This is a genomic window from Streptomyces sp. NPDC059957 (assembly GCF_042730015.1).
Lineage (GTDB): Bacteria > Actinomycetota > Actinomycetes > Streptomycetales > Streptomycetaceae > Streptomyces.
In genome coordinates this window covers 129,986-172,467 of sequence record NZ_JBHWMB010000006.1, presented here as the reverse complement: position 1 = coordinate 172,467, position 42,482 = coordinate 129,986, and the positions used below count along the sequence as shown (strand labels likewise).

The window sequence follows — 42,482 nt, the reverse complement described above, 5'->3', positions numbered from 1 at the left end:
CGTCCGGGCCGCACGCGCGCGGCCCGGGCGGCCGGAGGGTCAGACACCGTTGAAAGGCTCCTTGCCCAGCAGATATCCGGCGTGCAGCCGGTTGCGGGCTCCGATGCTCTTCATGATGTTCGCAATGTGGCGTTGGCAATTCCGCAACGATATCCCGACCACATGCGCTATTCGGTTGTCCGATTCACCCTGAATGAGCAGCGAGACGATCGTCTGCTGAATATCCGAGGTAATCGCGGCGCGCGCGGGCCGGTCGTCGTCCGAGGTGAATTTCTCGGCCGCGCTCCAGGCCCGCTCGAAAGCCTCCACAAGAAATGAGACAAGGTGGCTGTTTTTCGATACCGCCGCACCGTGGGAGCCGTCCGAAAGCGGCAAGATCGCCACTTCCTTGTCGAAGATGATGCAGCGCGGAAAACCGTGCGCGAGCGTGCACACCTCCGCGCCGAGCGGTGCGACCCGTGCGACGAAGGACGCGGTGACCGGGCTGAACCGGGCCGTGTGCTGGTACAGGGTGCGCATCCGGACACCGCGTTCCAGCAGTCGTTCGGTGCGGTCCAGGCTCTCCTGGAGCACCTCCGTGTCCCGGGCTCCGCCGGGCTGGGAGGTCATGACCTCCGTACGGCAGCCGACCGCGAGGCCGGCGATGAGTTTGCGGACGTCCTCTACGCCCGGGATCAACTCCAGCGCGGTCTCGTCCTTCAGGTGCGCCGTCGTGAGGGTCAACAGGTCGAGATCGCCGCGTAGTTGATCGAGGAAGGTCTGGGTCTCGTTCAGGCTGTGCTGCGCCGGGTTGAGGACCTTGATGCGTGCGTGGTCCACGGGGTACGGGGTGTAGATGTTGCTCACGGGGCACTTGCTGAGCAGTCCCAAGGTCTCCAGGGACGCCGCGGCCGCCGCTATTTCCTCGGTGGTCATGCCGAGGGCTGTCGCGGCCGTATCGCATGTTGTTCCGGGTGTCTGTGTACAGAACCGGTAGAGACGGTCTCCGGCAGGGGTGAGCCGGGGCACGGGAAAAGGGTGGACTTGTCTGATTGTGTTCAATTCATCCCCCTGTCATGTTTTCGCCAGCGGCAACATGATCCCAGAAAGGGATGGCTCCGGATGTCGAAGAACGGACAGGATGAGGCCGAAGCTGATCCGGACCGCAGGACATCTTGAGGGGCAGGCAAGCATGCCACGTATAGCGAGTTTCCTCATCGCCATTGCGGCAACTTTCGCGGTGACCGTCTTCCTGGCCCCGTCGACTGGTGGTGCGGCGAACATCGCCGGCCCCACTGGTCCGGGTCAGGTAGCCAACGATCTCGGCTGGGGATGAGATGCCTCGTAGTAAGTCGTACAACACGTACTCCAACCTGCAGCGCCCTGAGTTCCGCAAGCGCGTCGACGAGCTCCTGCTGAAGTTCGAGCGGGACTTCTACGAGCGCAGCGCGGGCGCCGACGGGATGCTCGACAAGGAGAAGTTCGACCTCGAGCTGTACAAGCGGCACAACGTCGAGACGATGATCCGGATCGGCCTCAAGCGTGCCGTCGACCCGCTCATCGCCAACTACTGGGCGACCCGCGACCCGCAGCTCTGCAAGGAGTGGGGCATGTACGGAGCGGAGGAGGGCCGCCACGACCGCATGTTCGCCGGCGACCTGCACAAGGTCGGCATGACGGACGAGGAGATCTACGCGATCCGTCCGACCTTCGCCACCGAGCTGCTCAACGGGTACTTCTACTACACGATGGCCACCGAGGGTCCGCTGGCCGCGATGATCAGCGGGTTCTACCTCGAGTACATCGCGGGCAAGACGCAGCCCGACTGGCTGGACATCATGGAGCAGCACGTCGGCGCCGACAAGACCAAGGGCGCCCGCGCCCACCTGGCCCTCGACGACGACGACGACCACGTCGACATGGTCTGGAACCTGATCATGCGCGTGATCAAGGACGAGTCCGACGAGGAGCGCTTCGTCGAGCACCTCATCAAGATCAACTCGCTGTTCGTGTCGTACTTCGTCGAGGTCTACGCGGCCACCGTGCTCGGCGCCGGCGCCGACGCCTCGCTGCTGACCCAGGCCGCACCGGCCGCCGCCGTACAGACCAACCTGCAGACGAAGGCCACCGCTTCGGTCTGACCGACCGGCCCACACCTGCCGACGACGCCCTGAAGGCCGAAGGGTCGAGGGGCCGAAGGGCCGACACTCCCGCAGTCCGGCGATCCCGGGCATTGCGTTCCAGATGTGCCGCACAGCCCCCCGCACGGGGGGCGGTGCCGCGATGTCCGGGGTCCGGCTGCTCCACCCGTCTACTCACCAAGGAAGACGATGCATTATTCATGGCCTCGCGAACTGTCCGAACAGGACATGCGCGAAATGATCGAGCTGATGGACGCCGTCGCGGTCAAGGAGATGACCCTCGGCTTCTACGAACCGGTGGGCCTGGAGAAGGGCCTGCCCCTGATGCGGGCCTTCGAGGCCGACCTGCAGAAGGGCGCCGTCGACCTCCTGCACGTCCGCACCGACGAAGGCCGCATCGTCGGCATGGTGACGCTCGCCCGGGCCCCGCTGCCCGCCCGCCGCCACATCGTCGAAATGCGCCGCTGCGTCGTCGCCCCCGACTACCGCGGGCAGTTCCTGCTCGAAGGCTGGGCCGAGGCCCTGCGCAAGGTCGGCGAGATGGGCTGCGACGTCATCACGCTCGAAGTCCGCGACGACGGCCCCTCCGTGCTCTGGCAGCGACTGGGCTTCCGCGAATACGGGCGGCTGCCCGACTACGCCCGCGCCGACGGCCGTCCCGTCACCGGGTTCTACATGCACGCCCGGCTCGCCGACATCACGGACCACTTCGAGGCCACCGGCACCTGGCTGCACGAGCTCGAATCCGACCGCGTCGCGGTCGCGAGCTGACCTCCCCACCGGCAGGCCGTACGCGCGGCGCCTCGTCCGCGCCCCGTGCCTGAGGTACGTCCCGCGCACCCGCACCCGCACCCGCACCTGCGCCCCTCTTGACCGCCGCGCCGCCCGAACAGGCTGCCGCGCAGGCGCCGTACACCGAGCCCGTGCGCCACGGCCCTTCGCGGCCGACCGTCCGGTGCGCACCCTCGCGCCCCACCCACCGCTCCACCGATCCCACCTCACCCACCGCCCGCCGGGGCGCACGTCGACGTGCGCCGGCCGGGCTCCGGGCCCACACCACTCCACCGAAGGGCACAGCCATGTCCAAGATCGCCGTCCTGACCAACGACCTCCAGTACGAACTGGTCGAGAAGAACCCGGAGCGCATCGCCGCCGTCGAGGCCGCGACCCCCCACTTCACGGGCTTCCTCGACGAGATGCGCAGCCGCGGCCACCACATCTTCCACCTGCAGCTCGTCAACGACCCGGACGACCCGAACGCCGAGCGCTACGACGGCCACCTCCCGGTCCAGCGCGGCACCCACGGCGCCGACATCATCGAGGCCTTCCTGGCCCCCGAGGACGTCGTCATGGAGAAGAGCAAGGACTCGGGCTTCTACGAGACCGACCTGCACGAGCGCCTCCAGGCCCTCGGCGTGGACACCGTGCTGATCACCGGCATGCAGACGCAGATATGCGTCCAGACCACCGCCGCCGACGCGTTCTTCCGCGGCTACAACATCTGGGTCCCGTCCGACTGCGTCGTCTCGGCCCGCCTGGACGACAAGCAGCGCGCCCTGGACTGGCTGGAGGGCTACTGCGCCACCGTGACCGACTCCACCGAGGTCATCAAGGTCCTCGACGCCGAGGGCGGCCTGCCCCGCAAGAACATCAAGACCCCGTGACCACGCCCCTCTCCGCAACTTCCCGTTCCAGAAAGGAACAGGCATGACCACGAGCGTGGATCCCACCGAATTCATCGTCCTCGACCACGGCACCGGCGCGAAGCTCAGCCAGGACCTGCTCCAGGTGATCGCGTCGACCCTCGGCGACGTGTACATCGGCATCATGGAGGACAGTGCGATCCTCAAGATCGAGGGCGACCGCATCGCGATGACCACCGACTCCTTCGTGGTCGACCCGCCGTTCTTCGGCAACGGGGACATCGGGAAGATCGCGGTCTGCGGCACGGTCAACGACCTGGCCGTGGCCGGCGCCCGGCCCAAGTACCTCACCCTCGGGATGATCCTGGAGACCGGGCTCCCGATCCCCAAGCTGGTCCGGGCCCTGGAGTCGATCCGCGACACCGCCCGCGAGGCCGGCGTACAGATCGTCGGCGGGGACACCAAGGTGGTCCGCAAGGGCGAGGCCGACCAGATCTACCTGAACACCGCGGGCGTCGGGGTCTTCGAGCGCGAGCCGCTCACCATGACCGACGTGCGCCCCGGCGACAAGGTGATCCTCAGCGGCCCCATCGGCAACCACACGGTGCACCTGCTCTCCATCCGCGAGGGACTCGGCTTCGAGCAGCGCGTGGACAGCGACTGCGCTCCGCTCAACGGCCTCGTCGACACGGTCCTGTCGAACACGGTGCCCGGTGCCGTCCGCTCGATGCGCGACGTCACCCGTGGTGGTCTGACGGCCGTGCTCCACGAGTACGCGGGCAAGCTCGGCCGCACCATCCGCGTCACCCAGGACGACCTGCCCATCCAGCACGAGACGGCCATGGCCGCCGACATGCTCGGGATCAACCCGCTGCACTGCGCCAACGAGGGCTGCCTGGCGCTCTTCGTGGACCCGGCGGCCGAGGCGGAGGTGCTGGCGGCCCTGCGTTCCCAGCCCTACGGCAAGGACGCGGTGACCATCGGCGAGGTGTCCGAGGACACCGAAGGCCTGGTGCTGCTGCGCGACACGGACGGCCGCGAGACCCAGCTCGAGGAACTCCTCGGCGCCGAACTCCCCCGGCTCTGCTGAGACAAGGGACCGAGGAGACCGCCATGAGCACCGAGCAGACCGTCACGGAGCGGCCCGAAGGGATCACGGGCGCCGACAGCGCCCACAGTGCTGTCGACGAGTGGCGCATCCGCGTCACCGGCGTGGTCCAGGGCGTCGGCTACCGGCCGTTCGTCTACAAGCTGGCCCGTGAACTCGGCCTCTCCGGCTGGGTTCGCAACGACCCCGAGGGCGTGCTGGTGGAGGCGTCCGGACCGGTCGCCGCCCTGGAGGAGTTCGCGGCGGGCCTCAGCGGCCGCGCCCCCGAGCTCGCCCGGGTGGACGAGGTCCGGCCGACCAGGGGACTGGACCGCGGCACCGTGCCCGAGGGCCCGTTCACCATCGTGCACAGCGAGCACACCGGAGCCCGGTCCGCGCTGCTCCCGGCGGACACCCACGTCTGTGGCGACTGCCAGGCGGAACTTCGCGACCCGAAGGACCGCCGGCACCGCTACCCCTTCATCAACTGCACCAACTGCGGGCCCCGGTACTCCATCATCCAGGACCTGCCGTACGACCGTCCGATGACCACCATGGCCACCTTCACCATGTGCGCGGACTGCAAGGCCGAGTACGAGGACCCGATGGACCGGCGCTACCACGCGCAGCCCAACGCCTGCCCGGACTGCGGCCCCCGGCTGCTGCTCCAGGACCGCGAGGGGAACACGGCCGAAGGGGACGAGGCGCTCCTGCGGGCCGCCCGGGTCCTCGCGGACGGCGGGATCGCGGCCATGAAGAGCGTCGGCGGCTTCCACCTCGTGGTGGACGCGACCAACGCCGAGGCCGTGGCGCTGCTGCGCAGCCGCAAGCGCCGCGACTCCAAGCCGTTCGCGGTGATGGTCCGCGACCTCACCACGGCTCAGGGCCTGGTGGAGCTCTCCGAAGCGGAGATCGACGTCCTGCGCTCGCCGGCCCGGCCCATCCTGCTGGCCCGCAAGCGCGCGGGCTCCCTCCCGGAGTCCGTGGCCCCGCGCAACCCCAACCTGGGGATCATGCTGCCCTCGGCACCCCACCACCACCTGCTGCTGGACGAGCCAGGCCTCGAGGCGCTCGTCGCCACCAGCGGCAACATCTCCGGCTACCCCATCGCCTACCGCAACGAAGAGGCCCTGGAGCAGCTCTTCGAGATCGCGGACGTGATCCTCTACCACGACCGCGACATCGAGATCCGCGTCGACGACTCGGTGGTCCGCCTCTCCGACCACCCCGAGCTGGACGCACCGCTCCTCCAGTTCATCCGCCGGGCCCGCGGCTACGCCCCCTACCCGGTGGACGTCGGCCGCGACGTGGCCCCCGTGGTCGCCCTCGGCGCCGAACTGAAGACGACCGTCGCCCTCACCAACGGCTCCCAGGTCTTCCTCAGCCAGCACATCGGCGACCTCAAGAACGACGAGACCTTCGCCGCGCACCACCGCACCGCCCGGCACCTGGCGCAGCTCTACGCGCTCAAGCCCGAGGTCACGGCGCACGACATGCACCCGCAGTTCCGCTCCACCCGGGCCGCCCTGGACGAGGACGGTACGGGCCCGGCGCTCCCCACCGTCGAAGTCCAGCACCACCACGCCCACATGGCCTCCTGCATGGCGGAGAACCACGTGAGCGGCACCACCCTCGGCGTGATCTTCGACGGGTTCGGCTACGGCGAGGACGGCACGGTCTGGGGCGGGGAGTTCCTCCTCGGGGACTTCGCCGCCTACCGCCGGGTCGGCCGGATGCGCGGCCTGCCGCTGATCGGCGGGGACCAGGCCGTACGCGAACCCATCCGCACCGGGTACGCGCTCGCCCTGGACGCCTTCGACGGGGACGGCGACCGGGCCCTCGCGGGCTTCCCCGCCCTCGCCGCGCTCGACGAGCAGCGCCGGCAGGTCTTCGCCACGATGGCCGCCCGCGGGATCAACTCCCCGCCCACCTCCAGCATGGGCCGGCTCTTCGACGGGGCCGCCGCCCTCGCCGGGGTCTGCGCCAAGGCCGAGTACGAGGCCCAGGGCCCGATCGAGCTGGAGGGGCTGCTCGACCGCGACGCCGCCCCGGAGCCGCAGGCCTCGTACCGCTTCGGGGCCTATGAGGCCGACGGACTGACCGAGGTGGACCCGCGGCCCGTGATCCGGGCCATGGCCGCCGACATCGCCGGCGGGCTGCCCGTCGACCGGATCAGCCGCCGCTTCCACACGGCGGTCGTCGAGATGGTGCGCGAGCGCTGCAAGGCCCTGCGGGAGGAGACCGGGGTCAACCAGGTCGCCCTCTCCGGAGGCGTGTTCCTCAACGAGTTCCTGCTGCTCAACTGTCTGACCGGGCTGACCGCCGACGGTTTCGACACCTATGTCCACCGGCTCGTCCCCACCAATGACGGAGGGATCGCCCTCGGCCAGGTCATGGTCGCGGACGCCCGCTCACGCCCGAGGAATTGAAGAGGAGTGACGACGTGACCACCCTCACGCCGGACGAGATGTACACCTTCGTCGAGGCGCGCGAATCGGGCGCCCGGACCTACGCCAACGCCTTCGGCAAGCTGCTCGCCGAAGGCCACGGCGCACGGATCCGCGACGGGCACGGCCGCGAGTACCTGGACTGCCTCGCCGCGGCGGGCACCCTCGCCCTGGGGCACAACCACCCCGGCGTACTGACCGCGGTGGGGGAGTACCTCACCTCCGGTCAGGTCCAGCAGGCACTGGACCTGACCACCCCGGCCAAGTACGAGTACCTCCAGGCGCTCTACGAGCGGCTGCCGGGCACCATGGCGGACACCTTCAAGACGCAGTTCTGCGGACCGGCGGGCACCGACGCCACCGAGGCCGCCATCAAACTGTTCAAGATCGCCACCGGCCGCCGCACGGTGATCTCCTTCCACGGGGCGTACCACGGCATGACGGCGGGCGCCCTCGCCCTCACCGGCAACCTGGGCGCCAAGGAGTCCGTGCCCTCCCTGATGCCGGACGTCCACCACCTGCCCTACCCCTACGACTACCGCTGCCCCTTCGGAATCGGCGGCGAGGCGGGCATCCAGGCCGGCCTGACCTACATCGAGCGTCTGCTCACCGACCCGGAGAGCGGCATCACCACACCGGCCGCGATCTTCGTCGAAGCCGTCCAGGGCGAGGGCGGGGTCATCCCGGCGCCGGCCTCCTGGCTGCGCGGCCTGCGGGAGATCACCACCCGGCTGGACATCCCGCTCGTCCTGGACGAGATCCAGGCCGGCTTCGGACGCACCGGCACCATGTGGGCCTTCGAGGAGTCCGGGATCGAACCGGACGCCGTCCTCGTGTCCAAGGCGGCCGGCGGCGGCTTCCCGCTGTCGCTGCTGCTCTACCACGGCAAGTACGACGCCTGGACGCCCGGAGCCCACGCGGGGACCTTCCGCGGCAACCAGATCGCCCTGGTCGCGGGACTCGCCGCCATGCGGGTCACAGAGGCCGAAGGGCTGATCGAAAAGGCCGCCGCCAAGGGCAGGTTGATCGGCGCCCTCCTCGGCCGACTGGCCGCCGGCCACCCCGAGATCGGGCAGGTCCGCGGCCGGGGCCTGATGTGGGGCCTCGAGATCGTCGACCCCGCGGGCCCGGCCGACCGGCTCGGTTCGCTGCCCGCCGACGGGGCCCGGGCCAAGCGCATCAAGCGCGCCTGCCTGGACCACGGGCTGCTGCTGGAGAGCGGCGGCCGGCACGGCGCCGTGCTCCGGCTGCTTCCGCCACTGGTGATCACCGACGAGGAGATCCACGAGATGGCAGCGGCGCTGGAGAAAGCTCTGATCGACTGCGCCTGAGCCGGAGAAGCCGGCACGGCACGGCAGAGCACGGATCCACGAAGAGTAGGGACAGCGAACATGGCAATGGCCACGGGAACGAACAACGGTCAGCGCGGCGGCGAGTGGCGGGTCGACTTCGACGCGGAGGTCGTCTTCAGCAACGGAGGCGCCCTGCAGATGCAGGGGTTCCGCCTGGACATCCCCGGCGACGACATCGCCGACGGGGAACTGGGCGAACTGATCGTCCGCCACCTCGGACTGCTGATGGTCGGCAGTACGAAGATCACCCGCCGGGAGCTGCTCCAGGAGCCCCACAAGGGTTCCCGGAACACCGGCTCCCACGCCGGTTCGGGCCGCACCACGACGGACCTGACCGGCCCCGCGACCCGGGCCGCCTGGCCGTCGGGCCCGGGCGGCGCCGCACCGGGCCTGGCCGGCCTGGTGGACCTTCCCGTGGTCCTGGTCCGGCTCCTCGGAGCCGGAGCGCCGGTCGCCGACCGGCTCGCGCTGGCGCCCTTCGACCTCGCGGGGCACGCCGTCGTCGTGCAGACCGGCCGCGCGGCCGGCCCGTACCTCACCGAGGACGCCGTGGCCCTGCTCGCCGGGCAGGGCGCCCTGCTCGTGGCCACGGACAGCCGCGAGGGCAACGGCCCGGTGGCGGCGGCGCTCGCCGCCGCCGGCCTGCCCGCCCTCACGGGTCTGACCGGCCTGGAAGCCCTCCCGGCGACCGGGGTCCGGCTGCACGCCGTGCCCTTCCCCGGCCAGGACAACTCACTGATCAGGGTCTACGGAGTGACAGATGACCAGCACCAAGACTGACCGTCAGGCGGCGGGCGGCCTCCCGGCGGACGGCGCGGAGGCGGCCACCACCGCCCCCGCGCCGGCCCGGCGCCCCCGCCGGGAACTGGCCGCCGCCACCGTCGGATCGGTCGTCGAGGCCTACGACTGGACCATCTACGGCATCCTCGCCCCCTACTTCGCCGAGGCGCTGTTCCCCGGCACCTCGCCCACGGCCAAACTCATCGCCGCCTACCTGGGCTTCGCCCTCGGCTTCCTGGTCCGCCCGCTGGGCAGCGTGCTCATCGGCCGGCTCACCGACACCCGCGGCCGGCGCTACGGACTGACCCTCACCGTCGGCCTGATCGCCGCCGGCTCCCTGTTCCTGGCCGTCATACCCGGCTACGCCGCCATCGGTTTGGCGGCTCCGCTCCTGGTGGTCGGGGCCCGGCTGGTGCAAGGCCTGTCGGTCGGGGCGGAGAACCCGAGCGTGGCCGCGTACGTCACCGAGACCGCGCCGGCCGGGCGCCGCTACTTCTACAGCGCCGTCTCCTACGGGGGCGTGGTGCTGGGCAGCGCGCTCTCCTTCATCGTCATGACCGTCCTGCTCGGGGTGTTCGGGGAGAGCGGAGTCGAGGACGGCGCCTGGCGCTACGGCTTCGCCTTCGGCGGGCTGCTCGGGCTGACCGCCCTGTGGATCCGGCGCGGGGCGGCGGAGAGCGGGGTCTTCACGGCCGCGGCGGGCAAGCCGGCGGACCGGGCAACGGGGGAGCCGGCGGGCAAGGCAGCGCGCGAGGCGGCCGCGAAGGCCAAGGCACCGAGCCCCTGGCCGGTGTTGCGGGCCCATCTCGGGCGGCTCGCCGTGGTGTTCGCCATCACCTCCGGGGCCACCACCACCTTCTACTTCGTCACCGTCGACTTCCCCTCGTACGCCGAGAGCGCCGGTGCCGCCACCAAGGAGGAGACCTCCGCCGCCCTGCTCCTCGGCATGGTGGCGCTCCTCGCGGCCATGCTCGGCGGCGGCAAGGCGGCCGACCGGTTCGGCGCCCTGCCCGTGCTGCGCCTCGGCTTCGCCGGGCTCGCCCTGGGCACCGTGCCGCTGCTGCTGGCCATGACCTCCGGACAGGCGCCCGTCCCCGTAGTCACCGTCGTCCTGCTCTTCCTGCTGGGCCTCCCGCTCGCGGTGAGCAACGTCTTCGCGGGGCAGCTGTTCCCGCCGGCGGTGCGCGCCGTCGCCGTCGGCCTGCCCACCGCGGTCGCGATCAGCCTGTTCGGCGGCACGTTCCCGATGCTCGCGGAACTCCTGAGATCGGCCGGCCACAACGCCTGGCTGCCGTGGTGGCCCGCACTGACCGCCGCGGCGGCGCTGGCCGCCTCATGGGCCGTACACGAACATCCCGGTCGCGAACACCCCGTGTCCGTCACCCCTCATGCCTGAGAAGGACGTCATGACTGCACTGCTCGAAGGCCTCGACTCGCTGATGCCGGCCCTGGAGGCCGACTACCGCGAGCTGCACACCCACCCCGAACTCGCCTTCCAGGAGAAGCGGACGGCGGCCCTCGTCGCCGAGCGGCTGGCCGCCCAGGGCGGCTGGGAGATCACCACCGGCGTCGGCCGCACCGGCGTGGTCGCGGTCCTGGTCAACGGCGACGGACCGGTGGTCATGCTGCGCGCCGACATGGACGCGCTGCCCGTCAAGGAGGCCACCGGGCTGCCCTACGCGAGCACCGAGACCGCCACCGACGAAGCGGGCGCCGAGGTCCCGGTGATGCACGCCTGCGGCCACGACCTGCACGTGGCCGCACTGATCGGGTCCTGCGCCCTGTTCGCCCGTAACCGCGGGGCCTGGAGCGGCACCGTCGTCGCCGTCTTCCAGCCGGGGGAGGAGAGCGGCTACGGAGCGCGCGAGATGGTCGAGGACGGCCTCTTCGAGCGCTTCCCGCGCCCCGACGTGATCCTCGGCTCGCACGTGGGACCCGGGCCCGTCGGCCTCATCGCGACCCTGCCGGGCACGGTCATGGGCGCCACCGACTCCCTCACCGTCAAGCTCTTCGGGCGCGGCGGCCACGGCTCCAAGCCCGAGGCGGCCGTGGACCCCGTGGTGATGGCGGCCTCGCTCGTACTGCGGCTCCAGACGATCGTCTCCCGCGAGATATCCGCCCAGGAACCGGTGGTGGTCACCATCGGCAAATTGCACGCCGGCACCACCGCCGCGGTCATACCCGACACGGCCGAGCTCGGCATCAACGTGCGCACCAGCTCCGCGCCGGTCCGCGAGAAGGTCCTCGCGGCCGTCGAGCGCCTCGCGCGCGCCGAGTCGGCCGCCGCGGGCGCGACCGCGGACCCGGAGATCACCTCGGTCTACCACCTGCCCATGACCGTCAACGACACCGCGAGCGCCGAGCGGGTGGCCGAAGCCCACCGGGAGCACTTCGGGGCCGGCGCCGTCATGACGATGGGCCCGACCACCGCCAGCGAGGACTTCGGCCTCCTCGCCACCGCCGCTCAGGTCCCCTCGGTGTACTGGTTCTACGGCGGCCTCGACCCGCAGGCCTTCGGCGAGGCCTTCGCCGCCGGCAAGCTGGACGAGCTCCCGCAGAACCACTCCTCCACCTTCGCGCCCGTGGCGGGACCCGCGCTCTCCGTCGGCGTCCGCACGATGGCTACGGCCGCCCTGCCGTGGCTCGCCGCCGCCGCCTCCGCAGCCGCCGCCGCCTCCGCAACCGACCCCGGTGCCGACGCGGGTGAGGGGGGCGAGACGGCATGAGCGTCGCCGACCGGCCGCACATCATCGTCCTGCACCGCTGGCGGGACACCCACGCGCACTACGCCGACTACCTGGACCACGGCGCCGCCCACGTCACCTACGTGAGCACCGAGCTCGGCCGCGCCTCCCTGCCGCAGAGCGCCGCCGCCGTGACCACCGTCGGGCTGACCGACGACCTGCCCGCCGTCCGCGAGGCCGTCACCGGGCTGGTGGCCCGCTTCGGCGCCCCGGCACGGCTGATCGCCCTCAACGAGGGGGACCTGGACACGGCCGCGCTGATCCGCGAGGAGTTCGCGATCCCCGGCCAGCACACCGCCGAACTGGCCGTGTTCCGCGACAAGCTGACCATGTGCCGCACGGCCGAGGCCGCCGGCCTGCCGGTGCCCGCCTTCGCCCCCGCTCCCGACCCGGCCGCCGTGCTCGCCTTCGGCGAGGCCCACGGCTGGCCGCTGGTCGTCAAACCGCACCGCGGCACCGCCAGCCGCGGCGTGGTCCAGATCGACTCCGCCGCCGAACTGGCGGAGCTCGGCCACCTGGTCGCCGCCCTGGCCGCCGAACCGCACCTCGTCCAGAGCTACGTGGACGGGCCGATCCTGCACATCGACGGCCTGTGGGAAGGCGATTCGCTCGGCAGCTGGACCGTCTCGCGCTACGTGGGCGGCACCTGCGCCGACTTCACCCAGGGCACCTGGCTCGGCTCCGTCGAGGAGGACGACCCCGCGCTGCTCGAGGCGGTCGAGGCCTTCGCCGCCGCGGTCGGCCCCGCCCTCGGCGGCTCCCAGCCCTGGGTCTTCCACCTCGAGGCCTTCGTCACCCCCGCCCCCGGCGGCGGGCCCGCGCTGGTCTTCCTGGAGTGCGGGGCCCGGGTGGGCGGCGGGGAGATCCCCTTCACCTGGCGCGACGTCCACGGCATCGACCTGATGGCCGCCGCCGTGGACATCCAGCTCGGCCTGACCCCCGTCCTGCCGCCGCTCAAGACCGGCGAGGTCGGCGGCTACCTGCTGCTCCCGCTCCCGGTGCCCGCCCCCTGCCGGGTCGAAGCGGCCGGCTGGGTACGGGAACCCGCGCCCGGCCGGCTCCCGTACGCCGTCAAGCACACCCCGGTCGGCTCCACGGCCCCGGCGATCAGCGGCTACGAGCACGTCGGCACCCGCTTCCGCTTCCGCGGCTCCTCCACCCGGGAAGTCGAGGCGGCCATCACGGAGTCCGCCGACTCCTTCCGCCTGACCTGCGTCCCCGTCGGAGCCCCACCGGCCGCCGCCGGCGGCGGCGCCGACCGGACGGACTGACCCCCACCACACCTCGCAAGACCTCTCGCACCCCCTGTTCTCCGGGGCGAACCCGCTCCACGCCCCGAACCGGAAAGGAATCCACCGTGGTCTTCATGACCTCCGAACGCCAGCGCGTCATCCTCGTAGGCAGCCGCATACAGCAGTACCGGGAGTACGCCCTGGCCTCCCTCGCCCAGCACTACGAGGTGACGCTCGTCGCGCCGGAGGCGCCGACCTGGCAGGCCCGCTACGTGGACACCCACCGGATCGCCGACACCACGGACGCCGCCAAGCTGTACGCCCCGGTCGCCGACCTGCGCGGCGAGGTCGCCGACGCGGCGATCGTCACCTGGGACGAGTGGTCACTGGTCGCCGTGTCCTCGGTCGCCAAGAAGCTCGGCATGCGGGCCATGGACCCGGCCGCCGCCAAGATCTGCCGCGACAAGTACGCCACCCGCCAGGCCCTGGAAGCGGCCGGCATGGCCGCCGTCCGCTACATCCCGGCCACCACCGAGGAAGAGGCCGTCGCCGCCGCCGAGTCCATCGGCTTCCCCGTCGTCGTCAAGCCCCGCACCCTCGGCGGCAGCTTCGGCGTGATGATGGCCCGCGACGTCGACGGCCTGCGCCGGGCCTTCCGGCTCGCCTCCACCAGTCGGCTGCGCGGCGCCGGCACCACCGCCTCGGTCCTGATCGAGGAGTTCATCGAAGGCCCCGAACTGAGCGTGGACAGCGTCGTCGTGGACGGCGTGGCCACCCCGGTCTGCGTGGCCCGCAAGCGCCTCGGCGCCCACCCGTACTTCGAAGAGGTCGGCCACCTCGTCACCGACTGGCGCCACGAGCCCTGGGCCGACGCCGTCACCCAGCTGGTCCAGGACTCGCACCGCGCCGCCGGAGTCGACTACGGCGTCACCCACACCGAACTGCGCGTCGCCGCCAACGGCCCCCGCCTGATCGAGCTCAACGGCCGCCTCGGCGGCGACCTCATCCCGCACCTGTACAAGCTCGCCACCGGCGTGGACCTGCCGCTGGCCGCCGCCAGGATCGCCTTCGAACAGACCCCCGACATCACCCCGACCCGCGCCCTCAGCGCCGAGGTCCGCTTCCTCTACCCGGCCTACGACGGAGCCGTCGACCGCGTCGTCCTGCCCAGCCCCGAGGACGTCGAGGACCTCGCCGAGGCCGTCGCCCTGGTCGAGCCCGGCGACGAGCTGCTGCTCCCGCCCCGCGGCCTGACCCCCCGCTCCGCCGCGCTCGTCGCGGTCAGCGAGAACCCGGCCGGCACCCGTCGTGCCCTGGACCGCGCCGAGGCCCTCTCCCGTACGGAGGTCTCCGGAGTCGCGGCGCACCGGCTCGGCGCCCGCGTCGAGAACGCCGTGACCCGCCGCTTCTTCGACCACGAGCGCACCGCGGCCCGCCAGACCGTCTCCGGAGTCCGAGGCGTGGAGTGGTTCCGCTACGGGGCCGGCGGCGGCGAGGGGCTCAACCGCCCCGTCTTCCTCAGCGAGGCCGACGTGACGGGCCTGGAGAGCGACCTGAACGGCCTCTTCGAACTGCTCAAGGCGGTGCCCGCCCGGCTCTTCGGCGGCGACCTGCGCGCCTTCGCCACCGCGGTGGGCATGTCCCCCACCCAGGCCGACCTGGTCCTGCGCGGTTCCGTGGACGAGCTCGCCCCGCTCTCCCGCGCCGACCTGTACCGCGAGACCGGCGGCTTCCGCGTCATGGAGCTCAACACCGGCTCCTCGCTGGGCGGCTGGCAGATGGGCGAGTTCGCCCGCGCCCTGATCCAGGACGAGGAGTTCGCGAAGTTCGCGGCCGCCGAGAGCCTGGTCTACCCCGACCCGCTCGCCCGGATCACCGAGGTGCTGCGCCGCCAGGCGCCCTCCCTCGAAGGCATCGAGCGGCCGCTGCTCGCGATCACCGACTGGCCCGAGGGCTTCGAGAAGTCCAAGTGCTGGATGGAGTTCGTCGTACCGGCCTTCGAGCGGCTCGGCTTCGAGACCGTCGTCTGTCACCTGGGCGACTTCGCTTACGAGAACGGCAACGTCGTCCACGAGGGCCGCAAGGTCGACGTGGTCTACCGGATGTTCCTGCCCGGCGAAATGCCCGACGAGCCCCGCACCTACGACCTCGTCAACCCGCTGCTCGACGCCGTCGAGGCCGGCACGGTCGAACTGTTCGCCCCGCTGGACTGCGAGCTGTACGGCAACAAGGGCAGCCTCGCGATGCTCAGCGACGAGCGCAACCGCGCCGTCTTCACCGAGGCCGAGCGCGAGCTGATCGACCGGATCCTGCCCTGGACCCGCTTCGTGCGCGACGAGAAGGTCACCTTCGGCGGCGAGAAGATCGACCTGCTGCCCTACGCCATCGCCAACAAGGACCACCTGGTCCTCAAGCCCACCCTGCTCTACGGCGGCGTCGGCGTCACCCCCGGCTGGACCACCGACCAGAAGGAATGGGTCGCCAAGCTCCGCCAGGCCGTCGACGGCCCGTACGTCCTCCAGCACCGCCTGCTGCCCACCACCGAGCGGTTCCTCTCCGAGGACGGCGAGACCTGCGAGGACATGGCCGTCGCCTACGGGACGCTGATGGTCGACGGACGCTACGCCGGCACCCTGGCCCGCGGAGTCACCGACCCGGCCGTGGGCATCGTGAGCATGCTGCGCGGCGCCCAGATCGGCTGCGCGTTCCACGTGGACCCGGCGGCACAGGGAGTGGAAGCCAAGTGACCGACATCGGGAACGGGGCCGCCGAGCCGGTGGAGGAGACGGTGGCGCCGCCCGCGGCCACCGCCGCCCCCGCCACGCTCTGGCGGGACCCGGAGTTCCTCAAGTTCTGGTCCGGGGAGGCGATCTCGCAGGTCGGGGCCCAGGTCACGACCCTGGCGCTGCCGCTCACCGCGGTGCTGACGCTCGACGCCAGCTCCTCCCAGGTGGGCTTCGTCAACGCGGCCTCCTACGCCCCGTTCCTGATGGTCACCCTCCTGGTCGGCGTCTGGGTCGACCGGGTGCGGCGCAGGCCCCTGATGATCATGGCCAACGTGGGGCGTGCGCTGCTGGTCAGCGCGGTGCCGCTGCTGGCCGTGCTCGACCTGCTGCGCATCGAGTACGTGTACGTCGCCGCGCTGCTCGTGGGCACCCTCACGGTGGTCTTCGACGTCTCCTACCAGTCGTACCTGCCGACCCTGGTCGGCAAGGAGCACCTGGTGGAGGGCAACAGCAAGCTCCAGGGCACCAGTTCGCTGGCCCAGATCGGCGGGCCGGGCCTCGCCGGTCTGCTCATCGGCTGGGTCACCGCCCCCTACGCGCTGCTGATCAACGGGGCCTCGTACCTCGTCTCCGTGCTGACGCTGCTCGCCGTACGGCGCGTCGAGCCCGAGCCGGTGCCCCAACAGGAGCGCACCGGGATCCGGACCAGCATCGCCGAGGGCATCCGGATCATCTGGGACAGCGCCCACCTGCGGGCCTGCGCCCTGCAGTCCGGGCTGTACAACCTGTGCTGGATGTCCCTCCAGACGGTCTTCGTGCTCTACGCGGCCCGCACGCTCGGCATCTCGCCCGGCGGCATCGGCCTGCTGCTGGGCACGGGTGCGGTGGGCTCCCTGGTCGGCTCGATGCTCGCCCAGTGGCTCAAGCGGAAGACGGGACTCGGACCGGCCATCCTGGCGGCCCTGCTGCTGTGCTGCCTGGCCCCGGTGGCCATCCCGGCCGCTCCGGCGAACGGCGGGGCGCTCTCGCTGGTCCTGTTCGTCGCCGCCTTCGGCCTGATCGGGGCCGGCGGCACCATGGCCAACATCCACATCATCAGCCTGCGCCAGTCCATGACCCCGGACCACCTCCTGGGCCGGATGAACGCCGGGTACCGCTTCGTCTCCTGGGGCACGCTCCCGCTCGGCGCCCTGCTGGGCGGCTGGCTCGGCGACCTCATCGGGCTGCGGGAAACGCTGTTCGTCACGGCCGCGCTCTTCCTGACCGCCGTCCTGGTCGTCCTGAAATCGCCGGTGTGGCGCCTGAAGGACTTCCCGCCCCAGATCGTCGCCGAGCCGCGGAAGGCGGACGCAAGATGAGCGCAGCGCAGCAACCCGCCACTCCCCTCGGCGCCCCCGGCGGCATCGAGGCCCCCCGCGGCATCGAAAACCTGCTGGCCCGCCGGACCGGCTGGGGCCGCTCCGACGCGGTGAGCCGGATCCTGGCGGCCGCCGCCGCCCCCGGGGTGCTCTCGATGGCCGGCGGGATCCCGGCCCCCGACAGCTTCCCCGTGACCCGGCTCGCCGAGGCCACCGACCGGCTGTTCGCCGGGTCGGGCGGGTCGGCCGTACGGGCGCTCCAGTACGCCCCCACGGACGGCATCGCCCCCATGCGCGAGGTGATCGCCGCCCGGGCCAGCGCGACCGGGGCCCCGGTCGGCCCCGACCGGGTGATGGTCACCGCGGGCAGCCAGCAGGGCCTGGACCTCGTCGCCCAGACCCTCGTGGACGAGGGCGACGAGGTGGCCCTGGACGACCCGAGCTACCTGGGCGCCGTACAGGTCTTCCGGCGGGCCGGCGCCCGGCTGCTGCCGGTGCCCGGCGACGCGGAGGGGATGCGCACCGACGTACTGGAGCAGCGCCTCCTCGCCGGGGCCCGCCCCAAACTGGTCTACGTCGTACCGCACTTCCACAACCCCACCGGAGCCGTGCTCTCCGAGGAGCGGCGCCGCCACCTGGCCGCGCTGGCCGAGCGGTTCGGCTTCCTCGTCGTCGAGGACGATCCGTACGGGGACCTGGCCTACGAGGGGAGCCGGCTGCCGTCCACCGACGTCCACAGCGGGCGGGTGGTCCGGCTCATGAGCCTGTCCAAGACGGTCTGCCCGGGACTGCGGGTGGCCGGCCTGGTCGCCCCGGCCGAGCTGATCGGGGAACTGGTCGCCGCCAAGCAGTGCGGGGACCTCCAGACCAACACCTTCGGCCAGTACCTCCTCGCAGATCTGCTGGGGGACCCGGAGTTCCTGCCGGCCCATCTGGCAGGCCTGCGCACGCTGTACGGCGGCCGGGCCCGCGCCATGGAGACGCTGCTGCGCGAGCGGCTGCCCTGGCTGGACTTCGAGCGGCCGCGCGGCGGGCTCTTCTTCTGGTGCCGGCTGACCGACACCCGGGTGGGCTCGGACGCGCTGTACGCGCACGCGCTGGCGCAGGGGGTGGCCATCGTGCCCGGCACGCCGTTCTGCATAGAGGAGGACGGCTCGCGGGTCCTGAGGCTGTCCTTCGCCTCCCTGGACGGCGCGCAGCGCCGGGAAGGGGTTTCGCGGCTGTCCGCGGCCTGGGAGAAGGCCCTCGCCGACGGGCCGTGACCGGAGCTTTCCAGCCTTCCGTTTTTCGTCCACACCCTTAAGGAGCAAGGCCGTGACAACGACGTCGCCCGCACCGGTGACCGCCGAATCCCTGGTGGCCCGACTGTTCCAGGTGATCGACTCCCGCTCGTGGGACCGGCTCGGCGAGGTGTTCGCGCCGGACGCCGTGTACGAACGGCCGGGCTACCCGGCACTGGAGGGTCTCGACCGGATCCGCCGGTTCTACGAGCACGAACGGATCATCACTTCGGGGGCCCACGAGGTGAGCCAGGTGACCGGCGGTCTGGCCGCGGCCGCCTGCTGGGGGCGCTTCCAGGGCGCCGACAAGGACGGCAAGACCCTGGACGAGGCCTTCGCCGACACCTACCTCGTGCGCGACGGCAGGATCGAGCGCCGCAAGACCTTCTTCTACCGCCCGGCGATCTGACCGCGGGCCGGGTCCGGACCGCTGGTGCGGTCCGGACCCGGCCCGGGACCGATTCGTCCGAACGGGTGAGGCGCGCTGCTTCGCGCTCCTTCTCGCTCTCTTTTCTCGCTACTTCTTTCCGCCGCCGAGGATCTGGCCGAGGAGGTCGCCGAGGCTGCCGCCGCCTGCCGGGGCCGCGCCCGCCGGACCCGCGGGAGCGGCGCCCGCCGCTCCCGGTACCGCTCCCGGCGACGGGATCGGGGACTCGCCGCCGGCCGCCGTCGGGGCTCCTGCGCCGCCGCCCTTCCCGGAGGCCGCGCGCTTGGCGAAGACCGCCAGCAGGACCGGGATCAGCAGCTCGATGACCCGGGCGACGGTGGGCGCGGGGATGCCGGTCTTCTTCGAGACGGCATTGGCCACGGGCTTGCTCACCTTGGCGAGCACCCCGGCCATCATTCCGCCGCTGAGCATGCCGCCCAGGCCGCCGCCGAGGGTGGCCACGCCTTCCAGCGGGGCCTGGGTGACCTCGGCGAAGGCCTGGCGGACCTCGTTGCCGTCGTCGTCATCGGCGTCGGCCTTCTGCTGGAGGTCGCCGGTCATCGCCCCGACCGTCGTCGCGACGGTGTCACGGGCGCCGTTCGTGTCGGTGCCGAGGAGGCCGGCGATCTCGGTCAGCCGGTCGTCGCCGAGTTCGGTCAGCACGTCGTCCTGGAAGGAAGGTTCGCTCATGTCTGAAACGCTACTTCTGTGGCGATTGGGCGGCACCTCGGATGGCGCCCGGAACCCCCTTGGGTAATGGAAAGGTAAAGTTCCGGATTCGCGTGCAACCACGGGCGGGGGTCGCGGGTCGTATGTTGCGTCGGGACTTCCGGGGGGGATCCGGGGGGATCGGGAAGTCCGACGAGGGAGGGGTAACCGTGAGGGGGTCCGGCCGAAAGGCCGGACCCCCTTTCGGTTGTCCGCTCGCGGTTTCCGGGTGGCCGGCTTTTTTCCACAGGCCCGGCGGGCCCGTCGTACCCGGGCTGTAGCTTCGGGCCATGACGACGAACGCGGCCGTGGCGCCGGCGGTGGTCGAAGGGGTGCTGGAGCGCATCACCTACGCCAACGAGGAGACCGGATACACGATCGCCCGGGTGGACACGGGCCGTGGCGCAGGTGACCTGCTCACGGTCGTCGGCTCCCTGCTCGGGGCCCAGCCGGGCGAGTCGCTGCGCATGGAGGGCCGTTGGGGCTCGCACCCCCAGTACGGCCGGCAGTTCGCCGTGGAGAACTACACGACGCTGCTGCCCGCGACCATCCAGGGCATCCGGCGCTATCTCGGCTCCGGCCTGATCAAGGGCATCGGCCCGAAGATCGCCGACCGGATCGTGGAGCACTTCGGCCTCGACACCCTCGACGTCATCGAGGGACAGCCGAAGCGGCTGATCGAAGTGCCCGGCCTCGGCCCCAAGCGCACCAGGCTGATCGGCGCGGCCTGGGAGGAGCAGAAGGCCATCAAGGAGGTCATGGTCTTCCTCCAGGGGGTCGGCGTCTCCACCTCCATCGCCGTGCGCATCTACAAGAAGTACGCCGACGCCTCCATCTCGGTGGTCAAGAACCAGCCGTACCGGCTCGCCGCCGACGTCTGGGGCATTGGCTTCCTCACCGCCGACCGCATCGCGCAGGCCGTCGGGATCCCGCACGACAGTCCGGAGCGGGTCAAGGCCGGGCTCCAGTACGCCCTGTCCCAGTCCGCCGACCAGGGGCACTGCTTCCTGCCGGAGGACCGGCTCATCGCCGACGGGGTCAAGCTGCTCCAGGTGGACACCGGGCTGGTCATCGACTGCCTGGCCGAGCTGGCCGCCGATCCGGAAGGGGTCGTACGGGAATCCGTCCCGGACCCGCAGGGCGGCCCGGACCCCCTCACCGCCGTGTACCTGGTGCCGTTCCACCGTGCCGAGCTGTCCCTGGCCGGTCAGGTACGCCGCCTCCTGCACGCGCCGGAGGACCGGATGCCCGCCTTCCAGGACGTGGACTGGGACAAGGCCCTGGGCTGGCTCGCCGGCCGGACCGGAGCCACGCTGGCCCCCGCGCAGCGGGACGCCGTCCGACTCGCCCTCACCCGCCGGGTCGCGGTCCTCACCGGCGGGCCGGGCTGCGGAAAGTCCTTCACCGTCCGCTCGATCGTGGAGCTGGCCCGGGCCAAGAAGGCGAAGGTCGTCCTCGCCGCCCCCACCGGCCGGGCGGCGAAACGGCTTGCCGAGCTCACCGGGGCCGAGGCCTCCACCGTGCACCGGCTCCTGGAGCTCAAACCGGGCGGGGACGCGGCGTACGACCGGGAGCGCCCGCTCGACGCGGACCTGGTCGTCGTGGACGAGGCCTCGATGCTCGACCTGCTGCTGGCGAACAAGCTGGTCAAAGCCGTGGCACCGGGTGCCCACCTGCTGCTGGTCGGGGACGTGGACCAGTTGCCCTCGGTCGGGGCGGGCGAGGTGCTGCGCGATCTGCTCGCCGAGGGCGGGCCGGTCCCGGCCGTCCGGCTGACCACCATCTTCCGGCAGGCCCAGCAGTCCGGGGTGGTCACCAATGCCCACCGGATCAACACCGGCCTGCCGCCGATCACCGACGGGCTGCCCGACTTCTTCCTCTTCCCCGAGGAGGACACCGAGGAGGCCGGAAAGCTCGCCGTCGACGTCGCCGCCCGTCGCATTCCGGCCAGATTCGGTCTCGACCCGAGGCGTGACATTCAAGTGCTCGCCCCCATGCACCGCGGCCCGGCCGGCGCCGGAAACCTCAACGCGCTGCTCCAGCAGGCCATCACCCCGGCCCGGCCGGGCCTGCCCGAGAAGCGGTTCGGCGGCCGGGTCTTCCGGGTCGGCGACAAGGTCACCCAGATCCGCAACAACTACGACAAGGGTGCCAACGGGGTCTTCAACGGCACGGTCGGCGTGGTCATCGGCCTTGACCTGGAGGAACAGCGGCTGACGGTGCGCACGGACGAAGACGAGGAAGTGGCCTACGAGTTCGCGGAGCTAGACGAGCTGGCCCACGCGTACGCCGTCACCATCCACCGCTCCCAGGGGAGCGAGTATCCGGCCGTGGTGATCCCGGTCACGACCGGCGCTTGGATGATGCTCCAGCGGAACCTTCTGTATACGGCCGTCACCCGGGCGAAGAAACTGGTCGTCCTGGTCGGGTCCCGCAAAGCCCTGGGTCAGGCGGTGCGTACCGTTTCCGCAGGCAGGAGGTACACAGCCGTCGCACCCAGACTGTCCGGCCGGATACCGGTGGGAAACATCACCTAGATGATCGATCATTTGGGGTTCCTACAACGGTTCCGGAGGGGGCAGGATGTGCACGCTGGCGGCACTGAGTGCCGTCGAAAACACCAAAGCTCGACCCCGAGTGCACTCACCTGCGCCAAATGGGGGAAGGTAGAGGCAGTCAGGGCACCTCGAAGAAGAGGCACTACGTCGGTGAGGGATGACGTGAGCGACAACTCTGTAGTACTGCGGTACGCGGACGGTGAATACACCTACCCGGTGGTCGAGAGCACCGTCGGTGACCAGGGCTTCGACATCTCGAAGCTCAGGGCTCAGACCGGGCTGGTCACCCTGGACAGCGGCTACGGAAACACCGCCGCCTATAAGTCCGCCATTACTTATCTCGACGGTGAGCAGGGCATCCTGCGCTACCGCGGTTACCCGATCGAGCAGCTGGCGGAGCGCTCGACCTTCATCGAGGTCGCGTACCTGCTGATCAACGGGGAGCTGCCGACCGTCGACCAGCTCGCGTCGTTCCGCAACGACATCACCCAGCACACGCTGCTGCACGAGGACGTCAAGCGCTTCTACGACGGCTTCCCGCGTGACGCGCACCCGATGGCGATGCTGTCCTCCGTGGTCAGTGCGCTGTCGACGTTCTACCAGGACAGCCACAACCCGTTCGACGAGAAGCAGCGCAACCTCTCGACGATCCGGCTGCTGGCCAAGCTCCCGACGATCGCGGCGTACGCGTACAAGAAGTCGGTCGGCCACCCGGTGGTCTACCCGCGCAACGACCTCGGCTACGTCGAGAACTTCCTGCGCATGACCTTCTCCGTGCCGGCCCAGGAGTACGACCTGGACCCGGTCGTGGTCGCGGCGCTCGACAAGCTGCTGATCCTGCACGCGGACCACGAGCAGAACTGCTCGACCTCCACCGTGCGTCTGGTCGGCTCCTCGCAGGCGAACATGTTCGCCTCGATCTCCGCCGGCATCTCGGCCCTGTGGGGTCCGCTGCACGGTGGCGCCAACCAGTCGGTTCTGGAGATGCTCGAGGGCATCAAGAACGACGGCGGCGACGTCGACGCCTTCATCCGCAAGGTGAAGAACAAGGAAGACGGCGTCCGCCTGATGGGCTTCGGGCACCGCGTCTACAAGAGCTTCGACCCCCGGGCGAAGATCATCAAGGCGGCGGCGCACGATGTCCTCTCGGCGCTCGGCAAGGACGACGAGCTCCTCGACATCGCCCTGAAGCTGGAAGAGCACGCGCTGGCCGACGAGTACTTCGTCGAGCGCAACCTCTACCCGAACGTGGACTTCTACACCGGCCTGATCTACCGGGCCATGGGCTTCCCGACCGAGATGTTCACCGTGCTCTTCGCGATCGGCCGGCTGCCCGGCTGGATCGCCCAGTGGCACGAGATGATCAAGGAGCCCGGCTCCCGCATCGGCCGCCCGCGCCAGATCTACACCGGCGAGGTCCTGCGCGACTTCGTTCCGGTCGAGTCCCGCTGACCCGAGGGCTGAGCCGCAGTACCCGCAGTACCCGTAAGGCTTGTAGTACAGGAAAAGCGCCCCGCCATCGATCCCCCCACGGGTCGAAGGTCGGGGCGCTTTCCTTACCCCGGAACGGATTCCCCCCACGGGACCCGGACCGGGTGTCTGCGTGCCGAGCGGTGTGTGGTCGCCGTGTAGTCGCCCCAACACGTTTTCGGCATCGCCCCATTAGACCCACGGGGTCGCCCGAAGGTTACGTCGGGGTCCCTGTGATCTGCGTCTCGTGTGAAGGTGATGTGTGTGGGACGTGAAGAGTGATCACTAGCGGAAGGAGCGCAGCCGCAGGCTGTTGGTGACCACGAAGACCGAGGAGAAGGCCATCGCGGCCCCCGCGATCATCGGGTTGAGCAGTCCGGCGGCCGCCAGCGGCAGCGCCGCGACGTTGTAGCCGAAGGCCCAGAAGAGGTTGCCCTTGATGGTGGCCAGGGTCCGGCGCGAGAGTCGGATCGCGTCCGCCGCGACCCGCAAGTCGCCCCGTACGAGGGTCAGATCGCTCGCCTCGATCGCCGCGTCGGTGCCGGTGCCCATGGCCAGCCCCAGGTCGGCCTGGGCCAGCGCGGCAGCGTCGTTGACCCCGTCGCCGACCATGGCGACCGTACGGCCCTCGGCCTGCAGCCGGCGTACGACGTCCACCTTGTCCTGCGGGAGGACCTCGGCGATGACCTCGTCGATGCCCACCGCGCGGGCCACCGTCTCGGCCACGGCCTTGTTGTCGCCGGTCAGCAGGACCGGGGTCAGGCCCAGGGCCCGCAGCCGGGACACGGCCTCGGCACTGGTCTCCTTGACCGCGTCGGCCACGGTCAGCACCCCGCGGGCCTCCCCGTCCCAGGCGACCAGCACGGCGGTGGAACCCTCGGCCTCGGCGGCGGTCTTGGCCTCGGCGAGGGCGGCGGGCAGCGCGATCGACCAGTCGGCGAGCAGCTTCTCGCGGCCCACCAGGACGGCGTGCCCGTCGACCACGCCCTGCACGCCGAGCCCGCCGTGGTTCTCGAAGCCCTCGGGGACGGACAGGCCCTCGGCGAGGTCCGCGGCGGCCGCCGCGATGGCCCGGGCGATCGGGTGCTCGGAGGCGTGCTCCAGCGAACCGGCCAGGCGCAGCAGTTCGGCCGGGTCCACGCCCTCGGCGGGGTGGGCGGCGGTCAGGGTCATCCGGCCGGTGGTCACGGTGCCGGTCTTGTCCAGCACGATGGTGTCCACGCGGCGGGTGGACTCCAGCACCTCGGGGCCCTTGATCAGGATGCCGAGCTGTGCGCCCCGGCCGGTGCCGACCATCAGTGCGGTCGGGGTGGCCAGGCCCAGGGCGCAGGGGCAGGCGATGATCAGGACGGCGACGGCGGCGGTGAAGGCGGCCGTCGGGTCGTCGGTGATCAGCAGCCAGGTGACCCAGGTGCCCAGCGCCAGGAGGAGCACGACCGGGACGAAGACGCCGGAGATCCGGTCGGCGAGGCGCTGCACCTCGGCCTTGCCGTTCTGTGCGTCCTCGACCAGCCTGGCCATCCGGGCGAGCTGGGTGTCCGAGCCGACGCGGGTGGCCTCGACGACGAGGCGGCCCGAGGTGTTGACGGTGGCTCCGGTGACGGTGTCGCCCACGGTGACCTCCACCGGGACCGATTCGCCGGTCAGCATGGCGGCGTCCACGGCGGAGCTGCCCTCGACGACCGTGCCGTCGGTGGCGATCTTCTCGCCGGGCCGGACGAGGAAGCGGTCGCCCACCGTGAGCGCGCTCACGGGGATGCGCACCTCGGTGCCGTCGCGCAGGACCGCGACGTCCTTGGCGCCGAGCCGCATCAGGGCCTTGAGGGCCGCGCCGGCCTTCCGCTTCGAGCGGGCCTCCAGGTAGCGGCCGAGCAGGATGAAGCTGACGACTCCGGCCGCCACCTCCAGGTAGATCGCCGAGGAGCCGTCGGTGCGGGAGACGGAGAAGTCGAAGCCGTGCCGCATGCCGGGCATTCCGGCGTGGCCGAAGAACAGGGCCCACAGCGACCAGGCGAAGGCGGCTCCGGTCCCCACCGAGACCAGGGTGTCCATGGTCGCGGCGCCGTGCCGGGCGTTGGTCCAGGCGGCCTTGTGGAAGGGGAGCGCGCCCCAGACGACGACGGGGGACGCGAGGGTCAGCGAGAGCCACTGCCAGTTGTCGAACTGGAGGGCCGGGACCATCGCGAGCAGGACGACGGGCAGCGAGAGCGCCACGGAGACCAGGAGGCGCTGGCGCAGCGCCGCCAGTTCGGGGTCGCGGGCTTCCTGCGCCCCGGCGGCCTGCGGCTCCGGTTCGGGTTCCGGCGGCGGGGGCTCCTGCGCGGTGTAGCCGGTCTTGACCACCGTGGCGATGAGGTCGGCGACCGCCACGCCTTCGCCGTACGAGACCTTGGCCTTCTCGGTGGCGTAGTTCACCGAGGCGGTGACCCCGTCCATCCGGTTCAGCTTCTTCTCGATGCGGGCCGCGCAGGAGGCGCAGGTCATCCCGCCGATGGTCAGCTCGACCTCGGCGGCGCCCGCGGCCGCTGCCTGCGCCACCGCTATGGGTCCGTCGTGCACTGTGCTGCTGCTCATGTTCCGGCTCCAGGGGGATGGCCGGGCCGTACGGAACCAGTATGAGCTGGCCGGTACGGCCCGGCGGGGTACTGCGGGGTACTGCCGAAGAGGAGGTGCTCAGGCCTGGCCGGCGAACTCGTAGCCGGCCTCGTCGACGGCGGCGCGTACGGCCGCCTCGTCGAGCGGGGCGGCCGATACCACGGTGACCTCGCCGGTCGCGGCGACGGCCTTGACCGAGCTGACGCCCGCCAGGGCGGAGAGCTCGGTGGTCACCGCGCCCTCGCAGTGCCCACAGGTCATGCCGGTCACCCGGTAGACGGTGGTGGTCTGGGTGTCCGTGTCGGCGCTCATGTCGTTCTCCTCTTCAAGGGCGTTTCCGGGCGGCCGGAAGACTGCGGATCGCTCGTGGAGAGCCCACCGTTCATCCCGACACTTCGAGACTATACCCCTAGGGGGTATCGACGCGAGCATCCGACGAGATCTTTTGCGGTGGACAATCCGCGCGAAGCGTATGTAAATGACACACATGGCGCACTCGGGGACCACTCTCATCCTGATCATGTCGATCGCCGTGCTCGCGCCCCTTCTCGCGTACGGGGTCTCGCGCTGGCTCCCCGTCCCGCTGGTGATCTTCGAGATCGTCCTGGGCGTCGTGGTCGGGCCCGACGTCCTCGGCTGGGCGCACTCCACCGAGGTCATCGACGTGCTCAGCGAGCTCGGCCTCGCGATGCTGATCTTCCTGGCCGGCTACGAGATCCAGTTCGCCCAGGTCAAGGGCGACACCCTGAAGCGGTCGGTGTGGGCCTGGGTGGCCGCCCTCGCGCTCGGGCTCGGGCTCGGCCTGCTGCTGTCGGGCGGCGGGTTCGAGAAGGGCGTCTACATCGGCACCGCGCTCACCAGTACCGCCCTCGGCACGATCCTGCCGGTCCTGCGGGACTCGGGGGACCTCCAGAGCCGGTTCGGCTCGGTGATGATGGCGATGGGCGCGGTCGGCGAGTTCGGGCCGATCATCGCGATGGCCCTGCTGCTCAGCGGCCGGGCGCCGGGGCAGTCGGCGGCGCTGCTGATCGGCTTCGCGGTGCTCACGGCCGCCGCCGTGTTCTGGGCGATGCGGCCCAAGCCGCCGTGGTTCGCCCGCGTCATCGCCAAGACCCTGCACAGCAGCGGGCAGTTCGCGGTGCGCCTGGTGGTGCTGATCCTCGTGGCGTTCCTGGCGCTGTCCGAGGTGCTCGGCCTCGACGTCCTCCTCGGCGCCTTCGCCGCCGGGCTGATCACCCGGCTCGTGCTGCACGGGGCCGCACCGGAGAGCAGCGAGGTCGTGCTGTCGAAGGTGGAGGCCATGGGCTTCGGCTTCCTGGTGCCGGTGTTCTTCGTGGTCACCGGGATCGAGTTCGACCTCGCCGCCCTGCTCGGCGGCGGATGGGCGCTGGTGCTGCTCCCGGTGTTCCTGCTGCTCTTCCTCCTGGTGCGGGGGCTGCCGATGTGGCTGCTGGCCCCCCGGGACCTCGGGCGCCGGGACCGGTCGGCGCTGGTGCTGTTCGGCTCCACGGCGCTGCCGCTGGTGGTGGCGATCACCACCCTGGGCGTGCAGGCCGGGAAGCTGGAGCCCGGGGAGGCGGCGGCGCTGGTCGGGGCCGGGATGGTGTCCGTACTGGTGTTCCCGCTGGTGGGGCTGCGGTTGCGGGCGGGATCCGGTGGCGGGTCCGGCGCCGGCCCGGGTGCCGGCCCCGGTGGGCCCGGGGACGTCGGGAAGATGGTCAGCGAGGAGGAGGAGGCGTGGTGATCATCGGGTCCAGGTAGCGGAACAGGACGGTCTTCAGCTGCGCGACGTACGCGGCCCGTTCCGCGCCCTCGCTGGCCAGGATCAGTTCGAGCGAGGTCTGCACGATCCCGAGCACCATGTGGGCGACGTGGGTGAGTTCGGCCTCGGTGGCGGGGGCGCCGGAGGCGTCCGGGGTGACGCAGGCGCGCAGCAGCCCCTCGACGCGGGTCAGCATGCCGGCGTGCAGCTCGTCGTGCTCCTGGGCGATGCCGGGGATGCCGGAGCCGTGCATGAGCGCCCAGAAGGCCGGGTTCTCGCAGTTGAAGGCGATGACCGGATCCAGGACGGCGTCGAGCAGCTCGGGCAGCGGCCGGTCCAGGTTCTCGGGGAGGAAGGCCCGGCCGTGCGCCTCGTGGGCGTGCTGGAGGAGGTGGCCGCCCAGCTCGACGGCGATGGCCTCCTTGTTCGGGAAGAACTGGTAGAGCGTGCCCGGGGACACGCCGGCCTCGCGGGCGATGGCGTTGGTGCTGGCCGCCGCGTAACCCGTACGGCAGAACACCCCGGCGGCGGCTGCCAGGAGCTGGGCGATCCGGCGCTCACCGCGGGCCTGGCGGCGGCGGGGGGCGGGTCCGGTCTCCGCCGCTGCTCCCAGCGCGGCCTCCGCGATCGATTCACCCGCTTTGTCCGCACTCTTGGCCCGAGAGGTCTCCCGCATGTCCAATCCCTTGCTTCCCGTTGCTTCCCGTGGGTGATTGACAAACACGAGAGATCGCTCGCATTCTTGAGAAACGCGAGCGACTGCTCGTGTTTGCCAGTCTAAGTGGCCTGGCAATCACGGTGAAGGGGACACCGAGACATGTCCGAAGTCAAAAAACCGCCGTCGCCTGGGGAGGGCGGCCGGTGGACCGGGTTCGTCACCACACGGCCGAGGCTCTCGCTGCTGCTCGCCCTCGTGGTCACCGCCCTGGCCGTCTTCGCCGGCGGAGGCGTCGCCGACCGTCTGGGAAGCGGGGGCTGGGAGGATCCGGGCGCCCGCTCCACCTATGCCACCAAGGCTCTGGAGCGCGAGTTCCCCGGCTCCCAGCCCAACCTGCTGCTGCTCGTCGACGCGGATGCCGCCGCCGGGACGGCCGGGGTGGACGACCCCGCCGTCGCCGCCGAGGCGGAGCGGCTGACGGCCCGGCTCGCCGCCGAACAGGGGGTGACCGGCGTGGGCTCGTACTGGCGGACCGGGCTGCCCACCCTGCGCTCCCAGGACGGCCGGCAGGCCCTGATAGCCGCCCGCGTGCTGGGCGACGAGAAGGCGGCCAACGCCGTCCTGGACCGGATCGTCCCGACCTACCGCGGCGAGCACGGACCGGTGAAGGTCACCGTCGGCGGGCCGGCCGCCGTCCAGCGCGAGGTGACCTCCACCATCCAGGAGGACCTGCTGCTCGCCGAGCTGATCGCCCTGCCTGTGACGCTCGTCCTGCTCGTCCTCGTCTTCGGCAGCGCGGTCGCGGCCCTGCTGCCCCTCGGTGTCGGCATCGTCGCCATCATCGGAACCAATGCCGTGCTGCGCGGGCTCACCGAGATCACCGACGTCTCCGTCTTCGCGCAGAACCTGACCACCGCCCTCGGGCTCGGACTCGCCGTCGACTACGCCCTGTTCATCGTGCGCAGGTTCCGCGAGGAACTGGCCGCCGGGCGCGACCCGGTGGCGGCCGTCGGAGTCACCCTGCGCACCGCCGGGCGGACGGTCCTCTTCTCGGCGCTGACCGTGGCCGTCGCCCTCTCGGCCATGCTCTTCTTCCCGATGTACTTCCTGCGCTCCTTCGCCTACGCCGGAGTCGCGGTGGTCCTGCTCGCCGCGGCGGCCGCGCTCATCCTGCTGCCCGCGGCGCTGGTGCTGCTGGGGGAGCGGGTCAACTCCTTCGACCTGCGCCGGCTGTGGCGCCGGACCGGGCCGGCCGGGGGCGATCCGGGCCGGTCCGGGGGCGATCCGGGCCGGGCCGGGGGCGGGCGGGGCTGGGCCCGGCTGACGGACCTGGTCATGCGCCGCGCCCCGGTGTTCGCCGTGGCCACCACGGCCGGACTGCTGCTCCTCGGACTGCCCTTCCTCGGAGTGAAGTTCGGCACTGTGGACGACCGGCAGCTGCCGGCGACCGCCGAATCACACGTGGTGCAGCAGCACATCCGTGAAGGCTTCCCCGGCAGCCCCGGCGGAGCGCTGACCGTACTGACCGAGGGCGCCTCCGGCGCCGCCGATCTCGAGGCCTACAAGCGGCGGGTGGAAGCCCTGCCCGGAGTGCTGGGGGTGGAGGGGCCGGTCAGTTCCACCGCCGGCACCGGATACGCCTACTTCTCGGTGCTCACCGAAGGCGAGGAAGTGGGAGAGCAGGCCCAGGACCTGGTGGGCATGGTCAGGGCAGTGGAAGCACCCTTCGACACCGCCGTGACCGGGCAGGCCGCGGTGCTCGTCGATGCCCGCGACGCCATAGCCGAGGAACTGCCCCTGGCCTTGGCCGTCGTGGTGCTGGCCACGCTGCTCCTGGTCTTCCTGCTCACCGGAAGCCTGCTGATACCCCTCCAGGCCGTACTGCTCAACGCGCTGAGCCTGACCGCGATGTTCGGGGCGGTGGTGTGGGTGTTCCAGGAGGGCCACCTCTCCGGACTCCTCTCCTTCACCTCCACCGGAGACATCGAGACCACCCTGCCCGTGCTGATGTTCTGCATCGCCTTCGGACTCTCCATGGACTACGGGGTGTTTCTCATATCCCGGATCAAGGAGGAGTACGACCGGACCGGGGACCACGAGGGGGCGGTGCGCGCCGGGCTGACCCGCACGGGCGGACTGATCACCGCGGCGGCCGTGATCCTGGCGGTGGTGATGGTCGCCATCGGCAGCTCGCGGGTGACCAACACCAAGATGCTCGGCCTGGGGATCGCACTGGCCGTGCTGATGGACGCGATGGTCGTGCGGAGCCTGCTGGTGCCGGCGGTGATGAAGCTGACCGGGAAGGCCACCTGGTGGGCGCCGGCGCCACTGCGCAGACTCCACGAACGCTTCGGGCTGAGCGAGGGGGAGCCGGCACCGGCCGCCGAGCGGCCCGAGCCCGAGCCGGTGCCCGCGGGGAGCCGCTAGCGGACGGGGCCCGGGAGGGTCCCGTCCATGGACCGGACGCCGTGTCAGTCCTCGCGGCGTCCGCGGTTGCCGGGCCGGCGCGCCACCCAGGCGCGGATGGTGTCGGCGTACCAGTAGGGCTTGCCGCCCTCCACATGGTCGGGTGCGGGCAGCAGCCCGTGCTTGCGGTAGGAGCGCACCGTGTCCGGCTGGACCCGGATGTGAGCGGCGATCTCCTTGTACGACCACAGCTGTCGGTCGCTCATCCTCGACACCTCCTTGTCCACGCCGCGGGGCCGGCCGGGAGGCCGTCGGGGGAGCCGGCGCGTGGACACTGACGATCACTCACGTTGTGCCCGGGGAACGACGCAGGGTGAGGCCAGGGGAGGGCCTGTCGTCCGGCTGTGACGCAAGACCCGCGTAATGCGGACATGCGTGACACAAGGCAGACCCTCGTGACACGGGTGGCACATGCGGTGGAGCAGGCGCTTCCCCCGGGGAGCGCGACGGACCGGTGGCCCCGCTGGGGTGTCCCTCCAGAGAGGGGGGGGAGCCGCCTGGGGAGGAGTCACATCGGGAGGGAGAGCAGCCGTACCGGGCCCGGGGGCCAGGGTGAGTCGTCGTGCAAGGGGGTGACCATGGTGCGCAGCGGCATGGTCACCAGGCGGTCTCCGGGCTGCTCGACGAGGACCTCCTCGTCGAGCGGATGCCACCCGAGGCGCTCGTAGAGCGGGACGAGCGGCGGACGGCAGAACAGGAGGGCGTGGCGCGGGCCCATCGTGCGCGCGTGGCGGAGTGCGGCCGCGAGGACGAGCCGCGCCAGCCCGCGACCGCGTACGTCGGGGGCGACGGCCACTCCTCCGACACCCACCACCTCCGTCTCGGCGCCGCCGATCGCAACGGGCAGCCGGAGCAGCCCCGCGTGTGCCAGCAGCCGGTCGCCGGACGTGACGCCGAAGTGTTCCTCCTTGGGCAGCCACGTCAAGCCGGCCTCGCTCACACCGAACGGGTCGGCGCCGCCACCGAGGATCTCGTCCTGTTCCGTCTTCGTGTACCGGGAAAGTCGCATCGCGACCGGGATCGCGGAGGAAGGTATCTCGGGCATTCCCCCATGATGCCCCGTCGGTCGGAGACCGGACATGGGCGCGTTCCCGGCCCGGGCGGCCGGATCAGCAGTACAGGGAGGGGCGTTCGGCCAGTTCCACCGGGGTCCGTACGCCGCTGTGTGCCGCGGCGAGGCCCGCCTCGGAGACGGCCGCCGCCGCGTAGCCGTCCCACGCGTCGGGACCGTGCACCCGGCCCAGCGCGGCCGAGGCGACCCAGTGGCGGAGCTGGCGGTCGTAGGCGTCGGCGAACCGCACCGTGAAGTCCTGGTCGATCTCCCCGCCCCAGCGGCCCTCCGACTGCACGACCATCGCGTGGCCGTCGCCGATCCGGGCGGTGCCGGACTCGCCGACCGCCTCGCACTGCACCTGGTAGCCGAAGCCGCAGTTGACGAAGATCTCCACGTCGACCACGGCGCCTCCGGAGGTCTCCATGAGGACGAACCGGGGGTCGCGCAGCCCTTCGCGGGCGGCCGAGGTCGGGGTCGGGGAGAGTACGGTCACCGCGGTGATCTCCTGGCTCAGCAGCCAGCGGGCCGCGTCCACCTCGTGCACCACCGAATCGCTGATGAGCATGTCGCTGGTGAAGAAGGACGGGGAGGAGGCGTTGCGGTGCCGGCAGTGCAGGAACAGAGGCCGCCCGATGCCGCCCGCGTCGAGCAGCTCTTTCAGCCGCGCGTACTCGGAGTCGTAGCGCCGCATGAAGCCGACCTGGACGAATCGGCGGCCCAGCCGCGCCTCCGCCTCCATGATCCGCAGGGCACCCGCCGGATCGGGGGTCAGCGGCTTCTCGCAGAGCACCGGCAGCCGCCGCTCCAGCGCGTGCAGGATCGCTTCCTCATGGGCGGGTCCGGGCGAGGCGATCAGTACGGCGTCGACCCCGGGTGCCGCTATCGCGGCCGCCGGATCGGTGTGCGCGCTCGCCCCCTCCAGAGCGGCCGCGACCTCCTTGACCCGGTCCCCGTCCGGGTCGGCCACTGCCACCACCCGGGCCCCGCCGACCGTCCGGCCGAAGCGGCGGACGTGGTCGGAGCCCATCTTCCCGGTACCGATGACGGCGATGCCGAGCGTGCTGGTCATGTTCTGTTCCTCCACGAGGGTGCGTACGGCAGTTGCGGCCGGGGGATCCGGTTCAGCGGGCGCCGCAGGAGCGCAGGTGGGCGCGGGTGCGGCGGGCGATCGGCAGCGGCCGGTCGGGCGGGCACGGGTACATGTCCTGCTCCACGATGGCGAACAGGTCCACGCCGAGCCGTTCGGCGGCCGCCAGCACCGGCTCCAGCGCGGGCACCCCCGCAGGCGGCTCGCACATCACCCCGCGGGCCACGGCCGGCCCGAAGGGGACCTGGTCCCGGACGACTTCGGCGAGGATCCGCGGATCGACCTGCTTGAGGTGGAGGTAGCCGATCCGCTCGCCGAAGGTCTCGATCGCCCGGACGCTGTCGCCGCCGCAGTACGCGTAGTGCCCGGTGTCCAGGCAGAGGGACACCAGCGCGGGATCGGTGGCGTCGAGGAAGCGCGCCACGTTGTCCGGGGTGTCGATGTGGGTGTCCGCGTGCGGGTGGACGACGATCCGCAGCCCGTACTCGTCCTGGACCCGCTTGCCCAGCCGCTCGGTCTGCGTGGTCAGTTCGCGCCAGCCCCCGGGGGTGAGGGTGCGGTCCTCCAGCACCTCGCCGGTCTTGTCGTCCCGCCAGAAGGAGGGGATCACGACGAGGTGCGCCGCGCCCATGGCCCGGGTGAGTTCCGCGATCCGCGACACGTGCTCCCAGGTCTCCTCCCACACGGCGGGCCCGTGATGGAGTCCGGTGAAGACGGTTCCCGCGGAGACCCGCAGGCCGCGCGCCCCGACCTCGTCGGCGAGCCGGACGGGATCGGTGGGGAGATAGCCGTAGGGGCCGAGCTCGATCCACTCGTACCCGGCTTCGGCGACCTCGTCGAGGAACCGCTCCCACGGGGTCTGCCGGGGATCGTCGGGGAACCAGACACCCCAGGAGTCCGGAGCCGAACCGACGCGGATACGGGTCAACGCGGGCGGTGAGGACGTCATACGGCCACCTTAGGGTGCGAGGCTCTCGGGTACGGGGAGCACTCGGTCGGGAGGATTGGTGTGGTGATGGCTGCGGATCCGTTGGCGTTCGACCTGATCACGATGGGGCGGATCGGGGTGGATCTCTACCCCCTGAAGACGGGCGTACCGCTCGGCGAGGCGGACACCTTCGGGAAGTTCCTGGGCGGTTCCCCGACCAACGTCGCCGTCGCGGCGGCCCGGCTGGGCCGGCGGACGGCGGTCATCACCCGGACCGGCGCGGACCCCTTCGGCGCGTATCTCCGGGCGGAGCTGCGCGGGTTCGGGGTGGACGACCGGTGGGCGGCGGAGGTGGCGGCCTATCCGACGCCGGTGACCTTCTGCGAGATCTTCCCGCCGGACGATTTCCCGCTGTACTTCTACCGGTACCCGAAGGCGCCCGACCTGGAGATCGCCGCGGACGAACTCGACCTCGACGCGGTGCGGGCGGCGCGGGTGTTCTGGATGACCGGTACGGGGCTTAGCGCCGAGCCGAGCCGGACGGCCACCCTGGCCGCGCTGGAGGCACGCGGCAGGAGCCCGCTCACGGTGTTCGACCTGGACTGGCGGCCCATGCTGTGGCCCTCCGGGTCCGAGGACGGCCCCTCCGACCCCGGGGAGTGGTACCGCCGGGCGCTGTCCCTCGCCACAGTGGCCGTGGGCAACGCCGAAGAGTGCGCGATCGCCACCGGCGAGACCGAGCCGTACGCGGCCGCGCGGGCCCTGCTCGCGGCCGGGGTGGAACTGGCGGTGGTCAAGCGGGGCCCGGCGGGGGTCCTGGCCGTGCATCGGGACGGGACGGTGGTGGAGCTCCCTCCGGTACCGGTGACCGTCGTCAACGGGCTCGGAGCCGGGGACGCCTTCGGCGGGGCCCTGTGTCACGGGCTGCTCGCGGGGTGGGAGTTGGAACGGGTGATCGGCTACGCGAACGCGGCCGGGGCGATCGTGGCCTCGCGGCTGGCGTGCTCGACGGCGATGCCGTTCGGGGAGGAAGTGGAGGAGGTGCTCGGCCGTGCCGGTGGTGTCTGAGTGGGAGATGGACTGGACGAGGCTGCTCGTGCTCGACCTCGGGCCGGGGGAGGTTTACGCGCACCCGTGCGGGGAGTCGGAGTGGATCGTCCTCCCCCTGGCGGGCGGCTGCGAGGTCCGCTGCGCGGAGCCCTCCCCCACCCCGCCCCTTCCCGAAACCGGTGGCTCCGCCCCCAGCCCCCCGTCCCGGGGGTCCGCCCCGGACCCGGCGGTGGCTCCGCCCCCGGACCCCCGCGCCTCAAACGCCGGCGAGGCTGGAGTTGCCCCGTTCGAGGAGCGGGGGCCGGGGCGGAGCCCCGGGAGCGGACCGGAGGTCTTCCGGCTGCGGGGGCGACGCGGGGTGTTCGACGGCCCCACCGACTTCGCCTACCTCCCCCGGGACGGCCACGCCGAGATCGAGTCGGCCGGCGGCGGCCGCTTCGCACTCGTCGGCGCGCGCTGCGAGCAGCGGCTGCCCGCCCGGTACGGGCCTGCCGCCGAGGTGCCCGTGGAGCTCCGCGGCGCCGGACAGTGCTCCCGCCAGGTCAACAACTTCGCCGCCGCCGGAGTCTTCGACTGCGACCGGCTCATCGCGGTGGAGGTGCTCACCCCCGGCGGCAACTGGTCCTCGTACCCGCCCCACAAGCACGACGAGCACCATCCCGGCGTGGAATCCCGGCTGGAGGAGATCTACTACTACGAGATCGCCCCGCACGGGGACACGCCCGGCCTCGGCTACCAGCGTGTCAGCCCCTCCCCGGCGGGGAAGACCGACATCCTCACCGAGGTGAGGACCGGCGACGCGGTCCTCATCCCGGACGGCTGGCACGGCCCCTCCATCGCCGCGCCCGGCCACGACATGTACTACCTCAACGTCATGGCGGGACCCGGCACGACCAGGGAGTGGCTCATCCGGGACCACCCCGACCACGGGTGGATCCGCTCCACCTGGACCGGCCGGGACGTCGACCCCAGGCTGCCCTTCCACCACCGAGCGGAGGACCCCGCGTGAGCACCTCGCAGACCGTCCGGCTCACCGTCGCGCAGGCACTCGTCCGGTTCCTCTCCCGGCAGTACACCGAGCGCGACGGACACCGCCGGCGGCTGATCGCCGCCACCTGGGGGATCTTCGGGCACGGGAACGTCGCCGGGATCGGCCAGGCACTGCTGGAGACCGGCCGCGGGGAGATGCCGTTCCTGCAGGGCCGCAACGAGCAGGCGATGGTGCACGCCGCCGTCGGGTACGCCCGGCAGAGCGGGCGGCTGTCCGCGCACGCCGTCACCACCTCCATCGGGCCGGGCGCCACCAACCTCGTCACCGGGGCCGCCCTCGCCACCATCAACCGGATCCCGGTGCTCCTGCTGCCCGGGGACGCCTTCGCGACCCGGCCGGCCGACCCCGTCCTCCAGCAGCTGGAGGTCCCTCACGCAGGTGACGTCTCCGTCAACGACACCCTGCGCCCCGTCTCCCGCCACTTCGACCGCATCACCCGTCCCGAAGCCCTGATCCCCGCCGCGCTGCAGGCCGTACGGGTGCTCACCGACCCGGTGAGCACCGGCGCCGTCACCCTCGCGCTGCCGCAGGACGTACAGGCCGAGGCGTACGACTGGCCGCAGGAGTTCTTCGCCGAGCGGGTGTGGGGCGTACGCCGGCCCCGGCCCGACCGGACCGAGCTGGCGGCGGCCGCCCGCGCCGTACGGGGCTCCGCGCGGCCGCTGATCGTCGCCGGCGGCGGGATCCGGCACAGCGCGGCGGGCGCCGCGCTGGCGGAGTTCGCCGAGGCCACCGGGATCCCGGTCGCCTCCACCCAGGCGGGCAAGGGGTCCCTGCCCTGGGACCACCCCGCCGACGTGGGCGGGATCGGGCACACCGGCACGGCCACCGCCGACGCGCTGGCCCGCCAAGCCGATCTGGTGATCGCCGCCGGGACCCGGCTCACCGATTTCACCACCGCCTCGGCGACGCTGTTCCAGCACCCCGGCGTGCGGTTCCTCGGGCTCAACCTCGACCCGTACGACGCCCACAAACTCGCCGCCCGCCCCCTGGTCTGCGATGCGCGGGAGGGCTTGGCGGAACTGGCGGCCGAAGTCGCCCCGTACAGGGTGGACCCCTCGTACGAGGCGGCGTACAAAGAAGGGAAGAGGGCGTGGGAGCGGCTGGTCGACGGGGCCTTCGCGGCTCCCGACGAGGACTCCGTCCCGACGCAGGCACAGGTGCTGGGTCTGCTGGACGGCCTCGTCGACGATGACGACATCCTGATCAATGCCGCCGGCTCGCTCCCCGGGGACCTGCACAAGCTGTGGCGGGCCCGCTCCGCGGACCAGTACCACGTCGAATACGGGTACTCCTGCATGGGCTACGAGATCCCCGCCGCGATCGGCACCGCGCTGGCCGCCCCCGGCCGGCCGGTGTGGGCGCTGGTCGGCGACGGGACGTACCTGATGAACCCGACCGAGATCGTCACCGCCGTACAGGAGGGGATCCCGGTCAGGCTGGTGATCCTCGACAACCACGGATACGCCTCGATCGGGGGCTTGTCGGACGTGGTCGGAGGCGAGGGGTTCGGTACCGCCTACCGCTTCCGGGCGGTGGACGGTTCGTACAGCGGTGCGCCCCTGCCGCTGGACCTGGCGGCCAACGCGGCCTCCCTCGGGATGGCCGTGATGCGGCCCCGCACCATCGGTGACCTGCGGAAAGCCCTCGCCGAGGCGCGGGCGGCGGACCGTCCCACATGTGTCTACGCATCGACCCGAACACCCGACACTGTGTCGGGCCCACCCCCGGCACAGGCGTGGTGGGATGTCCCTGTGGCCGAGACCGCGACCCGTGCGTCGGCGGTCGAAGCCCGAGAAGAGTACGACCGGCAAGCCGCGCAGCGACGTCGCCATCTGTGAAGGAGTTAGGCATGAAGACCGTCAACCACTGGATCGGTGGCAAGACCGTCGAGGGCGCGTCGGGCAACTACGGCCCGGTCACCGACCCGGCCACCGGCGAGGTCACCACGCAGGTCGCCCTCGCGTCCGCCGACGAGGTCGACGCGGCCGTACAGGTCGCCAAGGAGGCGTTCCTGACCTGGGGGCAGTCCTCGCTGGCCGCCCGTACCAAGGTGCTGTTCGCCTACCGCGCCCTGCTGGACGCCAACCGCGACGCGATCGCCGAGCTGATCGTCGCCGAGCACGGCAAGGTGCACTCCGACGCGCTGGGCGAGGTCGCCCGCGGTCTGGAGATCGTCGAGCTGGCCTGCGGGATCACCGTGCAGCTCAAGGGCGAGCTGTCCACCTCGGTGTCCAGCCGCGTGGACGTCTCCTCCATCCGCCAGCCGATCGGCGTGGTCGCGGGCATCACCCCGTTCAACTTCCCGGCGATGGTGCCGATGTGGATGTTCCCGCTGGCCGTGGCCTGCGGCAACACCTTCATCCTCAAGCCGAGCGAGAAGGACCCCTCGGCCTCCACGCTGTTGGCGCAGCTGGCGAGCCAGGCCGGTCTGCCGGCGGGCGTGCTGAACGTGCTCCACGGTGACAAGGTCGCCGTCGACGCGCTCCTCGCGCACCCCGACGTCGCGGCCGTCTCCTTCGTGGGCTCGACCCCGATCGCCCGCCACATCCACAGCACCGCCTCCGCCAACGGCAAGCGCGTACAGGCCCTGGGCGGCGCCAAGAACCACATGCTGGTGCTGCCGGACGCCGACCTGGACGCCGCCGCCGACGCCGCGGTCTCGGCCGCCTACGGCTCGGCCGGCGAGCGCTGCATGGCCATCTCCGCGGTCGTGGCCGTCGGCTCCATCGCCGACACCCTCGTGGACAAGATCCGCGAGCGCGCCGAGAAGATCAAGATCGGCCCCGGCAACGACCCGACCTCCGAGATGGGCCCGCTGATCACCGCCGCCCACCGCGACAAGGTCGCCTCGTACGTGACCGGCGCGGCCGCGCAGGGCGCCGACGTGGTCCTGGACGGCACCGGCTACACGGTGGAGGGCAACGAGAACGGCCACTGGATCGGCCTCTCGCTGCTGGACAACGTCAAGACCGACTCCGACGCCTACCGCGACGAGATCTTCGGCCCGGTGCTGTGCGTGCTGCGCGTGGACACCTACGAGGAGGGCGTGGCGCTCATGAACGCCTCGCCGTTCGGCAACGGCACCGCCATCTTCACCCGCGACGGCGGCGCCGCCCGCCGCTTCCAGCTGGAGATCGAGGCCGGCATGGTCGGCGTCAACGTGCCGATCCCGGTGCCGGTGGGCTACCACTCCTTCGGTGGCTGGAAGGACTCGCTCTTCGGCGACCTGCACATCTACGGCAACGACGGCATCCAGTTCTACACCCGGGGCAAGGTCGTCACGACCCGCTGGCCCGACCCGTCGGACGCCCCGGCCGGCGTGGACCTCGGGTTCCCGCGCAACCACTGACGGGAGTCCCCGGCCCAAGGCCCCGGCCGGGGCGCACGCCTCGTAGGACCGCTCGCCCCCCGCAACCCTCACCGCGGGGGGCGAGCCCCGTTCCGAGCCCCGTTCCGAGCCCCGTTCCGGGCCCAGTTCCGAGCCCCGTTCCCGGCCGGGTTTAGATCAGCGACCAGGCGTCCGCCGCCGCCGTGTCCGACCAGAGCGGGTCGCCGTGCCCGTAGCCCGGGACGACGGTGTAGCGGACCTGCTGGTTGCCGCCCGCCCGGATCAGCCGGGGGCCGCGCGTGTGGTCGCCGCGCCCCAGCTCGGTGTTGATCCACACCACTTCGGCGGAGATCCGCTCCCAGCCGATCGCGTACGTCTTCTCGTCGCCCGCCCAGACCGCGGCCAGGTCCCGCGCCAGGGCGGTCGGGACCAGCCCGCTGCCCAGGGCGGCGGCCGCCGCGTGCCAGGTGGCGAGCGGAGTGTGGGTCAGGCCGAAGCGGTCCGCGGCCGGGGTGGCGCCGAAGGCGTACGAGCCCGCGGCGTGGCCCTGGGTGTGGATCCAGTCCGCCGGTCCGGGCAGCAGGGTCGTGCGGACCAGCACGTAGTGGGCGAGCCCGGCGTTGGTGAAGCGGAGCCCCGGGTCCGGGGGCCAGGGGACCTCCGAGGGGCCCGCCGGGTCGGTGACGGCCCGGGCGACCAGCGCCGCCAGGCCCGGATCGGTCGCGTACGCGCCCTCCGCGAGCCGGGCCTCGTACACGTCCCGGGTCTGGGCGGCCCGTACGGCCAGGTCACCGGAGTAGGGGCCGGTCGTGTCCAGGGCCACCACCCGGGTCAGGCGGGGAGAGGCGTCGTGCGCGGCCGCGTCCAGGCCGAGCAGTGCCCCGGCGGAGTGGCCGACGTACTGGTACGGCAGTCCGAGCGCCCCGTCCAGCGCCTCCACGACCGCGGCCAGGTCCCGGCGGTGCGCCGCGAGCCCCCGGTCGGGGCCGATGTCCTGTGCGGTCGCGGCGTCCTCGCGCGGGGTGACGCCGACGACGAGCAGGCCGTCGCGGCGCAGCCGGTGGGCGAGGTTCAGGTCGGACGGGGTGAAGAAGGCGGAGCCGAAGTTCAGCCCGGCGCCCGGCAGGAGGTACGCGATCCCGCGCGGGGCCCGCCGGGTGTCCGCGATCACGTCCACCGTGACCGGGGCCGGACCGCCGTCGTCGAGCGGGAGCGTGAGGCGGATCCAGCCGTCCCCCGGGACGTACACCGCGGTGCCGGTGCCCAGCGTCCGCTCGACGAGGGTCAGCAGCCCGACCCCCGCGTCGGCGGGATCCGCGGGCCGGCCTGCGGGGACGGTTCCGTGCGCGGGCCGGCCGGGCTCCGCTTCGCCGTGCTGTCGTGCCATGTGTGGTGCCTCCCGGCGCCTGCCCCTGACCGGGGTTGGCCGGATGCCGCCCCCTGGGGGACACCTTTGCCGATCAGCGCACTTCAGCCAAGTCCGTTGCCGGTTCCGGCTGTTCGGCGGCGTCCCGGCGGCGCCGGCGCACCACCCGGGCGGCGATCGCGGCGCCTGCCAGCACCAGGAGGGCGCCGAGTGCGGTCCACGGCACGGCGACGAGATCCGTGGCGGAGGAGGAGACGAGGTCCGGGTAGGCCGAGGCGCCGGCGGTGATGTCGACGGTGACCCAGTCCGACTGGGGCGCGTCCGCCCAGTCCTCGGTGAGCTCGATCCGCTGGCCGGGCAGGAGTACGAGCTTCAGCTCGCGGGCCGGCCGGTCGAGCACCCGGCGGCCGAACAGCCCCTCGGCCGAGACGGTCACCTTCGGCTCGACGACCACGTTGCCCCGGTTGACCAGGGAGTACGTGATCTTGGCGCGGGCGTCCTTGACCCAGGGCAGCAGCGGCGCCGCCCGGCTGATCCTCACGTCCTCCACGCTCAGCCCCGGGGTCACCGGGCCCGGGACCCGGAAGTACAGCCGGGCGCCGACCTGGCGCTTCACCCCGACCTGGACCTTGCCCTCCTGCTGGATGCCCTCCACTGCGGTGTTCAGGGCGACGATCCCGCCCACGTGGTCACCGGGCGTCGCGTCCACCGGGACCTTCACGGAGAACGGGAAGTCCTTGCGGCCCTTGGGCGGCACGGTGACGGTGTTCCTGGTCTCCGGCGGCAGCGCGACCCAGGTGCCCACGTCCTTGGGCTTCGTCTCCACCGGCAGCAGCGCGAAGCCGCCGCCCACCGGGGTGTTCACGGCGTCCGTGGCGAATATCTGGAACGTCAGCTCCTTGTCGGAGGAGTTCACGATCGTCGCGCTGTCGCTGATGGTGGTGCCGGCCTCGCCCTGGTGGAAGAAGTACGCGCGATCGGTCATCGCCGCACCGGCCGGGGGCGTCGGGAACACGCCCCACGTGCCGTTGTCCGCGGCCGTCGCGGGGAGGGCGGGGAGCAGCAGGGCGGCGAGGCCGAGGAGCAGGCCGAGGAGGAGGGTGCGGGTGCGCATGGGCGGTTCTCCAGTCGGGCCGGACGGGGAGGGTGTGAGCGCTGGACGAAGGTGGTGCGCGGAAGGGTGGTGCGCGGAAGGGTGGTGC

Annotated in this window: 33 protein-coding genes; 22 read left to right on the top strand and 11 right to left on the bottom strand. The window is 71.8% G+C overall.

The window, feature by feature from the left end; genetic code table 11:
* Window positions 1-39: 39 nt before the first annotated feature.
* Entirely contained in the window at window positions 40-915 is an 876-nt protein-coding gene (locus tag ACFWBW_RS06595) for a helix-turn-helix transcriptional regulator (protein WP_385368996.1), read from the bottom strand.
* Window positions 916-1,316: 401 nt separating this feature from the next.
* On the opposite strand from ACFWBW_RS06595, the gene ACFWBW_RS06590 reads away from it, so the two are divergent.
* The 14 genes from ACFWBW_RS06590 (at window position 1,317) to ACFWBW_RS06525 (ending at window position 19,178) form a co-directional block, all read left to right on the top strand.
* The gene (locus tag ACFWBW_RS06590; protein ID WP_385368995.1) at window positions 1,317-2,120 is read left to right on the top strand and encodes a hypothetical protein; all 804 of its coding nucleotides are present in this window, start codon (window positions 1,317-1,319) and stop codon (window positions 2,118-2,120) included.
* Between the two features lie 228 nt (window positions 2,121-2,348).
* Window positions 2,349-2,891, top strand: coding sequence for a GNAT family N-acetyltransferase (locus ACFWBW_RS06585; protein WP_385368993.1), 543 nt, complete (start codon window positions 2,349-2,351; stop codon window positions 2,889-2,891).
* 308 nt (window positions 2,892-3,199) lie between these two features.
* Window positions 3,200-3,784: a cysteine hydrolase family protein gene (locus tag ACFWBW_RS06580; protein WP_385368991.1), complete on the top strand. Its 585-nt coding sequence runs from the start codon at window positions 3,200-3,202 to the stop codon at window positions 3,782-3,784.
* 43 nt (window positions 3,785-3,827) lie between these two features.
* Window positions 3,828-4,853, top strand: coding sequence for a hydrogenase expression/formation protein HypE (hypE, locus tag ACFWBW_RS06575; RefSeq protein WP_385368989.1), 1,026 nt, complete (start codon window positions 3,828-3,830; stop codon window positions 4,851-4,853).
* A 23-nt stretch (window positions 4,854-4,876) separates the two neighbouring features.
* Window positions 4,877-7,279 (top strand): carbamoyltransferase HypF, encoded by a 2,403-nt coding sequence (gene hypF / locus ACFWBW_RS06570; protein ID WP_385368987.1) that lies wholly within the window; start codon window positions 4,877-4,879, stop codon window positions 7,277-7,279.
* A 14-nt stretch (window positions 7,280-7,293) separates the two neighbouring features.
* Window positions 7,294-8,628, top strand: a complete 1,335-nt coding sequence (locus ACFWBW_RS06565) for a diaminobutyrate--2-oxoglutarate transaminase family protein (RefSeq protein ID WP_385368985.1) — start codon at window positions 7,294-7,296, stop codon at window positions 8,626-8,628.
* Between the two features lie 60 nt (window positions 8,629-8,688).
* Window positions 8,689-9,429 carry a hypothetical protein gene (locus ACFWBW_RS06560; protein WP_385368983.1) on the top strand — a complete coding sequence of 247 codons (741 nt, stop codon included), beginning with the start codon at window positions 8,689-8,691 and terminating at the stop codon, window positions 9,427-9,429.
* Window positions 9,410-10,825 carry an MFS transporter gene (locus tag ACFWBW_RS06555; RefSeq protein WP_385368981.1) on the top strand — a complete coding sequence of 472 codons (1,416 nt, stop codon included), beginning with the start codon at window positions 9,410-9,412 and terminating at the stop codon, window positions 10,823-10,825. The genes ACFWBW_RS06560 and ACFWBW_RS06555 overlap by 20 nt, the downstream gene beginning before the upstream one ends.
* A gap of 10 nt (window positions 10,826-10,835) precedes the next feature.
* Entirely contained in the window at window positions 10,836-12,155 is a 1,320-nt protein-coding gene (locus ACFWBW_RS06550; protein ID WP_385368979.1) for an amidohydrolase, read from the top strand.
* Window positions 12,152-13,444 (top strand): acetyl-CoA carboxylase biotin carboxylase subunit family protein, encoded by a 1,293-nt coding sequence (locus tag ACFWBW_RS06545; RefSeq protein WP_385368977.1) that lies wholly within the window; start codon window positions 12,152-12,154, stop codon window positions 13,442-13,444. Before ACFWBW_RS06550 ends, ACFWBW_RS06545 begins: the two co-directional genes overlap by 4 nt.
* A 95-nt stretch (window positions 13,445-13,539) precedes the next feature.
* Complete coding sequence (locus ACFWBW_RS06540) at window positions 13,540-16,152, top strand: acetyl-CoA carboxylase biotin carboxylase subunit family protein (protein ID WP_385368975.1); 2,613 nt, start codon at window positions 13,540-13,542, stop codon at window positions 16,150-16,152.
* The gene (locus ACFWBW_RS06535; protein WP_385368973.1) at window positions 16,149-17,489 is read left to right on the top strand and encodes an MFS transporter; all 1,341 of its coding nucleotides are present in this window, start codon (window positions 16,149-16,151) and stop codon (window positions 17,487-17,489) included. The genes ACFWBW_RS06540 and ACFWBW_RS06535 overlap by 4 nt, the downstream gene beginning before the upstream one ends.
* Complete coding sequence (locus ACFWBW_RS06530) at window positions 17,486-18,751, top strand: PLP-dependent aminotransferase family protein (protein WP_385368971.1); 1,266 nt, start codon at window positions 17,486-17,488, stop codon at window positions 18,749-18,751. The genes ACFWBW_RS06535 and ACFWBW_RS06530 overlap by 4 nt, the downstream gene beginning before the upstream one ends.
* A gap of 52 nt (window positions 18,752-18,803) precedes the next feature.
* Window positions 18,804-19,178, top strand: a complete 375-nt coding sequence (locus tag ACFWBW_RS06525; RefSeq protein WP_266908675.1) for a nuclear transport factor 2 family protein — start codon at window positions 18,804-18,806, stop codon at window positions 19,176-19,178.
* Between the two features lie 108 nt (window positions 19,179-19,286).
* Here the strand turns inward: ACFWBW_RS06525 and ACFWBW_RS06520 are convergent, their stop codons facing one another.
* The gene (locus tag ACFWBW_RS06520; protein ID WP_385368968.1) at window positions 19,287-19,886 is read right to left on the bottom strand and encodes a DUF937 domain-containing protein; all 600 of its coding nucleotides are present in this window, start codon (window positions 19,884-19,886) and stop codon (window positions 19,287-19,289) included.
* Between the two features lie 308 nt (window positions 19,887-20,194).
* Between ACFWBW_RS06520 and ACFWBW_RS06515 the strand changes: the two genes are divergently transcribed.
* The gene (locus ACFWBW_RS06515) at window positions 20,195-22,441 is read left to right on the top strand and encodes an ATP-dependent RecD-like DNA helicase (protein ID WP_385368967.1); all 2,247 of its coding nucleotides are present in this window, start codon (window positions 20,195-20,197) and stop codon (window positions 22,439-22,441) included.
* A 183-nt stretch (window positions 22,442-22,624) separates the two neighbouring features.
* The gene (locus tag ACFWBW_RS06510) at window positions 22,625-23,914 is read left to right on the top strand and encodes a citrate synthase (RefSeq protein ID WP_327252830.1); all 1,290 of its coding nucleotides are present in this window, start codon (window positions 22,625-22,627) and stop codon (window positions 23,912-23,914) included.
* Window positions 23,915-24,217: 303 nt separating this feature from the next.
* Here the strand turns inward: ACFWBW_RS06510 and ACFWBW_RS06505 are convergent, their stop codons facing one another.
* Window positions 24,218-26,506, bottom strand: a complete 2,289-nt coding sequence (locus tag ACFWBW_RS06505) for a heavy metal translocating P-type ATPase (RefSeq protein WP_385368966.1) — start codon at window positions 26,504-26,506, stop codon at window positions 24,218-24,220.
* Between the two features lie 99 nt (window positions 26,507-26,605).
* On the bottom strand, window positions 26,606-26,839 hold the full coding sequence (locus tag ACFWBW_RS06500; protein ID WP_266908685.1) for a heavy-metal-associated domain-containing protein: 234 nt from the start codon (window positions 26,837-26,839) through the stop codon (window positions 26,606-26,608).
* Window positions 26,840-27,014: 175 nt separating this feature from the next.
* Between ACFWBW_RS06500 and ACFWBW_RS06495 the strand changes: the two genes are divergently transcribed.
* Window positions 27,015-28,271 carry a cation:proton antiporter gene (locus tag ACFWBW_RS06495; RefSeq protein ID WP_385369059.1) on the top strand — a complete coding sequence of 419 codons (1,257 nt, stop codon included), beginning with the start codon at window positions 27,015-27,017 and terminating at the stop codon, window positions 28,269-28,271.
* Here ACFWBW_RS06495 and ACFWBW_RS06490 read toward each other — a convergent pair.
* Window positions 28,246-28,965, bottom strand: coding sequence for a TetR/AcrR family transcriptional regulator (locus ACFWBW_RS06490; RefSeq protein WP_385368963.1), 720 nt, complete (start codon window positions 28,963-28,965; stop codon window positions 28,246-28,248). The two genes, ACFWBW_RS06495 and ACFWBW_RS06490, sit on opposite strands and share 26 nt — an antisense overlap.
* Before the next feature lie 141 nt (window positions 28,966-29,106).
* Between ACFWBW_RS06490 and ACFWBW_RS06485 the strand changes: the two genes are divergently transcribed.
* The gene (locus ACFWBW_RS06485; RefSeq protein WP_385368961.1) at window positions 29,107-31,374 is read left to right on the top strand and encodes an MMPL family transporter; all 2,268 of its coding nucleotides are present in this window, start codon (window positions 29,107-29,109) and stop codon (window positions 31,372-31,374) included.
* Window positions 31,375-31,418: 44 nt separating this feature from the next.
* Here the strand turns inward: ACFWBW_RS06485 and ACFWBW_RS06480 are convergent, their stop codons facing one another.
* The 4 genes from ACFWBW_RS06480 to ACFWBW_RS06465 all read right to left on the bottom strand — a co-directional run bounded on the left by ACFWBW_RS06480 (window position 31,419) and on the right by ACFWBW_RS06465 (window position 34,503).
* Window positions 31,419-31,619 carry an AlpA family transcriptional regulator gene (locus ACFWBW_RS06480; protein ID WP_053674774.1) on the bottom strand — a complete coding sequence of 67 codons (201 nt, stop codon included), beginning with the start codon at window positions 31,617-31,619 and terminating at the stop codon, window positions 31,419-31,421.
* Window positions 31,620-31,921: 302 nt separating this feature from the next.
* Window positions 31,922-32,458 carry a GNAT family N-acetyltransferase gene (locus ACFWBW_RS06475; RefSeq protein ID WP_385368958.1) on the bottom strand — a complete coding sequence of 179 codons (537 nt, stop codon included), beginning with the start codon at window positions 32,456-32,458 and terminating at the stop codon, window positions 31,922-31,924.
* Window positions 32,459-32,522: 64 nt separating this feature from the next.
* Window positions 32,523-33,536 (bottom strand): Gfo/Idh/MocA family protein, encoded by a 1,014-nt coding sequence (locus tag ACFWBW_RS06470; protein WP_385368954.1) that lies wholly within the window; start codon window positions 33,534-33,536, stop codon window positions 32,523-32,525.
* 52 nt (window positions 33,537-33,588) lie between these two features.
* On the bottom strand, window positions 33,589-34,503 hold the full coding sequence (locus tag ACFWBW_RS06465; protein ID WP_385368952.1) for a sugar phosphate isomerase/epimerase family protein: 915 nt from the start codon (window positions 34,501-34,503) through the stop codon (window positions 33,589-33,591).
* A gap of 66 nt (window positions 34,504-34,569) precedes the next feature.
* Here ACFWBW_RS06465 and iolC point away from each other — a divergent pair, with 66 nt between their 5' ends.
* Genes iolC through ACFWBW_RS06445 form a run of 4 tightly spaced genes read left to right on the top strand, consistent with a single transcriptional unit; the run spans window position 34,570 to window position 39,935 of the window.
* Window positions 34,570-35,550 (top strand): 5-dehydro-2-deoxygluconokinase, encoded by a 981-nt coding sequence (iolC, locus tag ACFWBW_RS06460; RefSeq protein ID WP_385368950.1) that lies wholly within the window; start codon window positions 34,570-34,572, stop codon window positions 35,548-35,550.
* Window positions 35,534-36,541 carry a 5-deoxy-glucuronate isomerase gene (iolB, locus tag ACFWBW_RS06455; RefSeq protein ID WP_385368948.1) on the top strand — a complete coding sequence of 336 codons (1,008 nt, stop codon included), beginning with the start codon at window positions 35,534-35,536 and terminating at the stop codon, window positions 36,539-36,541. Before iolC ends, iolB begins: the two co-directional genes overlap by 17 nt.
* Window positions 36,538-38,424, top strand: a complete 1,887-nt coding sequence (iolD, locus tag ACFWBW_RS06450; protein ID WP_385368946.1) for a 3D-(3,5/4)-trihydroxycyclohexane-1,2-dione acylhydrolase (decyclizing) — start codon at window positions 36,538-36,540, stop codon at window positions 38,422-38,424. The genes iolB and iolD overlap by 4 nt, the downstream gene beginning before the upstream one ends.
* Before the next feature lie 11 nt (window positions 38,425-38,435).
* Entirely contained in the window at window positions 38,436-39,935 is a 1,500-nt protein-coding gene (locus ACFWBW_RS06445) for a CoA-acylating methylmalonate-semialdehyde dehydrogenase (RefSeq protein ID WP_385368944.1), read from the top strand.
* Window positions 39,936-40,086: 151 nt separating this feature from the next.
* On the opposite strand, the gene ACFWBW_RS06440 is transcribed toward ACFWBW_RS06445, so the two are convergent.
* Together ACFWBW_RS06440 and ACFWBW_RS06435 are read right to left on the bottom strand one after the other, a co-directional pair.
* Window positions 40,087-41,301 (bottom strand): hypothetical protein, encoded by a 1,215-nt coding sequence (locus ACFWBW_RS06440; protein ID WP_385368942.1) that lies wholly within the window; start codon window positions 41,299-41,301, stop codon window positions 40,087-40,089.
* Window positions 41,302-41,374: 73 nt separating this feature from the next.
* Complete coding sequence (locus ACFWBW_RS06435; protein WP_385368940.1) at window positions 41,375-42,394, bottom strand: WxL protein peptidoglycan domain-containing protein; 1,020 nt, start codon at window positions 42,392-42,394, stop codon at window positions 41,375-41,377.
* Window positions 42,395-42,482: the final 88 nt, after the last annotated feature.

Bases quoted from the DNA above. Each gene is read 5' to 3' on its own strand.
- ACFWBW_RS06595 (WP_385368996.1), bottom strand. From the start codon at position 915: ATGACCACCGAGGAAATAGCGGCGGCCGCGGCGTCCCTGGAGACCTTG.
- ACFWBW_RS06590 (WP_385368995.1), top strand. From the start codon at position 1,317: ATGCCTCGTAGTAAGTCGTACAACACGTACTCCAACCTGCAGCGCCCT.
- ACFWBW_RS06585 (WP_385368993.1), top strand. From the start codon at position 2,349: ATGCGCGAAATGATCGAGCTGATGGACGCCGTCGCGGTCAAGGAGATG.
- ACFWBW_RS06580 (WP_385368991.1), top strand. From the start codon at position 3,200: ATGTCCAAGATCGCCGTCCTGACCAACGACCTCCAGTACGAACTGGTC.
- hypE (WP_385368989.1), top strand. From the start codon at position 3,828: ATGACCACGAGCGTGGATCCCACCGAATTCATCGTCCTCGACCACGGC.
- hypF (WP_385368987.1), top strand. From the start codon at position 4,877: ATGAGCACCGAGCAGACCGTCACGGAGCGGCCCGAAGGGATCACGGGC.
- ACFWBW_RS06560 (WP_385368983.1), top strand. From the start codon at position 8,689: ATGGCAATGGCCACGGGAACGAACAACGGTCAGCGCGGCGGCGAGTGG.
- ACFWBW_RS06555 (WP_385368981.1), top strand. From the start codon at position 9,410: ATGACCAGCACCAAGACTGACCGTCAGGCGGCGGGCGGCCTCCCGGCG.
- ACFWBW_RS06550 (WP_385368979.1), top strand. From the start codon at position 10,836: ATGACTGCACTGCTCGAAGGCCTCGACTCGCTGATGCCGGCCCTGGAG.
- ACFWBW_RS06545 (WP_385368977.1), top strand. From the start codon at position 12,152: ATGAGCGTCGCCGACCGGCCGCACATCATCGTCCTGCACCGCTGGCGG.
- ACFWBW_RS06540 (WP_385368975.1), top strand. From the start codon at position 13,540: ATGACCTCCGAACGCCAGCGCGTCATCCTCGTAGGCAGCCGCATACAG.
- ACFWBW_RS06530 (WP_385368971.1), top strand. From the start codon at position 17,486: ATGAGCGCAGCGCAGCAACCCGCCACTCCCCTCGGCGCCCCCGGCGGC.
- ACFWBW_RS06520 (WP_385368968.1), bottom strand. From the start codon at position 19,886: ATGAGCGAACCTTCCTTCCAGGACGACGTGCTGACCGAACTCGGCGAC.
- ACFWBW_RS06515 (WP_385368967.1), top strand. From the start codon at position 20,195: ATGACGACGAACGCGGCCGTGGCGCCGGCGGTGGTCGAAGGGGTGCTG.
- ACFWBW_RS06505 (WP_385368966.1), bottom strand. From the start codon at position 26,506: ATGAGCAGCAGCACAGTGCACGACGGACCCATAGCGGTGGCGCAGGCA.
- ACFWBW_RS06500 (WP_266908685.1), bottom strand. From the start codon at position 26,839: ATGAGCGCCGACACGGACACCCAGACCACCACCGTCTACCGGGTGACC.
- ACFWBW_RS06495 (WP_385369059.1), top strand. From the start codon at position 27,015: ATGGCGCACTCGGGGACCACTCTCATCCTGATCATGTCGATCGCCGTG.
- ACFWBW_RS06490 (WP_385368963.1), bottom strand. From the start codon at position 28,965: ATGCGGGAGACCTCTCGGGCCAAGAGTGCGGACAAAGCGGGTGAATCG.
- ACFWBW_RS06485 (WP_385368961.1), top strand. From the start codon at position 29,107: ATGTCCGAAGTCAAAAAACCGCCGTCGCCTGGGGAGGGCGGCCGGTGG.
- ACFWBW_RS06480 (WP_053674774.1), bottom strand. From the start codon at position 31,619: ATGAGCGACCGACAGCTGTGGTCGTACAAGGAGATCGCCGCTCACATC.
- ACFWBW_RS06475 (WP_385368958.1), bottom strand. From the start codon at position 32,458: ATGCCCGAGATACCTTCCTCCGCGATCCCGGTCGCGATGCGACTTTCC.
- ACFWBW_RS06470 (WP_385368954.1), bottom strand. From the start codon at position 33,536: ATGACCAGCACGCTCGGCATCGCCGTCATCGGTACCGGGAAGATGGGC.
- ACFWBW_RS06465 (WP_385368952.1), bottom strand. From the start codon at position 34,503: ATGACGTCCTCACCGCCCGCGTTGACCCGTATCCGCGTCGGTTCGGCT.
- iolC (WP_385368950.1), top strand. From the start codon at position 34,570: ATGGCTGCGGATCCGTTGGCGTTCGACCTGATCACGATGGGGCGGATC.
- ACFWBW_RS06445 (WP_385368944.1), top strand. From the start codon at position 38,436: ATGAAGACCGTCAACCACTGGATCGGTGGCAAGACCGTCGAGGGCGCG.
- ACFWBW_RS06440 (WP_385368942.1), bottom strand. From the start codon at position 41,301: ATGGCACGACAGCACGGCGAAGCGGAGCCCGGCCGGCCCGCGCACGGA.
- ACFWBW_RS06435 (WP_385368940.1), bottom strand. From the start codon at position 42,394: ATGCGCACCCGCACCCTCCTCCTCGGCCTGCTCCTCGGCCTCGCCGCC.